Here is a 56,976-nt window from a genome sequence, read left to right on the forward strand (position 1 = left end):
GCGGCAACCCCGAGGCCGCCCGGCTGGCCGGCATCAACGTGAAGCGGCACACCGTCTACCTCTACGTGCTGGTCGGCGTCTGCGCCGGCATCGCCGCCCTGCTGCTGGTCGCCAAGACCACGACCGGCACCTCGACGCACGGCAACCTCTACGAGCTCGACGCGATCGCCGCAGTCGTCATCGGAGGCACGCTGCTGACCGGGGGCCGCGGCACCATCGTCGGCACCGTGCTCGGCGTCCTGATCTTCCAGACGCTCACGAACATCTTCGTCCTCAACAACCGCTCCTTCTCCGAGCAGCAGCTCTTCAAGGGAGCCATCATCGTCGCCGCCGTGCTCCTGCAGCAGCGGCTGGCGTCTCGGAGCAGCACCTAGCGACACCACCGCACCACCACCACCACCGCACCACCTCACATCCGCATCACACCTCCGCACCACTCAAGGAGCACCACCATGTCCCTGCGGTCCACCACCCTGAGGTCCAGGAAGCGCGTCGCCATCGGCCTGGTCGCCGGCGTTGCGGCACTGTCCCTGGCCGCCTGCACCAGCAACGACTCCGGCGGCGGCGACGACGCAGCCAGCGCCCCGACCACCGCGGCCGCGGCGGGCTCCAACGACGAGTCCGGCGACAAGGTCGTCATCGGCTTCTCCGCGCCGGCCGCCGACCACGGCTGGATGGGCTCGATCACCGAGTCCGCCAAGAAGGAGGCCGCGAAGTACGACGACGTCGAGCTCAAGGTCGCCGACGGCACGAACGACGTGTCCGTCCAGATCAGCCAGGTCGAGACCTTCATCAACGACAAGGTCGACGCGATCGTGCTGCTGCCCTTCGACGGCGCCGCGATGACGCCGGTCGCCCTCAAGGCGATGGCCGCCGGCATCCCGGTGATCAACGTGGACCGCGAGTTCGACGACCCGAACGCCGCGCGCGTCACCGTCCTCGGCGACAACTACGGCATGGGCGTCTCCGCCGGCGCCTACGTCTGCGAGCAGGCCGACGGCAACAAGGACGCCGTCGTCGCCGAGATCGCCGGCATCGACTCGCTGCCGCTGACCCAGGACCGCAGCCGTGGCTTCAAGGACGCGCTGGCCGAGTGTGGCCTGGACGTCGACAACCGCGTCGCCGCCGACTTCACGGTCGAGGGTGGCTCGGACGCTGCCGAGCAGCTCCTCCAGGCCGCTCCCAAGATCGACTACCTCTGGAACCACGACGACGACCAGGGCGTCGGCGTCCTGGCGGCGATCGACAACGCCGGTCGCGACGAGTTCACGATGATCGGCGGCGCCGGCTCGAAGAACGCCATGGAGGCGATCAAGTCCGGTGACAGCGTCCTCAAGGCGACCGTCATCTACCCGTCGACGCAGGCCGCCGACGGCGTCAAGCTCGCTCGCCTGCTGGTCCAGGGCAAGGCCATGAGCGACCTCGTCGAGGTCGAGGTCCCCCGCAAGGTCCAGCTCTACGCGCCGGTCGTGACCGCGGACAACGTCGACCAGTTCATCGGCTCCGCCTTCGAGTCCTGACCGACACCTGCTCACCCCCGGGCCCCTCTCCGTCAGGGCCCGGGGGTGGGCACCCTCCACCCGGGAGTCCGCATGACCGACCAGAGCTCGTCCCTGCGCGTCGCCATGATCGGCCACGCGTTCATGGGCAACGCCCACTCGCAGGCCTGGCGCACCGCGCCCCACTTCTTCGCCCTGCCCCGGCACCCCGAGATGACGGTCGTGGTCGGCCGTGACGCCGACCGCGCCGCCGAGGCGGCTGCCCGTCTGGGCTGGGCCGAGAGCTCGACGGACTGGCGTGCCGTCGTCGCCCGCGACGACATCGACGTCGTCGACATCTGCACGCCGGGCGACACCCACGCCGAGATCGCCATCGCCGCCCTCGAGGCCGGCAAGCACGTCCTGTGCGAGAAGCCGCTCGCCAACACCGTCGCCGAGGCCGAGGCGATGACCGCTGCCGCCGACCAGGCCCGCGCTCGTGGGGTGCGCGCGATGGTCGGGTTCACCTACCGCCGGGTGCCCGCCATCGGGCTGGCCCGCCGGCTGGTCGACGAGGGCCGGATCGGAGAGATCCGCCATGTCCGGGCGCAGTACCTCCAGGACTGGATCGCCGATCCCGAGGCGCCGCTCTCCTGGCGTCTCGACAAGGAGAAGGCCGGGTCGGGCGCGCTCGGCGACATCGGCGCCCACGTCGTCGACCTCACGCAGTACATCACCGGCACCCGCATCACCGAGCTCACCGGTCGTCTCGAGACCTTCGTCAAGGAGCGGCCGTACGCCGCGGGCGACACCTCGGGCAGCCTCGGCGGTGGCGGCACCACGACCGAGCGGGGCCCGGTGACGGTCGACGACGCGGCGTCCTTCCTGGCGACCTTCGCCGGCGGCGCGATGGGCGTCTTCGAGGCGACCCGCTTCGCGACCGGCCGCAAGAACGCCATCCGCATCGAGGTCAACGGCTCGCTGGGCAGCCTCGCGTTCGACTTCGAGGACATGAACGTCCTCGAGTACTTCGACGCGCGCGAGGACGCCGACGTCGCCGGCTTCCGGCGGATCATCGCCACCGAGGCCACGCACCCGTACGTCGCGGCCTGGTGGCCGCCCGGCCACGGGCTCGGCTACGAGCACGGCTTCACCCACCAGGTCGTCGACCTCGTCACGGCGATCGCCGACGGCACAGATCCCAGCCCGTCCTTCGCCGACGGCCTCAACGTCCAGCGTGTGCTGGATGCCGTCGAGACCAGCTCCCTCACCCGCACCTGGCAGGAGATCTCCCACCTTGATTGACGCAAGCGTGACCGACCGCTTCACCCCCACCCCCGACGACAGGTTCTCGTTCGGACTCTGGACGGTCGGCTGGCAGGGAGTCGACGTCTTCGGACCTGCCTCGCGCGACCTCCTCGACCCGGTCGAGGCGACGTACAAGCTCGCCGAGCTCGGTGCCTCCGCGGTCACCTTCCACGACGACGACCTGCTGCCCGACGAGACCGAGCGCGAGGCGACGCTCGAGCGCTTCCGCACGGCGCTGTCCGACACCGGGCTCGTCGTCGAGATGGTCACGACGAACACGTTCTCCGATCCGGTCTTCAAGGAGGGCGCGATCACGGCCAACAACCGTGAGGTGCGCCGCTACGCGTTGGCCAAGGTGCTGCGCAACATCGACCTGGCCGCCTCGCTCGGTGCGAAGACCTTCGTGATGTGGGGTGGGCGGGAGGGCGCCGAGCACGGCGGCAGCAAGAACGTCGGCGCGGCGATGGACCGGTTCCGGGACGCGCTGAACACCGTGTGCGCCTACGTCAACGAGCAGGGCTACGACATGCGCTTCGCGCTGGAGCCCAAGCCCAACGAGCCGCGCGGCGACATCCTGCTGCCCAGCATCGGGCACGCGATCGCCCTGATCTCCGAGCTGGAGCACCCGGAGATGGTCGGCCTCAACCCCGAGGTCGGGCACGAGGAGATGGCCGGGCTCAACTTCGCGCACGGCATCGCCCAGGCGCTGTGGCACGACAAGCTCTTCCACATCGACCTCAACGGCCAGCACGGCCCGCGCTTCGACCAGGACCTGCGCTTCGGGGCGGGCAACTTGCGGGGGGCGTTCTGGACCGTGGACGCGATGCTCGGCGCCGGCACCGAGCGCCGCTACGACGGCTACGTCCACTTCGACTACAAGCCGCCCCGCGCCGAGGCCATCGACGGGGTCTGGGAGTCGGCACGCGGCTGCATGCGCAACTACCTGATCCTGCGCGAGAAGGTGCAGGCCTTCCGAGCCGACCCCGAGGTCGCCGCGGCCGTCGAGGCGGCCGGCGTGATGGAGCTCGAGCAGCCCACGGTCGCCCCCGGGGAGTCGCTCGACGACGTACGGAACGCCACCTACGACCTCGAGGCGCTGCGCGCTCGCAGCGTTGCCATGGAGGCCCTCGACCAGCTCGCGATGGAGCACCTGCTCGGTGTCCGCTGACCCGATCTCTGGAAGGAACTGACATGCCACGACCGATCACGCTGTTCACCGGCCAGTGGGCCGACCTGCCGTTCGAGGAGGTGGCCCGGCTCGCGTCCGAGTGGGGGTACGACGGCCTCGAGATCGCCTGCTGGGGCGACCACCTCGACCCGTGGCAGGCCGACGACGAGGGCTACGCCCAGGGCAAGCTCGACCTGCTGGAGAAGTACGGCCTGGGCGTCTACGCGATCTCCAACCACCTCAAGGGCCAGGCCGTCTGCGACGACCCGATCGACGCTCGTCACGAGGCGATCCTCTCCGCGAAGGTCTGGGGCGACGGCGACCCCGAGGGCGTGCGGCAGCGGGCGGCCGAGGAGATGAAGATGACCGCCCGCCTCGCGCAGCAGCTCGGCGTGAAGACCGTCGTCGGCTTCACCGGCTCCTCGATCTGGAAGTACGTCGCGATGTTCCCGCCGGCCACCGAGGAGATGGTCGCCGCCGGCTACCGCGACTTCGCCGACCGCTGGAACCCGATCCTGGACGTCTTCGACGAGTGCGGCGTGCGCTTCGCCCACGAGGTGCACCCCTCCGAGATCGCCTACGACTACTGGACGACGGTCGCGACGATGGAGGCGATCGGGCACCGCGAGGCGTTCGGCCTCAACTGGGACCCGTCGCACTTCGTGTGGCAGGACCTCGACCCGGCCGGCTTCCTGTGGGACTTCAAGGACCGGATCTACCACGTCGACTGCAAGGACGCGAAGCGTCAGACGGGCAACGGTCGCAACGGCCGGATGGGCTCGCACCTGCCGTGGGCCGACCCCCGGCGTGGCTGGGACTTCGTGTCCACCGGCCACGGCGACGTCCCGTGGGAGCAGTGCTTCCGGATGCTCAACACCATCGGGTACGACGGCCCGATCTCGGTCGAGTGGGAGGACGCCGGCATGGACCGCCTCGTCGGCGCTCCCGAGGCTCTCGAGTTCGTCCGCCGGCTCGCCTTCGACGCTCCGGAGGCCGCGTTCGACGCGGCGTTCTCCACGAAGGAGTAGCACCACCGCACCGCACACATGTCAATCTCGGGAAAGGAACCACCTCATGTGTTTCGGCTATGACGGCGAGAGCGCGCTGCGCGACTCGCTCGACCGCAAGGGCGCCAGTCGCCGTACGTTGTTCCGCGGAGCGGCGGCCGGTGTCGCCGGCGCCGCCGTGCTGGGGAGCGGCGTGGCCGCACCCGCGTCCGCATCGAAGGGCCGGGGCCATGGCCACGGTCATGGCTGCCGGTCGGTGCCGCACGACGAGATCAGCATCCAGCTCTACACGCTGCGCGCGGCGATGAGCACGCCCGAAGGTGTGGACCTGGTGCTGACCCGGCTCGCGCAGTACGGCTACGAGAAGGTCGAGCTCGCCGGGCTCTACGGGCGTACGGCGAGCGCGATGCGTGCGCAGCTGAACGACCTCGGGATCCGGGCGTCCTCGAGCCACGACGGCATCAGCGCCGACGCCGCGGCCCTGCGCGTCAAGCTCGAGAACGCGCTGATCCTGGGACAGAGGTACGTCAATGTGCCGTACCTCAACTCGACCTCGCTCGCCGACTGGCAGCGCTGGGCCGACCAGATGAACGCGGAGGCGGCGGTCGCGAAGCGCTACGGGCTCCGCTACGGCTACCACAACCACGCCCACGAGTTCACGATCGACCTCGGCGGCGGGCTGACCCCGTGGGAGGTGCTGACCTCGCGGCTGGACCGCAAGCTGGTGCACCTCGAGGTCGACCTCTACTGGGCCTACACGGGAGGGGTGAACACCGGCGCGGCCGATCCCGACCGGTTCGCGATCGACGTGATCCGCGAGGCGCCGCAGACGGTCCGGCAGTTCCACGTGAAGGACCGCGACGCCGCCACCGGCGACATGTGCGACCTCGGCACCGGCGTCGTCGACTTCCCGCGGATCTTCCGCAGCCACACGGTGGAGGAGTACATCGTCGAGAACGACACCCCTGACGTCTCGCCGCTCACCAGCGCCGCCGTCGGCCACCTCTACCTCGACCACGTGGAGTACTGACGGGCGAGTGGTTTCGAGACGGTTGCTAGCGCAACCTCCTCGACCACCGACTTCCGGTGGTTGAGGAAGGCGCGCTTGCGCCTGTCTCGAAACCACCCTGGGGACGGCGACGCGCACCGGTCGGCAGGCGCGGCTAGGGTTCTCGGGTGCCTGAGACCCCCACCGTCAGCGAGCTGCTGCAGACCGCCGTGACGGCACTCGGCGGGCAGGAGCGGGCCGGTCAGGTGCAGATGGCCGAGGCCGTCACCGAGGCGATGGAGGGCGAGCAGCACCTGCTCGTCCAGGCCGGCACCGGCACCGGCAAGTCGCTGGCCTACCTGGTCCCGAGCCTGCTGCACCGGGACCGGGTCGTGGTCGCGACGGCGACGCTCGCGCTCCAGCACCAGCTGGTCGAGCGCGACCTGCCGCGCCTCGTCGACGCGGTGAAGGACAGTGGCGTCGACACGTCGTACGCCGTGCTCAAGGGCCGCTCCAACTACGCCTGCCTGCACCGCATCCGCGAGGGCGTGCCCGACGAGCAGGGCGCGCTCGAGGTGGTGCTGCCCGAGGGCTCGCTCGGCAAGAAGGTGCTCGAGCTGCGCACCTGGGCCGAGTCCGAGGTCGAGGGCAAGGGCAGCGGCGAGCGCGACCGCGCGCCCCGGCACACCGACCGGGAGTGGCGCCAGGTCAGCGTCAACCACCGTGAGTGCCTGGGCGCGGCCAAGTGCCCGTTCGGGCAGGAGTGCTTCGCCGAGCTGGCCCGGGAGAAGGCGCACCGCTCGCACCTCGTCGTCACCAACCACTCCCTGCTCGCGATCGACGCGATCGAGGGCGTGCCGATGATCCCGGAGTACGACGTCGTCGTGATCGACGAGGCCCACGAGCTGACGACGCGGGTGACCCAGGCCGCCACCGACGAGCTCTGGGCGGCCGAGGTCGAGCGCGCCGCGCGCCGCAGCCAGCGCCACGTCGAGGGTGACCAGGCCGACGACCTCGCCGACGCGGCCGACGCGCTCCGCGACGCGATCTCCGAGGCCAGCCCCGGACGCTTCGACCGGATCCCCGAGCAGCTCTCCGACGCCCTGGTGCTGGTGCGCGACGCGGCCCGCGCGTGCGTGTCGGCCTACCCCAAGACGACCGAGGACGCCGACGCGGGGCTGACCCAGGCGAAGGGTGCCGTGCAGGAGGTCTTCGCGACCGCCGATCGGATGGCCGCCGACCTCGACTCCGACGTCCTCTGGATGTCGGAGGGCACCGAGCGGATGCCACCTCGCCTCTGCGTCGCGCCGCTCCAGGTGTGGGGCCCGATGCGCGACAAGCTGCTGGCCGACAAGACCGTGGTGTTCACGTCGGCGACCCTGATGCTCGGTGGCGACTTCTCCACCGTCGCGACCAGCGTCGGCCTCAAGCCCTCGGAGCGCGTCGACGGCCCGGCGGAGCGCACCGACGGCGCGATGCCGTGGCGCGGGCTGGACGTCGGTAGCCCCTTCGACTACGGCCGCCAGGGCATCCTGTACGTCGCGCGCCACCTCCCGCCGCCCGGTCGCGACGGCATGAGCACCGCGATGCTCGATGAGATCGTCGAGCTCGTCGACGCCGCCGAGGGCCGCACGCTAGGGCTCTTCTCGTCCCGCCGAGCGGCCGAGGCCGCGGCCGAGGTGGTCCGCGAGCGGCTGCCCCACCTGACCACCCTGGCGCAGGGCGACGCGCAGCTGCCCGAGCTGGCGGCGCAGTTCGTCGGCGACCCGCACACCTGCCTCTTCGGCACCCTCAGCCTGTGGCAGGGGCTCGACGTCCCGGGGGACACCTGCCAGCTGGTGCTCATCGACCGGATCCCGTTCCCGCGCCCGGACGACCCGCTGCTCAGCGCGCGCCAGAAGGCCGCCGACCAGGCCGGCGGCAACGGGTTCATGCAGGTGGCCGCCACCCATGCCGCGCTGCTGCTCGCGCAGGGCGCCGGGCGGCTGATCCGCACGCACACCGACCGCGGCGTCGTCGCGGTGCTCGACCCGCGGCTCGCGACCGCGCGCTACGGCTCGTTCCTCAGGGCCAGCCTGCCGCCGATGTGGACGACGACCGACCCCGCCGTCGTACGACAGGCGTTGAAGAGGTTGTCAGCCGATCGTTGAGAGCCGGTAGCGCATCGGTGCGTTGTTGTCCTTGGGCCGGCCGCTGCACGAGTAGTGGACCGGGTCGTCGGCCTGGGCGGTCCAGCAGCGGTAGCGGATCCCGGCGTTCGACAGCGTCACGTCGACCCGGGTGGTGGTGCGACCGGAGAACGGGACGACCACGCGAGCGTTGCCAGCCTTCGAGAGTCGCACGAAGGTCGCCTTCGACCGGCCCGACTTGTCGTACCTGGTGACGACGGCGGCCGCCCCGGTCTTCGGGCGGGGGAGCGCCAGGTCGATCCGCAGCCGCTTGCCGCGCAGGGCGGCGCTGGGCTTGACCTGCACGGTGCCGGTCGAGAGGTGGTCGATGAGGAGGCGCTGCCACGGCGTGCTGTGCTTGCGGGGGGTGAAGGTCCACGACTTCGCCGCGCCGGCCGCGCGGTAGAAGCGGCCCTCCTCGTAGGTGCGCGACGGCCGCCGGTTGGCGTCGCCGAACTGTGCGTAGACGTGGCGCAGGTCGGTCTTCCGGCTCGCGAGCTCGCGCGCCACCGCCTGGATCGAGTAGTTGTCCGGGCCGCCGCTCGAGGCGTCGACCCGCTGCCACAGCCGGCGCATGATCACCGGCAGACCACCCTGGGCCTGGGGGAAGCGCTCGGTGAGGTAGCGGAAGAAGATCCACTCGCCGTACTGGCGAGGGGCGCACGAGTAGCAGCTGAGGAACTGGTCGAGAGGCTTGCGCGGCTGGCGCATCGGGCTCTGCGAGAGGTACTGACGGTTGTCGTCGATGTCGTCGTAGACCTCGTCCTCCGCCCACGTCGCGGTCGCCTCCATGAACCAGGCGTCCTCCTCGTAGTCGTAGGCGAACTGGGTGGCGTGGAAGAGCTCGTGCGCAGCGGTCACCCGCAGGTTGTCGAGCGCGGTCTGGCCACCCGCCCACGAGTAGTCGCTGCTGAAGGTGCAGTACGCCGGGGTGTCGTAGGGGCCCTTGCTCGGCGGCGCGTGGTCGGTGTTGCAGTAGCCGTAGAGCCCCACCCCGAGGTCGGTGATGTAGACGTCGAGCTTGGCGTCGCCGCCGACGGTGCCGTCCGACTTCGGCGCCCGGTAGCCCGCCGTCTGGTAGGTGTCGAGCACGTGGGTGGCGATCGCACCGACCTGGTTGATGTAGTCCGGGCTGACCGTGCCGTTGTCCCAGTGCACGCGCACCGAGCCGAAGTCGCTCCACACCTCGTCGGCCCAGCCCTCGGACGTCGGCGGGCGGCTCAGCAGCGCGGCTGCGCGGGCTCGCTCGCCGCTCGGGAGGTCGGCCTGGCGCAGCCGGAGGTCGCGCAGGGCCAGCGTCAGGTCGCGGCCGTCGTCCGTGGTCCTCTCGGGCACGGGAGACTCGGTCGACCGGTCGTCGGCCGGTGCCGGCGAAAGCAGCTCCTCCACGTCGTCGAGGGCGTCGAGGGCGTCGACGGCGGCATCGGTCGCGTCGGTCGCCCCGGTGGTCGCAGTCGGTGTGGTGTTCGTGACTGCGGGGTCGGGATCCGTGCCGTCGGCGTAGCCGGGGGCGGCGACCGCCCCGAGGGCCAGCACGGCCACCAGCAGGCCGGTGGTGGGCAGGGTCAGTCGACCGAGAGGAGTTCGCACGCCCCTACTGTCCCTGACGGGGGCAAGAATCGCCCAACCACGACTCGCCGGTCCGCTGGACGAGATCATCCGGTGGTCGCGCTCGGCGAGGCGTGCGGGTCAGCTACAGGAGCGCGCGGCCGTCGTAGCCGCGCCGGGGCCGACCGACGCCGAAGTAGGCGGCCAGCGTGGGGGCGACGTCGACGGTGTGGGCGACGCGCGTGTCCGCGCGACGGCGTACGACGGGGTGACCGCCGGAGATGAAGAACGGGATCGCCCGGGTCGCCGGGTGGCCGTGGTTGCCGGGGATCGGGTTGGAGGTCGCCGGGTCCGGGTCGCTGAAGCGCCACCCGGCCTTGCAGAAGGCGACCACGTCACCGGCCTCCGGCCCGAGACGCAGCCCCCGCGCGCGCCGGTCGTACGCCGCGAGGACGCCCTCCTGCGCGCGGGCGATCGCCCGCATCCGGCGCACCGCCTCCTCGTGCCGGGACGACGGTCCGGTCCAGTAGAGGAGGTCGGCGCCACCGTTGTCGGCGATCTCGACGCGGCCGGCGAGGAGCGGGTCGGCGGCGAGCGGGGCCGTCAGGCTGATCACCTTGTCGGGCGTCGACCAGTCCATCGAGTGGTCGGCCAGCACGATCAGGACCGAGTCGCGCCACTTGTCCTGGTCGTGCAGGGCGTCGACGAACATGCCGACCTGGGCGTCGGCGTCGGCGAGCGCGAGGCGACGGGTCAGCCGGAGCGAGGTGCCGGAGACGTCGGCGTGCCCGAACCGGTCGATGTCGCCGAGGTTGACGAACATCAGGTTCGGGTCGAAGTCCTCGAGCATCGTCAGCGCGGCTCGCATCGTGAAGGCATCGGGGGCGTGCTCGGTGATCGGCAGCGTCGGCTCCGGCTCCCACCGGTGCGTCGCGCGACCGCCGAAGACGCCGTACAGGTACTCCTTCGAGAGCACCGTGCCGGTCGTGGCGCCGTGCCGGTTGAGGCGCTCGATCACGGTGTCGCACCGGATGTCGGTGGGCCGGTCCATGTCGCGCACGGTCCGGGCCCGCCGGTCGTAGATCGAGTTGGCGGGCACGCCGGTGCGGTCGGGCCGCAGGCCGGTCATCATCATCACGTGGTTGGGGATGGTCTCCATCACCGGCATCGACGACGCCCGCGGGAAGCGCAGCCCCGCGTCGCGCAGCGCGGCGAGCCGCGGGGTCAGGCCGCTGTCGAGCTCGTCGGGACGGCACCCGTCGATGACCAGCACGTAGGCGCGCTTGCGCGGCCGGGCGGCGTACGCCGCGGCACCGGGCAGGCTCGAGAAGACCAGGCCGGCGGCCCCAGCCTTGAGTACGGTACGGCGCTCGAGGCTCATCGCGGCCCACCCGGAAGGGGCTCGGCCACCTGCTCGACGCGACCCGTGCCGGTCTTCGTGGCGTACGACGTCGACCAGGTGATCGGGGTGGTGCGGTCGGCGCGGTCGCCGATGACGTACCAGTCCATCTGTGCGCGGGTGGCGGTGATGTCGAGCACCGAGAACCCGTGGCTGTCGAAGTCGAGGTACTTGATGTGCCGGTTGTTGGCCTTGATCGCCGTCTCGACGGCCACGCTCGTGGTGCGCGGCGGCGTGCCGGTGATGTCCTTGAGGTTGCTGGAGGTGACCGACGAGCAGACGAACTCGACCCCGGCCGAGTCGCCGACGGGGTACGTCGAGGCGTCGTACGGCAGCTCGCACGCCCAGCCCGAGTGGATGTCGCCGGTGATGAAGAGCGCGTCGGTGACCTGGTGGTCGCGGATGTGCTCGAAGACCTCGCGCCGGTCGTGGGTGTAGCCGTCCCACTGGTCGAGGTTGTAGGCGACGCCGTCGCGCGGCAGCAGGCCGGTCACGTCGTTGACCGGGTCGACCAGGTCGTGCGGCACCGAGCCGAACTCGACCGGCGCGATCATCACCGGGTTCCCCACGACCTTCCACTGGGCGCCGGCGCGCTTCAGGCCGCCCTTGAGCCAGTCCATCTGCTGGCGGCCGGTGATGGTGCGGTCGGCAGCGTCCGCGTCCGCGCCGGGCGTCTTCAGCTGTCCGTCGCGATAGCTGCGCAGGTCGAGCATGCTCAGCTCCGCGAGGGTCCCGAAGCGGAAGCGGCGGAAGAGCCGGTCCCCGTCGCCGAGCCGGGCGGTGCCGTCGAGGCGCACCGGCATCCACTCGTCGTACGCGCGGTGCGCGCGGGCCCGGCGGCGGTGGTAGTCGCCCTCGCCGAGGTCGGGGTTGTGGTTCTCCGCCCCGTCCTTCCACTGGTCGTTGGCGACCTCGTGGTCGTCCCAGGTGATGATCCAGGGGTACTTCGCGTGCAGGTCCTGGAGGTCGCGGTCCTGCTTGTACTGCGCGTGCCGCTGGCGGTAGTCGGGCAGCGACACCATCTCGTGCGCGGGCACGTGGGAGCGGATGTCGCGGTCGTCGGAGCCGTAGCCGTACTGGCCGGGTCCGTACTCGTAGAGGTAGTCGCCGAGGTGGATGACGGCGTGCAGGTCGTCGCGGTCGGCGAGCCCGCGGTAGGCGCTGAACCAGCCGGCCTGGAGGTTGGCGCACGACACGACCCCGAACCTCAGGTGCCGGGGGGTGGCCTCGGGCGCCGGTGCCGTACGCGTGCGGCCCACGCGGCTGGTCTGGCCGGCGACGTGGAAGCGGTAGTGGTACCAGGTGGCTGGGTCCAACCCGGTCACGTCGACCTTGACCGTGTGGTCGCGGCTCGGTCCGGTGGCGAACGTGCCCCGCCGCACGACATGGCGGAACCGGCCGTCGGTGGCCACCTCCCAGGTGACCGTGACCCGCGGCCCCTTCCCGGAGCCGGGGGTGCTCGCCGGGGTCGGGGTGACCCGGGTCCAGATCAGCACGGCGTGGGGGAGCGGGTCGCCCGACGCGACCCCGTGGCGGAACTGGCGGTGGCCGGGGCGAGCGACGGCCTCGGCGGCGGCGTCCTCGGCGTGCAGGGTGCCGACGGCGGCGGCACCGACGGCACCGGCAGTGCTGGAGGCGAGCACGGTGCGCCGCCGCAGCGACAGGCGGTCTGAGGGGATCGGCATGGGCACGATCTACCCAACGACCGGCGGCTCCTCACGTGACGCGGGCGTGGGAGCCGAGAGTTCATCCGGCGTTCGTCTGGGTGCCGGCCACAGCGACGGCAGCGGGATCCGGCCGATCGCGCGCGCGGCCGCCCACCCGACCAGGATGACCAGCCAGCCGACCAGGGCGTCGATCACCCAGTGGTTGCCGGTGCCGACGATGACGATCGCGGTGCCGACGGCGTACGCCCAGCCCAGCACGCGGATCCACTTGCGGGTCGCGTAGACCTGGAGCGCGAGCGCGACCCACAACGACCAGCCGGCGTGCAGCGAGGGGAACGCCGCGAGCTCGTTGGTCAGGCCGCCGAGGCCGCGGGGCGCCGAGGCGTCACCGCCCCACCAGCCGTCGGCCGCGTGCAGGCTGAGCACGTCGACGTACCCGCTGATGAACCGCGGCGGCGCCGTCGGCATCATCAGGTAGGCCGCGAGACCGAGCAGGGTGCCGATCACGAGCGCCCGCCGGGCGGGGCCGTAGCGATCGGCGCCCAGCCGCCACAGCCAGATCAGCACCGCCGCCGTGACGACGTAGTGCAGCGAGGCGTACCAGTAGCTGCCGACGAGACCGATCGCCCGGTGGTCGGTGAAGAGCTGGTTGAGGGGGACCTCCCAGCTGATGCCGAGGAGGTCCTCGATGTGGAGCAGGTCGTTGGCCCGGTGCAGCGCCGGCTGCATGCTGGTGTCGGCCAGCAGCCGGGCGAGGCTGTAGAAGACCCAGAGCGCGAGGATCAGCAGCAGCTCGAGGAGGGCCCGGGCCCAGCCGGGGACCGTCCGTTGGCGGGCAAGCGCGGGTGCCGTGGTCACAGCACCAGCGTCTTTCATCGGCCCTCCCGTGCCATCAGGGATCCTCCCCTGTCTCCAACGTCAGGGTCGGATCAGGGGATTCCCAGGGGAAGCCAGAAATTCACGAGCGATCAAACCCTGCGCAGCACCGCCGTCACCTTTCCCAGGATGGTGGCGTGAGTGCCGTCAATCGGATCGTAGTTGGGGTTGTGCGGCAGGAGCCACACCTTTCCGTCCTTGCGCTGGAACGTCTTGACCGTGGCCTCGCCGTCGAGGAGCGCCGCGACGATGTCGCCGTTCTCGGCCGTCTGCTCCTTGCGGATCACCACGTAGTCGCCGCTGCAGATGGCCGCCTCGACCATCGAGTCGCCCGAGACCTCGAGCAGGAACAGCTCGCCCTCGCCCACCAGCTGCTTGGGGAGCGGGAAGACCTCGTCGTACGTCTCCTCCGCGAGGATGGGGCCGCCGGCCGCGATCCGGCCGATCAGCGGCACGTACGACGCGGCGGGCACGGCGTCGCCGATCCCGGTCTCGTCGTGCGACGACTCGTCGCCGCTGCCGAGCGAGCGCCGCGCCGCCATCACCTCGGGCAGGAACACCTCGAGGGCACGCGGCCGGTTGGGGTCGCGCTTGAGGTAGCCCTTCTCCTCGAGGACCTTGAGCTGGTGGGCGACGCTCGAGGAGCTGGTCAGCCCCACGGCCTCGCCGATCTCGCGCATGCTCGGCGGGTAGCCCCGCTTCTCGATCGAGTCCTTGATCGTCTGCAGGACGCGCTGCTGCCGCGGGGTGAGCCCGGTGGCGTCGGCGGGCCCGTCGGGCAGCTCGCGCACCGTATCCATCTTCTTGGCACCGGTCTTGTTGGGCATGGGCCCACGCTAGCCATCTCGGGCGTCGTGTTCAAACATTTGTTCGAACGGGCGTGTCGGCCGAGGGGGGTGGCGAGCGGTCGAACAAATGTTCGTCCAGGACCTTGCGTCGTTCGAACAGGTGCTCTAACGTCGTACACACGTTCGATCGAACACCTGATCGATACGGCGCCGCAGACGGACTCCAGAGGGACTGTCGGTGGCTCCCTCTAGAACTGGTGTCACCGAACCGGTGTCAACGATGGCCAACTTCCCCAGGAGCCAGCAGATGAGCACGATGACGATCGACCAGATGTTCCACAGCAAGCCCACCGCCCGCCCGCGCAGCACCGTCCGGCTCACCCGCCGCGGTCGCGTCGTCGTGGTGCTCCTCGCGCTCCTGGCGGTCCTCGCCGTCGGCATCGTCGTCGCCTCCGGCTCGGTGGCCACCGACCACGCCGGCACGCCCGAGCCCACGGCCACGGTGCTCGTCGGTCCCGGCGACACCCTGTGGGACATCGCCTCCGCGGCCGCCGACGACGGCGACGTCGACGCGATGATCGACCGCATCCAGAAGCTCAACGCGCTCGACTCCGGCATGCTCATCGCCGGCCAGCGCCTGCTGATCCCCGTCGACTGACCGGACCGGCACACAGATCTCGTCGAGCGATTCGACCCCGCTCGACGGACCGGGGAAGACGAGGGGCGGAGCCACCAGGCTCCGCCCCTCGCGGCATTTCCAGCCCTACGCTGCGAGCATGGCCGGCTACTCAGGCACCCCGCTGGTGCGCAAGCTCGGGATCAAGGACGACCACCTCGTCCTGCTCGACCGGGCGCCCGGCGACTTCGAGCTCGGGGCGACCACAGCACGCGTCGTACGCCGGCTGCCGGCGTCGGGGCTGGACGTGACGCTCACCTTCCAGACCCGGCTGGTCGACCTCGGGTCGCGGTTGCCGACCCTGTTCGAGCGCACCGTGACCGCCGGGATGGTCTGGACCTGCTGGCCCAAGAAGGCCGCGCAGCGTCAGCTGGGCATCGTCAGCGACCTCGACGACGGGGTGGTCCGCGAGCTCGGGCTGCGCCTGGGCTGGGTCGACGTCAAGGTCGCTGCGATCGACGACACCTGGTCGGGTCTGAAGTTCGTGCGCCGCCTGGCGGATCGGTAGCGGCAGACCTCGGGCACGTCTCTAGCGCGCCGCGCGCCGGCCGCCGATCGGGCGAGGTCCGTCCGACGGCGCGTCGGGCGTCTCCGGTGGGGTCGGCGGCTTGGTGATGCCGAGCCGGCGCAGCAGCCGGGCGACGAGCATCAGGCCGAAGAAGAGGCACGCGACCGCGCCCACCGAGGCGATCGCCAGGAACACCCAGGCCTGCGAGTCGCCCCCGCGGGCGGTCGAGCCGAAGTCGACGGCGGCGTACACGAGGTAGCCCCACGCCACGACCGACAGCGTGATGCCGAGGGCCAGGGCGAGCAGCGCGGGACGCGACGTGGTCCTCCGGCGGGGTCCGCGGCGCGACCCCGCCCGCTTGCCGCCGGTCGCACCCGTCACTGACCCCGCCTCACCGGGCCATTGTGGCCGATCGACCCTGACCGTTCGGGACGCGCCACGGTCCCCGAGGTGATCTACGCTGTCGAGCGTGGGGGACTACCGCGACGGTTCGGTTCCCGTCGGACTCGCGAGCGCGGCCGACGTCGATGCGGTCGCGCGCTCGCTGGCGCGTGAGCTGCTGGCCCTGCCGGACGTGCGCGCGGTCGGGATCGCCCTCATCGAGGGCGGCGGCCGCCGGCTCCGCTTCCTGCCGGTCGCCCCGGGCGGGATGCAGGCGGACTGGTGCCACATCGACGCCTACGACGACGTGCCGCTGACGGGGGTGGTCCGCACGGGCCGGGCCGTCACCGGGGACCTCGACTCCTTCGCCGGTCGTTACGCCGACCTCGTCGCCGTCCAGGTCGCCGCCGGCACCCAGGCCCTGGCCGCCTTCCCGATCCCCGGCGTCACGGCGCCGCTCGGTGGCCTGCTCGTCTACTACGAGCGGCGCCAGGACTTCGGCGGCGAGCAGCGCGAGGTGCTCGAGACCCTGGCGAGGCACGCCGGTGACGCCGTACGACGGGCGCGCGCCCGTGGGGCAGCGACCCCGTCGACGAGCGAGCGTCCCGAGGTGGACGCCTCGGTGCGGTCCGCCTCGCTGGGCCTCGAGGACGACGCGCGGGCTCCGGGTCTCGCACGGCGGTTCCTGCGCCGGACCCTCGCCGAGTGGGGCGTCGAGGACGACCCGGTCGAGACCGCGGAGCTCTGCCTCTCGGAGCTGGTGACCAACGCGGTCATCCACGCGGGCGCGAGCAGCGAGCTCACCCTCACGCTCGACGACGGCATGCTGACCGTCGCCGTCCGCGACCACGGCGGCGCGGGCGCTGCTGCGCACCCGGTCGAGGACGACGACCCGATGCGGGTCTTCGGCCGTGGCCTGGTGCTCGTGGACGCCCTCGCCGACAGCTGGGGTGCGGACCGGGACGAGGTCGGGACGACGTCGTGGTTCGTGCTCGACCTGCCCGACGGAGCCCGGTCGGCCGCCTCCTAGCCCGGTCAGGCGGCGTGCGGGACCGTGAGCTCCTCGCGCATCCGCGCCATCAGGCGGGTGAGCAGTCGGGAGACCTGCATCTGGGTCACCCCGATCTCGCGGCCGATCTCCGACTGGGTGCGCCCGTGGAAGAAGCGCAGCTCCACGATCTTCCGCTCGCGCGGCGTGAGCCGGGCCAGCATCGGAGCCAGTACGGCGCGCGCCTCGGCGACGTCGAAGCCGTGGTCGTCGCCGCCGAGCCGCTGGGTCAACGACTCCTCGTCGCTGCCGACCGGCGCGTCGAGCGACGCCGGTGCGAAGCAGCCGCTCGCTCCGAGTGCCTCGACGACGGCCTCGACCTCGATGCCGAGGTAGCGGGCGATCTCCGAGGGACGCGGCGCGCGGCCGTACTCCTGGAAGAGCTCGCTCTCGCAGCCGATGATCTTGCTCTGGGTCTCCTGGATGGATCGCGGGGGGCGGACCATCCAGCCCAGGTCGCGGAAGTGGCGGCGCACCTCGCCGCGGATGGTGGGGATCGCGAAGCTGAGGAAGTCGTGGCCCCGCTCGGGGTCGAACCCGCGCACCGCCTTGACCAGCCCGACGTACGCGACCTGCTGGAGGTCGTCGGTCGCGATGCCGCGACCACGGAAGCGGCGGGTGGCGTCGACCGCGACCTTCATGTTGAGGCGGATGAGCTCGTCGTCGAGACGGGGGCGCTCGTCGGGGGTGGCGTCGCGTCGTTCGGCGAAGAGGCGGGCGGTGGTCTCGGACCGGGATTCGTCCATGTAGGTCATGTCCCGTCGGTAGTGCAAGGTAAAACCACCCGTCGGGGTGAGTGCCGACCTCTCAGGGGCTCGCGACACGCCCTCCGCGACTGCCATTTCCAGGCCCCGCAGAGGCCCTGACCTGCGGCTTTGCCGCCGGGCGACGCGGCGGCCGAGGAACTTCTCCGCGCTACTTGCGCGGCCTCGCGAGCGGGCGTACGGTTACCACTACATCTAGTACTTACACCGGTGTAGTTATCCACATCTAGTTCACAGAAGATGGTGGAAGACCCACAGGCGCAGGGCTGTTGTACACAGCGAGACCCCCCGATATCCACAGGCCATGACCCCGTCATCCGGGTTCTTGTGGCGCGCCCAGGAAGGAGCACCCGTGCACTGTCCGTACTGCCGCCACACCGACACCCGGGTGCTCGACTCGCGGGTCGCCGACGACGGCGGCTCGATCCGCCGCCGGCGTACCTGCTCGGCGTGCGAGCGCCGCTTCACGACCGTCGAGCTGATGCAGCTGACCGTGCTCAAGCGCTCCGGCGCGAGCGAGCCGTTCACTCGCGACAAGGCGATCTCCGGCGTCCGGAAGGCCTGCAAGGGCCGCCCGGTCACCGAGGACCAGCTCGCCTGCCTGGGCCAGGCGGTCGAGGACGCACTCCGGCTCGCCGGCGCCGCCGAGATCCCGGCCCACGAGGTCGGCCTCGCCATCCTCGGCCCGCTGCGCGAGCTCGACGAGGTCGCCTACCTCCGCTTCGCGAGCGTCTACCGGGCCTTCGAGTCCGCGGACGACTTCGAGGACGAGATCGCCATGCTCCGGGCGGAGCGCACGGCGGTCGACACCCCTCAGCCCGTTCCGACGGGCTGACCCCAGACGGCCCGGCGTGCGCAGTGGGGAAGCTACGCGCGCCGGGCCCACCACACGTCGGCACCGAGGTCGCTCAGGACTGTCGGTGCCACCAGCAATGATCGCAACAGCAACCTCGACAGACGGGACACAAGAGGGATGACCGAGACGGTGAGCGGCGGGGCCAAGGCCACGCAGTCGGGCAAGACGGGCGCCGGCCTGAAGATCGAGCGCGTCTTCAGCACGGCGGGTGTGCACCCGTACGACGAGCTGACGTGGGAGCGGCGCGACGTCGTCCAGACCAACTGGAAGACCGGCGTCACGGTCTTCGAGCAGCGCGGGGTCGAGTACCCCGACTTCTGGTCGGTCAACGCCTCGACCATCGTCACGACGAAGTACTTCCGCGGTGCCGTCGGCACCGACGCCCGGGAGTGGAGCCTCAAGCAGCTCATCGACCGCATCGTGAAGACCTACACGAAGGCCGGCGCCGACCACGGCTACTTCGCGACGACGGCCGACGCCGAGGTCTTCGAGCACGAGCTCACCTGGCTGCTCGTGCACCAGTACTTCTCGTTCAACAGCCCCGTCTGGTTCAACGTCGGCACCCCGTCGCCGCAGCAGGTCTCGGCCTGCTTCATCCTCTCCGTCGACGACTCGATGGACTCGATCCTGAACTGGTACAAGGAAGAGGGCTTCATCTTCAAGGGCGGCTCCGGCGCCGGCCTCAACCTCTCCCGCATCCGCTCCTCCAAGGAGCTGCTCTCCTCCGGCGGCACCGCGTCGGGTCCCGTCTCCTTCATGCGCGGCGCCGACGCGTCCGCCGGCACCATCAAGTCGGGCGGCGCCACGCGTCGCGCGGCCAAGATGGTCGTCCTCGACGTCGACCACCCCGACATCGAGGAGTTCGTGATGACGAAGGCCCGGGAGGAGGACAAGATCCGGGCCCTGCGCGACGCCGGGTTCGACATGGACCTCGGCGGCGCCGACATCACCTCGGTGCAGTACCAGAACGCCAACAACTCGGTCCGCGTCAACGACGCGTTCATGCGCGCCGTCGAGGACGGCACCGAGTTCGGGCTGCGCTCGCGCGGTACCGGCGAGGTCATCGAGACCGTCGACGCCCGCGACCTGTTCCGCAAGATCAGCCAGGCCGCCTGGGAGTGCGCCGACCCGGGCCTGCAGTACGACGACACGATCAACGACTGGCACACCAACCCGGAGACGGGCCGGATCACCGCGTCCAACCCGTGCTCGGAGTACATGTCGCTCGACAACTCCTCGTGCAACCTGGCGTCGCTCAACCTGCTGAAGTTCCTCAAGGACGACGACACCTTCGACGCCGAGCTGTTCGCCAAGGCGGTCGAGTTCATCATCACCGCGATGGACATCTCGATCTGCTTCGCCGACTTCCCGACCGAGGCGATCGGCCAGACCACGGTCGACTACCGCCAGCTCGGCATCGGCTACGCCAACCTCGGCGCGCTGCTGATGGCGATGGGCCTGGGCTACGACTCGGACGGTGGCCGCGCGATGGCCGCCACGATCACCTCGCTGATGACCGGCACGTCCTACAAGCGCTCGGCGGAGCTCGCCGGGATCGTCGGCCCCTACAACGGCTACGCCCGCAACGCGGAGGCCCACAAGCGGGTCATGCGCAAGCACCAGGCCGCCAACGACACGGTCCGCACGCTCGGCATCGCCGACCGCCAGGTCCACCAGCTCGCCACCCAGGCGTGGGCGGACGTGCAGGAGCTCGGCGCCGTCAACGGCTTCCGCAACGCGCAGGCCTCGGTGCTCGCGCCGACCGGCACCATCGGCTTCATGATGGACTGCGACACGACCGGCATCGAGCCGGACTTCTCGCTGGTCAAGTTCAAGAAGCTGGTCGGCGGCGGCTCGATGCAGATCGTCAACCAGACGATCCCGCGGGCGCTGCGCAAGCTCGGCTACGTCGACGAGCAGGTCGAGGCGATCGTCGCCTACATCGCCGAGCACGGTCACGTGATCGACGCCCCGAGCCTGAAGACCGAGCACTACGAGGTCTTCGACACCGCGATGGGCGCTCGTGCGCTGGCCCCGATGGGCCACGTCCGGATGATGGCGGCGGCTCAGCCGTTCCTGTCCGGCGCGATCAGCAAGACGGTCAACCTGCCGGAGTCGGCGTCCGTCGAGGAGATCGAGGACATCTACCTGCAGTCGTGGAAGCTCGGCCTCAAGGCGACGGCCGTCTACCGCGACAACTGCAAGGTCGGCCAGCCGCTGGCCACGGGCAAGGGCGACAACAAGGGCGAGGACTCCAACGCCTCGGCCGTCGTCACCGAGGCCGAGCCGAAGGTGATCGAGAAGATCGTCTACGCCCCGACCCGCAACCGGCTGCCGAAGTCGCGCATCGCCCGCACCACCTCCTTCACCGTGGGTGGCGCCGAGGGCTACATGACCTCGGGTGCGCACGAGGACGGCTCGCTCGGCGAGATCTTCCTCAAGCTCGGCAAGCAGGGCTCGACCCTGGCCGGCGTGATGGACGCCTTCTCGATCGCGATCTCGATCGGGCTGCAGTACGGCGTGCCGCTGGAGACGTTCGTCTCGAAGTACACCAACCAGCGCTTCGAGCCCGCCGGCCTCACCGACGACGCGGACATCCGGATGGCGCAGTCCGTCATGGACTACGTCTTCCGCCGCCTGGCCCTCGACTACCTGGACTTCGAGACCCGCGAGGGCCTCGGCATCTACTCGGCCGACGAGCGCCAGCGCTACCTCGAGACCGGCTCCTACGAGCCCGTCCCCGAGACCGGCAACACCTCCGCCGAGCTCATCGAGATCGACATCGCGCCGGTCGCCGAGGCCCCCGTGGCCCCGGTCGTGGACATCGAGGCGGCAGCCGCCAAGCCGGCTCCCGCCGCGGCCCACACCTCGGCCGAGCTCCTCGAGCAGATCACCGGCACCGCCGTCGACTCGCCGCTCTGCTTCACCTGCGGCACCAAGATGCGCCCCGCCGGCTCCTGCTACGTCTGCGAGGGCTGCGGCAGCACCTCCGGCTGCAGCTGATCGACGTCGCTCGTCCCGAGGCCCCCGGCTCCTGCCGGGGGCCTCGGTCCATTTCGGCCGGGATCGGCCGCCGGACGTCATCCGCATGGTGGCCCGGGGAGCACCGTTCGGATGACGTCCCGGGTGAGCGTCAGGCCGACTCGAAGTGCGCTCGGATGCTCGCGAGCATCGCGACGTGCGCCTTGACGGCCTCGCGGGTCGTGTAGCCGGCCAGCGGGCGGGGCGCCGAGATCCGGAGGCGCTCGGTGATCCGGGTGCCGCCGTCGATCGGCGTGAAGCTGACGGTGCCGCGGAGTCGGACACCGGGAGACTGGTCGGCCTCGGAACGTACGTCGCCCTGCTCGGGGACGTGCCACGCCGCCCGGTAGGTGATCATGAAGGAGAACGGCCCCATCCGCACCCGGTCGACGACGCGGTAGGTCTGCCGGTAGCCGTCGGCCTCATCGGTGCGGGAGAGCTCCTCGACGGACACGATGAGCGGGTGGACGACCGTCAGGCTGTCCAGGTCGACGTAGAAGGCGCGGACCTCGTCGGGTGGGGCCGGTACGTCGTCGGTGACCGTCCGCTCGGCCCGGGCGATCCACCAGCTCATGACCGGCAACCTAGCGGCACCGGGGAGGGCCGGTCAGGCGTACAGGTCGACCGGGTTCTTCGGGTCGCTGGCGGAGGAGACGGCCGCGGCCGGAGCACCGGCCGGCTTCTGCTCATCTGCCTTCTGCTGCTGGGCGTCGGCGTTGGCCTTCGCGATCGCGGCGGCCGCCTGCGCGAGCCCGTCCTGGGCCAGCTGGACGGCGAGCTGGTCGGCCTTGATGGTCTCCTCGCTCGCCTTCGCGGCGGAGTCCTTGGTCAGCTGCTGCTGGGCCTGGCGGAGGTCCTTGGCCGCGGCCTGGTAGGCGCGCTGGAGGTCGGTGCCGCCGGAGGCGCCGGTGGACGCCGCGCTCGTGGAGCCGCCCCGGATGCTGATGCTCACGTCTGACTGATCGGCAGCGCGGAGCGCTGCTTGAGGGCGTTCAGGCGGGGCGTGGGGCCGGGATGATCGGGGCGTCGAGGGCATCGGCGAGCAGGGTCGTGCTGGGGGCGGGGTCCTCGACGTACATCCCTCGTACGGCGGGGTGGCGCATGTACGAGAGCCGGCTGACCTCGTGGCGCGACTTGCGCATCCCGTCGAGCACCAGCCCGGCCATCACGCACATGGTGCCGACGACGGCGAGGAACGAGGCGACGAAGAGCGTCGGGAAGCGGGGGACCATGCCGGTCTGGAGGTACTGGACGCCGACCGGGACGGCAAGCGCGACGGCGATGAAGGTGAGCAGCGCCGACACCAGGCCGAAGAAGTAGATCGGCCGCTCGTGGCGGGTGAGCGTCATGATCACGTTGAGGATCCGCCAGCCGTCGCGGTAGGTGCGCAGCTTGGACTCGCTGCCCTCGGCGCGGTCGCGGAAGTCCACGCTGAGCGACCCGGACGGGATCCGCAGGGCGAGAGAGTGGACGGTCAGCTCGGTCTCGATCTCGAACTCGCGCGAGACGGCGGGGAAGCTCTTGACGAACCGGCGCGAGAAGACGCGGTAGCCGCTGAGCATGTCGCCCATGCTGTCGCCGAAGATGCCGGTGACGATGCGGTTGAGCGCCCGGTTGCCGAGCTCGTGGGCGGGCCGGTACGCCGAGCCCCCCAGGCCGACGACCTCGCGCCGGACGCCGACGACCTGGTCGAGGTTCTCCGAGACGAGCTTGTCGATCATCGCGGGGGCGGCCGCGGCGTCGTAGGTGTCGTCGCCGTCGATCAGCAGGTAGATGTCGGCGTCGATGTCGGCGAAGGCACGTCGTACGACGTTGCCCTTGCCCTTGAGCGGCTCGGAGTAGACGTGCGCACCCGCCTCGCGGGCCCGCTCGACGGTGCGATCGGTGCTGCAGTTGTCGTAGACGTAGACGGTCATCCCGGGCACCGCGGCGCTGAGGTCGGCGACCACCTTCGCGACGGCCGCCTCCTCGTTGTGGCAGGGCACGATCGCCGCGATGCGATAGCGCGAGGCGAGGGACATGCCGTGCCAACGGCGCGCCCACCGCAGGGGTTACGCATCAGTTTGAAACTTGTTCCAGTTCTGTTCGGTAGACGGACTCCAGCCGGTCGACGTGGACGTCCCAGGAGAACCGCTCGAGCACGAAGTCCCGCCCCGCGGCCCCGGTGCGCCGCAGGGCGTCCGGGTCGGCGATGGTCTCCCGGATCGCCGAGGCCAGCTCGCCCCCGGCCATGTCGACGAAGCGGACGCCCGGGCCCGCGGTCCACGGCGAGCGCAGCGCCGGGTCGTCGCGCAGCAGCACGGGCAGCCCGGACGCCATGGCCTCGAGGACGGTCAGCGGGCACTCGCCGATCGACGCGACGACCATGACGTCGGCGCGCGCGTAGACCTCGGGCATCTCCGTGGCCGGCACGGAGCCCAGGAAGTGCAGGCGGGGGTCGTCGACGCCGGGAGGACGGGACCCGCCGGCGAAGGTGATGTCGTAGTCGTCGCCGGCCGCGGCCGCGACCAGGTCGAAGCCCTTCTTCGGCACGAACCGCCCGACGAACAGCACGACCGGCCGTGGGTGCGACTCGTGCGGCCGGGGATGGAACCGCGCGGTGTCGACGCCGTTGCCGAGGACCTCGACCCGCGACGCGTCGGGCAGCGTCGCTGCGATGTGCGCGTCGATCGGCAGCACCCGCCGGGCGCCGGCCAGCACCAGTCGCCCGAACGTCGCCAGCACCACCCACTGCACCAAGCGCACCAGCGCCGAGGAGTGGTGCACGAAGCCCACGTGACGGTGTACGACGTACGGCGTCCGCAGCGCGAGGCAGCACAGCGCGGCCACCCAGCTGGTCACGTAGAGGGTGTCGTGGACGTGTACGACGTCCGCGCGGCGTACCTCCCTGCCCAGCGTGGTCAGGAGCCGCGGCGAGAAGACGGGGAACGGCACGCCGAACCGGTGCTCCAGCCCGTTCCACGCCCGCACCCGCACGGTGCGCACGCCGCCCTCGGTCCGCGTGCCGGCGCGAGCACCGACCGCGCTGCTGACGACGGTGACCGTCCATCCGCGGTCGGCGAGCGCCCGGGTCTCGGCGGCGACCACGGTCTCGAGGCCGCCGACGTGGGGCGCCACGAAGTGGGCCACGTGGAGCACGCGGTCTGGTCGGGTCACGGCTCGGAGTATGCCGCCGCGTAACCGGAGGTACACCCCCGCGTTGTCTGGGTGCTCGTCCCGGGAGGGGAGGAACGTCGTGACATCGATCGAGGGAGCTCGGCCGCGCTGGTACCAGCGCGTGCTGCCGGTGACCGCGCTCGCGGTCGCCGTCCTGGCGCTCGCCACGCTGGCGGTCCCCGGCTTCCGCGACCAGGTCCGGCTCTCGGCGAGCCACCAGCGCGAGCCGTACGTCGAGCTCTACTTCGCCCGGGCCGCTGACGGCACCCAGCTGGTCTGTACCAGTCGGGTCCGATTCACGATCGCGAGCCACCTCGACCGGACGAGCGACCTCGCCTACGAGGTGACCGTCGACGGCACCACCCGCACGGGTACGGCGTCCATCGCCCCCGGCGAGAGCGTCGACGTCGACGAGGCCGTCGCCCACCGCGGTGCGTACGACGTCGCGGTGCTGCTGCCCGCGAGCGGTGACCGGCTCCGCGCCCACTGCCCCGGGGGTCGACGATGAAGGCGGCTGTCGTCACGCCACGCTTCCCACCCGACACCGGCGGCGTCGAGCAGTACGCCGCGTGGGTCGCCCGGACCCTGGTCGGCGCCGGCCACGAGGTCGTCGTGATCACCACCGGCGACACGGCGGGTCGGACGACGTACGACGGCATCCCGGTGATCCGGCTGCGCACCTGGCTGACGCTCTCGAACACCCCGGTGAGCCCGCTCTGGTGTCGCCAGCTGCGCCGACTCCTCGTCGAGCTCGACGTCGACGTCGTCAACGCGCACGCCCCCGTGCCCGGGCTCGCCGACCTCGCCGCACTCACCGCGCGGGTTCCGGTGGTGCTGACCTACCACGCCGGCTCCCTGGTCAAGGGCGGCTCACGCGTCGACCCGCTGCTGCGCGCGTACGAGCAGCACGTGCTGCCGCGGGTCTTCGACCGCTGCGCGGCGCTGGTCGCCGTGTCGCCCGTCGCGCTCTCGCACGGCACCGGTCGCGCCCACCTGATCCCGCCCGGCGTCGACGGCGACCTCTTCGTCCCGACCGACGAGCCGCGCGAGCGCCGGGTCCTGTACGTCGGTCGTGTCGAGCGCACCTCGCGGTGGAAGGGACTGCAGGTCCTCGTCGACGCGCTGCCCCGCCTGCGCGAGCTGGCCCCCGACGTCCGCCTCGACGTGGTGGGCGACGGCGACGACGTCGAGGCCCTCCAGAAGCAGGCAGCCGACCTCGGTGTCGGCGACCTCGTCGAGTGGCACGGCCGGGTCGATCACGACGCCTTGCCGGCGTACTACCGGCGCGCGGGCGTCACCGTCCTCCCGTCGCTCACGGAGTCCGAGTCGTTCGGCATGGCGCTGGCCGAGGCGATGTCCTCCGGCTGCCCGGTGGTCGGGTCCGACGTCGGCGGGATCCCCTTCGTCGTCGGCGACGACGGCCTGCTGGTCCGACCCGGTGACCACCTGGCGCTGGCCGAGGCGATGGCATCCGCCCTCGACGACCCGATCGTCCCGACGTCGCGCTGGGACTGGTCGCAGCGCGTCGACGACACCCTGCGGGTGATCACGGAGGTGGCTCGATGAACGTCGCACGAGTGGTCGCTGCTGTCCGCCGACGCGTCCCGACCTGGGCGATCCCGCTGGTCGTCGCCGTCCGCACCCGCGTGGCCTGGTCGCGCAGCGCCGTCCGCGCCGACGCCCGGGCGCAGATGGAGTTCCTGCTCGAGCACACCCGGCCCGAGGCGGACCTCGACCGGGTGGCGCGCGACTACGTCCGCTACCAGGTACGCCGCGGCGAGCTGCGCTGGCATCCCGAGCTGATCACCCACCTGGAGGTCGAGGGCATCGAGCTGCTGCAGGAGGCCCGCGACCAGGGGCGCGGCGTGATGCTCAACTTCGTCCACCACGGCTACTACGACGGCGCCTTCGCCTCGATCGGCCGCCATGGCATCGCCTGCCGGATGGTCGTCTACCCCTACATGCTCGAGCCGGACGCCCCGGTCTGGCTCCAGCAGCACGTGGCCGTCGCCTGCGCCGGCGGCGGCACTGCCGTCAGCGCGGCGATCGGCACCGAGGGGATGACCGACCTGCTGCACCGCGGCGAGGTGCTCGCGATCGCCTCCGACGTCCCGGGCCGGACGCCGATGTCGTTCGCCGGCCGCGAGGTCCTCGGCTCGTTCGGCGCCGCGCGACTCGCGACCGACACGAACTCGCCGGTCATCGTGATGACGACGGTCGAAGGGCCGGACGGCCCGGTCGCCCGGCTGCACGGACCGTTCGAGCCGAAGGACCACGGCTCACCGAAGGAGCTCCTGGAGGCGCTGCTCGCGATCCACGAACGGCGCCAGCTCGAGGAGCCCGAGGCGACCGACCTCCCGCTGTCGCGGTGGGGGACGGTCCCGGTGGCGGTCCCATGACGCTCGCCTTCCTGCCCTTCGTCGAGGAGTCCACCGAGGTGCCGGCTCGCCGGGGCGAGCCGGTCCGGCGGCTGCCGCGCCTGCCACGTCCGCTGCTCGTCTCGCTGCTGGTGCTGGCGATCGCGCAGGCCGTGGTCGCTCTCGACCTCGACCTGCCGGTGGTGCGTCCGGCGATCGCCCTCGTCACCTTCCTCGGCCTCCCGACGCTGCTCCTCCACCGACGGGCATCGCTCACCGCCGACACGCCCTACGCGCGGCTGTCCTACGCGTTCGGGCTGAGCCTGCTCGGGCTGCTGGTCGGCGGTCTCGTGCTCGACACCGTCCTGCCGTGGGTCGGCATCGACCGGCCGCTCGCCCCTGCTCCGCTCGCTGTCGCGTGGCTGCTCATCGACGCCGCCCTGCTGCTGTGGCGCCAGGACGTGCCGCTCGTCGAGGCCGACGTCGTCCGCACGACGTACCGCCGCGTCGTCGACGCGCGCCTCGAGCTCGCGCCCGCCCTCGGGTCGCTCGCGCTGGTGCTCTCCGTCCTCGGCGCCGTGCGGCTCAACAACGGCGCCGGCGGCGGCGTGGCGCTCGTCGCCGAGCTGCTCGCGGCCGCTGCGCTGCTGGCGCTGCTCCAGGGGCGTGCGCCGCGCCGGGTTCGCGACGTGCTCACGCTCGGCCTGGTGGCGGCCGGCCTCCTGCTCGCGACCTCGGTCCGCGGCTGGAGCATCACCGGCCACGACATCCAGGCCGAGTTCCTCGCCTTCCGGCTCACCAACGAGGCCCAGGCCTGGGACATGAGCGCGCTGCCCAGCGCCTACAACGCCTGCCTGTCGGTCAACATCCTGCCGACGGTGCTGGTCCAGACGACCGGGCTCCCGGGCGAGCTCGTCTTCAAGGTGCTGCTCCAGCTGGTCTTCGCGACCGTGCCGGTCCTGACCTACCTCTTCTCGCGCCGCTTCGTGTCGCGTCGCCTGGCGCTGGTCGCCGCGATCCTCACGATGGCGTTCCCGACGTTCTTCACCGACATGCCCTACCTGGTGCGCCAGGAGGTCGCTTTCTTCTTCCTGGCGCTGATGCTCCTCGCCGCCACCGAGCCGGGCCGCACGCGGCTGCGCTCGCGGCTGCTGGTGCTCACCTTCGGCATCGGGGTCGTGCTGTCGCACTACTCGACGACGTACGTGCTGCTGATGGCGATGGTCGCCGCACTGCTCGGCCTGGGCTTGCTCAGTGTCCGCAAGGCCGGTCGCGTACGACGCGAACCGCTGATGCTCCTGCACCCGTTGGTCGTCGTCGGGCTGGTCGCCGCGACGCTCGCGTGGGCGGGGCCGATCACCGGCACCGGCGGTCACGCGCGGGAGGTCCTCAGCGAGACGGTCGACGCGCTGACCGGGCACGGCGCCGAGGGACCGAGCTCGTCGGACGCGTCGTACTGGATCTTCTCGGGCGACCAGACCACTCCGCGCGAGCGGATGGACCTCTTCGTGCGGGACTCGATCGCCTACCGGGACGCGCGGATCCCCGAGGACCAGCGCGTGGTGAGCGACCCGGGCCCGGCCGAGCTGCAGCCTGCACTGCACGACCAGGAGACCGCGCCGCCGACGGCCCTGGGCTCGGCGCTCGACGCCGTCGGGCTCGACCCGGTGCACGTCAACAACGCCGTCAAGCTGGGGTGTGCGCTGCTGATGCAGGGGTTCGCGCTGCTCGGCATGATCTGGATGATCCGCCGCCGCGGGGGCCGGCTGTCGCTCGAGGTCGGGCTCCTCAGCGTCGGCGCGATGGCCGCGCTCGGCCTGATCGTGCTGGTCCCGAACCTCTCCGTCGACTACGGCGTGCTGCGCGCCTTCCAGCAGACGATGCTGGTGATCGCACCCCTGATGGCGATGGGAATGTGGGTCGCGCTGCGCCCGCTCGCCCTGAAGAGCCCCCGCGCCGCGATCGCGCTCTCGGCCGTGGTCCCGCTCGGGCTGTTCCTGGTCCTGACCGGGCTGCTGCCGGCAGCGCTCGGGGGACAGCAGCAGCGGATCGCCTTCGCCAACGCGGGCACCTACTACGACCGGCTGTACTCCTCCGACATCGAGGTCGACGGCATGCACTGGCTCGCCTCGATCGACCACGCGGACCGGTCCAACGAGCGGACCATCGCCAACCGCAACGTCAACGTCCGGATGCTCGCCCTCAGCGGCAACCGCGCGCCCGTCTCGGACCGGCTCTATCCCACGCTGCTCTCCAAGGACGCCTACGTCTTCGTCGACAGCCAGATCCTCGACGAGGGGGTCTCCACGATCTTCTACACGGGCGACCTGCTGACCTACGACTACCCGATCCGGGACCTCGACGAGCACCTCGACCTCGTCTACAGCTCGCCCGATGCCCGGGTGTACCGATGACGACCCTGACGACCGCGGTGGGCGGCAAGGTCCGCGCCGTGCGTGCCGACCCGATGCTCACCAATTCCGCGCTGATGCTGGCGACGACCGTGCTGATGGCCGGCGGCGGCGCGGTCTTCTGGGTGATCGCCGCCCGGCTGGCGACACCGGGCGACGTCGGCGTGGCCGGCTCGCTCGTCGCCGCCGGCGACTCCCTCGCCCTCTTCGCCCAGCTGGGGCTGAACATCGCGGTGCTGCGCACGATGCCGACCAGCAGTCGCCGGGCCGCCGACGTCGTCACCGCCTCGGTCGTCGTGGCGGCCGCGGGCGCCGCCTTCGCGCTGGTGTACGTGCTCCTGCTGCCGCTGACCTCCCCGCGCCTGGCGGACGTGGTCGGCTCGCCGGTGACGATCGGCCTCTTCTGCGTGCTGGTCGCCGGGACCGCGCTGAACGTGCTGTCCGACAGCATCTTCCTGGCGATCGACCGGGTCCGGTCCTACCTGTGGCTCAACGGCGTGCTGATGGGCGTCGTCAAGTGCGTGCTGCCCTTCCTGCTGGCCGGCGCAGGCGCGTTCGGGCTCTACGGCTCGGTCGGTGGCGCCGTCCTCTGCTGCGCGCTCGCGAGTGTCTGGGTGATCCTCCGGCACGTGCCGGGCCGGCGCTCGCTGTCGCCCTCGCCGGAGCTCCTCGCGAGCAGACGCTTCGCGGCGGCGGGCTGGGTGACCTACGTGCTCACCGTCGTGCCGCTGCTGGTCTTCCCCCTGATCGTCATCAACGCGCTCGGGTCGTCCGCGGGCGGCGCCTACTTCATCAGCTTCCAGGTCGTCGGCCTGCTGCACGCCGTGGTCCTCGCGGTCTCCAGCTCGGCGTACGCCGAGAGCGAGCGCGCCCTCCACCACCGGCACCGCGTGGTGCGCAAAGGCGGCCTGACGCTGCTCGTCTGCTCGCTCGCGGGGGCGCTGGCGATGAGCGTCGCGGCGCCGTACTTCCTGGCGATCTTCGGTCAGCACTACGCCGACACCGGCACGACGACGCTGCGGGTGCTGTCGTTCGCGGTGGTCGGCGCGGCCTTCAACTACTGGTCGATGATGCGTCTGCGGCTCGCGAGCAACCTCGCCGCGATGATCGGGGTGCAGCTCGTCAGCACGGTCGTGATGCTGGTCCTCGCGGTCGCCCTGGCCCCGTACGGCACCGTCTGGGTGGCGGCGGCCTGGGGGATCGGCCACGTCGTCGGCGGCCTGCTCGGCCTCGTGCTGACGTCGACGGTCGTGCGCTTCCCCGACGATGCGCCGGTGATGCCATGAGGAACCTCGTCCTCGACGTCGTGCTCGGCACCCTGCGGATCACCCTGCGGGTGCTGTCGCTGGTCGTCCCGCAGACCCGCTCGGTCGTCGTCACCGCGAGCCCGGAGACCGAGGGCAACGGCATCGAGGTGGCGCGGGCGCTCGTGCGTCGGTACGACGGCCGGGTGGTCTGGCTGCGCGACGGCGGGCCGATCCCCGAGGAGGTGCGAGCGCTCGCCGACCAGGGTCTGGTGGTCCTCCCGAAGGCGAGCGCGGCCGGGGTGTGGGCCTACGTGCGCGCGGAGGCGGTCCTCTTCACCCACGGTCTCTACGGGAGCCCGAAGCCCTGCGCCCGCAAGCCGATCGTCAACATCTGGCACGGGGACGGCCCCAAGGACATCCGCCCCGACCGCACCGTGGGCGCGCGCATCGCGAGCACCTACCTGGTCGGGAGCACGCCGCTCTTCTCGGAGTTCCAGGCGGCGGCCCTGGGCGTGCCGGTCGACCGGGTGCTCGTCACCGGCAACCCGCGCACGGACCAGTTCCGGCAGCCCCTCGAGCGGGAGCGGCTGGCCGCGCTCGGCATCACCGGCGACTTCGTGCTGTGGATGCCGACCTTCCGCAGGCCGCGCGCCGTCGGGGCCGTCCGGGTGCGGTCCTCGCACACCGCGACCGACGCCGGCCACGAGGAGCTCGACGTGCTGCTCGACGGTCTCGCCCGACGCGACCTGCAGCTGGTCGTGAAGCCGCACCCGATGGACGCCGACCGCCGTCGGTGGTCGGGCGCCGTGACCGTCGACGAGGACGACCTCGTGGCCGCGGGCGTGAGCCTGTACGGGCTGCTCGGTGCCTCCGCCGGGCTGGTGACCGACTACTCCAGCGTCTGGGTCGACTACCTGCTGCTGGACCGGCCGATGGCCTTCCTGGTCCCCGACCGGGGTTCCTACGACCGGGCCCTCTACCCGCCCACCATCCTCGACTGGGTGCCCGGCGAGGTCGTCGACCCGCGGGACCGGCCGTTCGAGACGTTCCTCGAGGACCTCGACACCCGGGGCCGGGAGGGCTCGGCGTTCCGGCAGGCGGTGGCCCGCCGGATCGGCCTCAACCCGTCGTCGACCGCGGCCGACGACCTGGTGTCGGAGCTGGTGCGGCTGGGTGTCCTGACCTCGGGCTCAGCAGATCTCCCCGCGGTCGCAGGAACGGTCGCTCCAGGAGTCGGTAGCTCAGCACGGTCAGCGTGACCGCTGCCGTCACGGCGACCACCCCGAGCACGGCTTTCGGGACACCGCCCGGCGCGTCCTCGAGCAGCAGGAACGGCACGATGTGCCACAGGTACAGGCTGTAGCTGTAGCGGCCGACGCTCGCCAGCCAGCGGTGGCTGAGCAGCCGGGTCACGGCGCCCTGCTGGTTGCCGTAGCCCGTGTGGATCAGCAGCACGGTCGCGACCACCGCGACCGGCACGCCGGCCAGGCGGTAGAGCGGCTCCTTGCCGTCCGGCCCGAGCACGACGTACGCCGAGAGCGCCGCGAGGGCGAGCAGGGCGACCGCGGTCGCGTGCCGCGTGGGCCGGGTCGGCCGACCGCCGGCGGCGAACCACAGCGCGAGGGCCGCACCCACGAGCAGCTCGGCGGACCGCTCGAGGGGACCGAAGTAGAACCAGAACGCGCCCAGCGGCAGCGCGGCGGCGTACGCCGCGACCGCGACGAGGACGCAGACGGTCGCGAGACGCCGCGCGCTCCAGCCGCGGCGACGGGCGGCGAGGAGCGCGACCGGCCAAGCGAGGTAGAAGTACCACTCGACGGCCAGCGACCAGGTCTGGCCAAAGGGCTGCAGTCCGGGGAGCCAGAGGCTGCCGTGCTGGTCGGCCGCCCACAGCGCCGAGGTCTGCGTCAGCACGACGACACCTCGCCGGGCCACCTCGACTGGATCGACCGGGGCCCAGGGCACGAGGGCGTAGAGGACGGTGCCGCCGACGACGAGCCCGACCAGGGCCGGGTAGAGGCGGACGACTCGCCGGCGGACGAACGCGCCCCACGTGGCGAGTGCGGAGCCGTCGAGGGGGGTGCGCCACAGCATCGTGGTGATGATGAAGCCGCTGAGCACGAAGAAGACGTCCACGCCGACGGATCCGCCGTGGAAGAACGGCGTGTACCAGCTGAACCAGTGCAGGGCGAGGACGGCGCCGATGGCGACGGCGCGGATGCCGTCGAGGTAGTCGAAGCGCCCCGTCCCTGCCACGCGGGCGTAACGAATCGTGAGTGAGCGGGGTTATGCCCGCGTGTCGTGGCGTCGCGGTGGTCTGGCCCTGCTCGTGTGCTCGCTCGTGGTGAGCGCGGGCGGGCTGCTGCCCGCTGCCCCGGCCCACGCCGCCGCCGCGACCCGTCCGGACCGCTCGCGCATCGCCCCGATCGCCGCCGTCCCGGCCGACTCCGTCGTCGACGCGTACGGCGTGGGCATCCACCTCAACTTCCTGGACACGCCGTACGCCGACGCCGACGCGGTCGCCCAGCGGCTCGCCGACCTCGGCGTACGCCACGTGCGCGACGACCTCTTCCTCGACTCGCCGCGTCAGTACGCCGCGATCGCCACCGTCGCCCAGCGGGGGATCGGCTTCGACCTGATCATGGGCCGGCCCGACTCCGGAGCCACCCCGGCCGACTACGTGGACGCGGTCGCGACGCAGCTCCCGGCCGGCGCCGTCGAGAGCCTCGAGGGCGCCAACGAGTGGGACCTCTTCGGGCCCGACGACCCGGCCGACTGGGTGCCCCAGGTGAAGTCCTGGCAGCAGCAGCTCTACGCGGCCGCGAAGGCCGAGCCCGCGACCGCCGACCTGCCCGTGCTCTCGCCGTCCTTGGCGTTCAAGCAGAACTACTCCGTCGCCGGCGACCTGTCGCAGGATGCCGACGTCGCCAACGCACACATGTACCCGGGCGGCTACCGACCCGCCAACGAGATCCGGCAGATCACCGACGCGCTGCGCGCCTCCGTGCCGGGCAAGCCGCTCGTGACCACCGAGGCCGGCTACCACAACGCGGTCGGTGCGGACAGCGCCCATCCCGCGGTGCCGGAGGACGTCGCCGGCACGTACCTGCCGCGGCTGCTCCTCGAGCACGTGCTGCGCGGCGACCGGCGCATGTACGGGTACGAGCTGATCGACGAGTTCGACGACCCGGGCCGCACCGACCCCGAGGCGAACTTCGGGCTGCTGCGCCACGACCTCACGCCGAAGCCGGCGTACGCGGCGATGAAGAACCTGCTGGGCCTGCTCGCCGACCCCGGCCCGTCCTTCTCGCCTGGCTCGCTCGCCGTCGAGGCCACCGGCCTGCCACCCGGGGAGGGCCGCTACGTGCTGACCCAGCGGCGCGACGGCCGGTTCGTGCTACTGCTGTGGCGCGACGTGTCGGTCTGGGACGCGGCCCAGCAGGAGAAGGTGGACGTCGCTCCCGCCGACGTCACGCTGCGGTTCGCCGGGGCCAAGAACCTCGTGGTCCACCGGCCCTCGAGCGGCGCGGCAGCGCAGCGCCGGACCACCGCCAGCGCGCTGTCACTGTCGCTCGGCGGCGAGGTCGTCGCGGTGACGATCGGACCTCCCAGCCCGCCGACCGCCCCGGCGCCCACCCACGTGCGCGCGAAGCGGGGCAACGCGAGCGCCACCGTCACCTGGGACCTGCCGAGGACGAAGGCCCACGTGACCGGATTCGAGATCAGCCGGATCCCCGGTGACCACCCGCGCGTCGTACCGGCGCGGGCGCGCTCGCTCCGTGTCACCCGCCTGACCAACGGCACGCGCTACGTCTTCAACATCCGCGCGCTGACGGCGCACGGGTCGTCGCGCACGGTGTCGACCCGGCCCGTCGTGCCGGCCACCGTGCCCACGGCACCGCACCTCCGGGTGGTGCGGGCCGGCCCGCACCGGGTCACCGTCACCTGGACGCGCTCCGCCGGACGGGGCAGCCCGGTGACCGCCTACCGGCTCGTCTGCCTGGGCCGGACGGTCAAGGTCGGCCCGGGCAAGCGGCGCGCCACCATCGCGGGCCTGCCGTCGCACCGACGCGTCCGGGTCGCGGTCCGCGCCCGCAACGGCGTCGGGTGGGGACGCGCGGCGTACACGCGCTACGTGACGACGAGCGGCTAGCGGCAGGATGGGGCCATGGACTTCGACGTGGACCGCATCCGCAAGGACTTCCCGGCTCTCGACGGCGGGACGGCGTACTTCGACGGCCCCGGCGGCAGCCAGGTGCCCCGCCAGGTGGCGGACGCGATCGCGTCGACGATGACGGCCGGGCTCTCGAACCGGGGCACGGTCACGGCGACCGAGCAGCGGGCCGAGGATGTGGTCGTCGGGGCGCGCGGCGCCGTCGCCGACCTGCTCGGCTGCGACGCGGGCGGGGTGGTGTTCACGCGGTCGGCGACGCAGGCGGCGTACGACGTGTCGCGGGCGCTCGCCAAGCAGTGGGTCCCGGGCGACGAGGTCGTCGTGACCCGGCTCGACCACGACTCGAACATCCGCCCGTGGGTGCAGGCCGCCGAGCGCGCCGGTGCCGAGGTCCGGTGGGTCGGGTTCGACCGCGAGACGGCCGAGCTGCCCGTCGACGCCGTCCGCGCCGAGCTCAGCGAGCGGACCCGGGTCGTCGCGGTGACCGGGGCGTCCAACGTGCTCGGCACCCGGCCCGACCTGCCGGCGATCGCCGAGGCCGCGCACGCGGTCGGGGCGCTGGTGTACGTCGACGGCGTGCACCTGACGCCGCACGTGCCGATCGACGTGGCGGCGCTGGGGGCGGACTTCTTCAGCTGCTCGCCCTACAAGTTCTTCGGTCCTCACCACGGCATCGTGGTCGCGGCACCGGACCTGCTCGAGAGCCTGCGCCCCGACAAGCTGGTGCCGTCGAAGGACCAGGTGCCGGAGCGGTTCGAGCTCGGGACGCTGCCCTACGAGATCCTCGCGGGCACGACGGCGGCGGTCGACTACATCGCCGCCATGGCCTCGGACGCCGCGGACCGGCGCACCCGGGTGCTCGAGTCGATGCGCGCCGCGGAGGCGCACGAGGAGCGGCTGCTGGGACGGCTGCTCGACGGCCTGCGCGGCATCGCCGGCGTACGGCTGTACGGCGCGCCCGCCCGGCGCACGCCGACCGTCTTCCTCTCGGTCGAGGGACGCGAGGACCGCGCGGTCTACGAGCACCTCGCCGGCCTGGGCGTGAACGCGCCGGCCAGCAACTTCTACGCGATCGAGGCCTCGCGCTGGCTGGGCCTCGGCGACACCGGGGCGCTGCGCGCCGGGCTCGCGCCGTACACGAACGCCGACGACGTCGACCGGCTCCTCGACGGGGTCGCTGCCGCTGCGAGCTGAGTCAACGCCCGGGCAGCAGCACCTCGCGGTGGTCGAGCTCGCGCTCGAGGACGCGCAGGCTGGCGTCGGGCAGCTGACCGGTCTCGCGCATCCGAAGCAGCTCCTCCCGCTCGGCCTCGATGACGGCCAGGTGCAGCCGGACGGCGGCGTCGTACGCCGGGCTGGCCGGGATCTGGTCGTCGGCGTCCTCGAGGACGTCGAGCCGGTGCCGGTAGCGGGCGAGCCGGTTCTGGAGCTGCTGGCGGAGCATGGCGATGGCGGCGTCCTCGCCGGCGTCGTGCTCCCGGCCCTCGAGCTCGTCGAGGCGGGCGAGCCCGGCCTCCACCGCGGCCGAACGCGCCTCGTTGCGCAGCCGTGCCTGGTCGACGGCGTTGGCGCGCAGCCCGAGCGCTCGCACCAGCGGACCGAACGTCATCCCCTGGCCGACCAGGGTCACGAGCACCACCAGGAACGCGCAGAAGATCAGCAGGTCACGGTCGGGGAAGGGTGCGCCGCTGTCGGTCGTGCGCGGCAGCGTGTAGATCGCGGCGAGCGTGATCACGCCGCGGGTGCCGGCCCAGCTCAGCACCACGACCTCGCGAGCGGTGAGCCGCTCCCGGGTCCTGGGCAGCAGCTGGGTGACGACCAGCCACAGCGGCCGCAGCACCAGGGCGACGCCCACGCTGATCGCGGCCGCCGTCACGATCGTCGGGGTGTCGTAGTGGTGCAGCCCCTGCACCACGGTCGGCAGCTGCTGGCCGATCAGCAGGAAGACGAAGCCCTCCAGCAGGAAGCTCACCAGCCGCCAGACCGCGTTGACCTGGAGCCGGCTCGCGCCGGTGGTGCTGCGCGGGCTGTCGTGACCTGCCGCGAGACCGGTGATCACGACCGCGAGGACCCCTGAGACGTGGAGCTCCTCGCCGACCAGGTACGCGACGAACGGCGTCGCCAGGGAGACGGCGTTGAGGATCAGCGGGTCCTGCGACCAGTGCCGGATCCCGCGGATGGCGTAGGCCATCGCGAAGCCGACCAGTGCACCGCCGGCCGCGGCCACCACGAACTGGCCACCCGCCGACCAGGTCGAGAACCCGTCGCCGGTGGCCGCGGAGACCGCGACGGTCAGCAGGGTCAGGGCGGTCGCGTCGTTGAGCAGGCCCTCGCCCTGGATCAGCGTGAGTAGACGCGGCGGCAGGCCGACCTTGCGGCCGACGGCCAACGCCGCGACCGGGTCGGGAGGAGCGATCGCCGCGCCGAGGGCGACACCGGCCGCCAAGGTGGCGCCGGTGACGAAGAGCGCGAAGCCGGCACCGACGAGCAGAGCCGTCGCGAGCACGAGCGCCACCGACAGGCTGATCACCGTCCGCAGGTTGTAGCGGATCGCCAGCAGACTGGAGTCGAGTGCCGCGCTGTACAGCAGGGGCGGGATGAGCAGCGTCAGCACGAGCTCGGGGTCGATCTCGACGTTCGGGCCGGGCAGGACGGCGTACGCGATCCCGACCAGCGTGAGCAGCGCCGGCGCCGGGAGCCCGGTGCGTTCGGCGAACCGGTGCGTCAGGACGATCGCGGCGACGGCGGCGAGCACGAGCAGGAGAATCGTCGTGACATCCACGCCCCCATCCTTTCCTGCCGCCCCAACGGCCCTCCGGCCGGCTGGACGGCCGACGTAACGTGGCCCCATGAGCGACTACCAGGTAGTGAACCCGGCCACCGGCGAGGTCGAGCGCGAGTTCGAGACGGCGACGGACGCGGAGGTCCAGGACGTCCTCGCGCGGTCGCACGCGGCGTACGGCGCGTGGAAGCAGACCGACAAGGACGAGCGCACCAAGGTGCTGCTGCGCGTCGCCGAGCTGTACGACGAGCGCCGCGACGAGCTGGCGGGCATCATCGCCCGCGAGATGGGCAAGCGGGTCGCCGAGGCCAAGGGCGAGATCCGGCTGGTGAGCTCGATCTACCGCTACTACGCCGAGCAGGGGCCGGCGCTGCTGGCGGACACCCCGCTCAACCCCGCCATGGGCGGCGATGCGCTGGTCCGCAAGGAGCCGGTGGGTGCGCTGCTCGGGATCATGCCGTGGAACTTCCCGTACTACCAGGTGGCCCGGTTCGCGGCCCCCAATCTGATGATCGGCAACACGATCATCCTCAAGCACGCGCCGCAGTGCCCCGAGTCGGCGCTGGCGATGGAGCAGATCTTCCACGACGCGGGACTGCCGGCGGACGCCTACATCAACGTCTTCGCGACCAACGACCAGGCCGCCGACATGATCGCCGACCCGCGCCTCGTCGGCGTCTCGGTGACGGGCAGCGAGCGGGCGGGTGCGGCGGTCGCCGAGGTCGCCGGCCGCAACCTCAAGAAGGTCGTGCTCGAGCTGGGCGGCTCCGACCCCTTCATCGTGCTCGGCGCCGACGACCTGGGCGCGGCCGTGAAGGCCGCGGTCGTCGGGCGGATGGGCAACGCAGGCCAGGCGTGCAACGCGGCCAAGCGGATGATCGTCGTCGACGAGCTGTACGACGAGTTCGTCGAGATGTTCACGGGCGCCATGTCCGGCCTGACGCCGGGCGACCCGACGGACCCGAGCTCGGCGTTCGGCCCGCTCTCGTCCGAGAGCGCGCTGACCAACCTGCTCGAGCAGATCGACGACGCCGTCGGCAAGGGCGCGACCGTCACGACCGGCGGCAAGCGCGTCGACCGCGCCGGGTCGTTCATGGAGGCGACCGTGCTGACCGACGTCACGCCCGACATGCGCGCCTACTCGGAGGAGCTCTTCGGGCCGGCAGCGGTGATCTACAAGGTCGCCGACGCCGACGAGGCCGTCGAGCTCGCGAACAGCTCGCCGTTCGGCCTCGGCGGGGTCGTGTGGAGCCAGGACCCGGCGTACGCCGAGCAGGTCGCCGACCGCCTCGACACCGGCATGGTCTGGATCAACACCGCGCAGGGCTCCGCGGCCGACCTCCCGTTCGGAGGCACCAAGCGCTCCGGCGTCGGGCGTGAGCTCGGGGCCTACGGCATCGAGGAGTTCGTCAACAAGAAGCTCATCTACAAGCCGAAGGTCGGCTGACGGTGCGCGCCCGGCTCGTGGCCGCCGGCCTCACCGCGGCGGCCGCGGGCGTCGGCTTCCTCGGCACCAAGCCGGACAGTGCGTGGTACCGCGCGCTCGACAAGCCGTCCTGGCAGCCGCCCAATGCGGCGTTCCCTCTCGTCTGGACGCCGCTCTACGGCCTGATCGGCTGGGGCACGGGGCGGGCGCTCGAGCAGGCGGGACCCGACGGCGGTCGACTGCTCACCCTGACCGCCGCCGATCTCGCGCTCAACGCGGGCTGGTGCTGGGCGTTCTTCGTCAAGCAGTCACCGGCGACCGGGCTCGGCGTGATCGTCGCCCTCGACGTCGCGAACATCGCGCTCCTCCGCGAGGCGGTCAAGCACGACCGGACCGCAGCCCTCGCGCTCAAGCCGTACGCCGTCTGGACGGGGTTCGCCACCGCGCTCAACGCGTCGATCTGGTGGCGCAACCGCGGCTGAGACTCATCCAGGGACTCCCGCTCCCTGGACGAGCGCGGCCTTCATCCGCCCGCCCGACGCGGGCACGGTGGAGGCATGAACACAGAGACGAACCAGAAGATCGCGATCGTGACCGGCGGCAACCGCGGGCTGGGCCGCAGCGAGGTGCTCGCACTGGCGAGGACCGGCGTGGACGTGCTGCTGACCTACCGCACCAGCGCCGACGAGGCGGCCGCCGTGGTCGGCGAGGTCGAGGGCCTCGGGCGCCGCGCCGCCGCGCTCCGGCTGGACACGACGGAGACGGGGACGTTCGCGGCGTTCGCCGACGACGTACGGCGTGAGCTCGCCGAGCGCTGGGGCCGGGACACGTTCGACGTGCTGGTCAACAACGCCGGCGCCGTGGTGAACACGCCGGTCGGCGAGACCACCCTCGAGCAGGTGCGGCCGATGGTCGACGTGCACTTCGTCGGGCCGGTGCTGCTGACCGAGGCGCTGCTGCCGCTGGTCGCGGACGGCGGCCGGATCATCAACACCTCGACCGGGCTGGCGCGGTTCACCGGCGACCCGGCGTACTCCGTCTACGCCTCGATGAAGGGTGCGATCGAGGTCTACACGCGCTACCTCGCCAAGGCCCTCGGCCCCCGACGGATCGCGGTCAACGCGATCGCACCGGGAGCGACCGGGACCGACTTCGGCGGCGGCTACCTGCGCGACAGCGACCAGGTGCGCGACCACCTGTCCGGCCTGATCGCGATGGGCCGGGTCGGCGAGCCCGACGACATCGGAGCCGCGGTCGCCGCGCTCGCCTCCGACGCCATGGGCTGGGTGACCGGCCAGCGGATCGAGGCGTCCGGCGGCATGAACCTGTGAGGATGGTCGGCATGGACCGCGCGCAGCTCGCCGACTTCCTCCGCACGCGTCGCGAGGCGCTGCAGCCGGAGGACGTGGGCCTGCCGCGCGGTCCGCGCCGTCGCGCGGGCGGGCTGCGGCGCGAGGAGGTCGCCGCGCTCAGCGAGATGTCGGTGGACTACTACACGCGCATCGAGCAGGAGCGGAGCACCAACCTGTCGGAGCAGATGCTGGCCGCAATGGCCCGCGGCCTGCGGCTGTCGCTCGACGAGCGCGACCACCTCTTCCGGCTCGGCGGGCACCCGGTGCCCGAGCGGGCGCTGCGGACCGACCACGTGGACGCCGGCATCATGCGCATCCTCGACCGGCTCGCGGACACGCCGGCGATGGTCGTCAACGGGCTGGGGGAGACGCTGCTCCAGACCGCGCCGGCGATCGCCCTCGTCGGCGACGAGACGTCGTACGACGGCCTGCGCCGCTATGTCGTCTACCGGTGGTTCACCGACCCCGACGCCCGGCGGATCTACCCCGACGAGGACCACGACTTCCACGGCCGGGCGTTCACCGCCGACCTGCGCGCGGCCTACACCCGCGACGGCGGCCCCGGCTCGCCGGCCGCGGCGATCGTCGGAGCGCTGCTCGCGGAGAGCGACGAGTTCACGCGGGTCTGGGCCGAGCACGAGGTCGGGATCAAGCACACCAAGCTCAAGCGCTTCCGGCACCCGGAGGTCGGTGACCTCGAGGTGCACTGCCAGAGCCTGTACGACGTCGACCAGTCGCAGGCGCTGCTGGTCTTCACGGCGGCGCCCGGCACCGAGAGCCACGAGAAGCTGGCGCTGCTGACCGTGCTCGGCGCGCAGCGCCTCGGTGGCGGCTGACCGGCGTCCGTGTCGGCCATTCGGCCATTTCTCGCGCTCATCGGTACCCATACGCCCGGGTGCCCCTCTAGCGTCCGAACCGACCCGGGGAGGTCGCCATGCCGGACGCGGAGACTCATGAGGCGACGGCGCGCGCCCTGCTGGCGCTGTCCTCGGAGTGGACCGTGCTCGACGACGTGGTGTGGCCGGGTCGCAAGCCTGCCGACATCGACCAGGTCGTGGTCGGTCCGGGCGGCGTCTTCGTGGTGGTCGCAGGCCGGACCGGGAGGTCGGCCGCCGCGTCCTGCCGGAGCGCCGTCGCGGTCCTCGCGCGGGGTGCGCGCCTGGGTCGGCGCACGGTCCACCCGGTGCTCTGCTCGACCGATCCGCACCCCGACGACCTGGGCGACGACGTGCTGCTCTGCACGCCCGAGACCATCGTGCCGATGCTCCTGGCGCAGCCGCGCACCCTCGAGCGCGACGAGCTCCACTCCGCCAGCACCACCGTCACCACCCAGGTCCGGCGCGTACGCCGACTCCGCCGCAGCCTGACGGGCGGCGCCACCCGGCGCGACCGCAGCACCGGCTCGACCGGTCGGCTGGCGATCTTCCTGCTCCTCGTCGCGGCCACGGTCGCCGTCTCGCCGTGGGCCGCGGACCGGCTTGAGGCCGCGCGGGCCGGCGATCCGCCACCCGTGCCGGAGCTGGGGGAGACGCTCCGCCTCGCCGGCACGGCCGAGCGCCCGCCCCTGGACCTGACGGTCGAGCAGGTCGAGTCGCCGGGCCGGGCGTACGTCGTCCGGCTGACCGTGCGCAACGACGGCGCCCAGCCCTTCGAGATGGACACCCTCGAGGTGGGGCTCACGCTCGACGACCTGCGGGCGGCGTCGGCCGTCGGACGGCCCCGGGCCGAGCTCGCCGGCGCCGCGCTGCAGCCCGGCAAGGAGCGCGCCCTGACCTACCGGTTCACGGTCCCGACGGACCGGCACCCGCAGGTGGTCGCGGTCGTCGTCGGCGACCGCCGCGCCGACCGCGCCAGCTGGCAGGTGCCCGAGCACTAGCGCGCCACGCTGCCTGGACGTGGCCGGAGGTACGACCAGAGGTCACCGGGACGTCACCCGAGCGGTGCCTGGCGGGAGCAACGTGGAGTGCATGACCTCTCTCGGGCAGCACTTCCATCGACGTACCCTCTTCCGCGCCGGAGCCCTGGGCGCCGGCGCCGCCGTCACCCCCGCCGTCACCCCCGCCGCCTCCGGACGGGCCGCCGGCCTCGTCTCCCGCCGGCTCGAGCTGCCGTACGGCGTGCAGAGCGGCGACGTCACCTCGCGCGACGCCGTGCTCTGGGCGCGCTCGTCGGGCCCCGGCCGGCTCGTCGCCGAGATCGGCAGCGGCCGGCACCGGACCCGGGTGAGGGGCCCGTGGGCCGACGCGGACAGCGACTACACCGCCAAGATCGCCCTCGACCACCTGGCGCCCGGACGCGAGTACGCCGTCCGCCTGTCGTTCGAGGACGAGCGCGGCCGGCGGGGCGAGCAGCAGGTGGTCCGCTTCGCGACCGCGTCCGACCGGCGGGCCGGCACCAGCTTCGTGTGGACCGGTGACAGCTGCGGCCAGGGGTGGGGGATCAACCCCGAGCTCGGCGGCCTGGTCGGCTACCGCCGGATGCTCGAGACCGCACCCGACTTCTTCCTGCACTCGGGCGACACCATCTACGCCGACGGCCCGATCGCGGCGACCGTCACCGAGCCGGACGGCCAGGTGTGGCGCAACGTCGTCGCCGAGGGCGTCGGCAAGGTGGCGGAATCCCTGGACGAGTACCGGGGCCGGCACCGCTACACCCACCTCGACGACAACTTCCGGGCGCTGGCGGCGGCCGTCCCGATCGTGCCGCAGTGGGACGACCACGAGACACGCAACAACTGGTACCCGGGCCAGATCATCGAGGACGACCGCTACACCGAGCGCCGGGTCGACGTGCTCGCCGTCCGGGCTCGCCGCGCCTGGCAGGAGTACCAGCCGATCGCCGACCCCCGGGCCCACCGGCGCGGGGACGGGTTCGCGCCCGCTCGGATCTACCGCAGGGTCGAGCGCGGCCGGCACCTCGACGTCTTCTGCCTCGACATGCGCACCTACAAGGACCCCAACACCCCGGGCCTCGAGACCGAGCGCACCCACATCCTGGGGGCCGAGCAGACCGACTGGCTGATCCAGGAGGTACGCCGCTCGCGGGCGACCTGGAAGGTGATCGCGGCCGACCTGCCCCTCGGGCTGGTCGTGCCGGACGGCGCCGTCAACCAGGAGAGCCTCTCCAACCGCGACCCCGGCGCCCCGCTCGGCAAGGAGCTCGAGATCGCCGCGGTGCTGTCGGCCTTCAAGCGGCACGGCGTGCGCAACGTCGTCTGGATGACCGCCGACGTGCACTACTGCGCGGCCCACCACTACGACCCGGCGCGGGCGGCCTTCACCGACTTCGACCCGTTCTGGGAGTTCGTCGCCGGCCCGATCGCCGCCGGCACGTTCGGTCCCAACGACCTGGACGCGACCTTCGGGCCCGAGGTCGTGTTCAGCAAGCACGCGGCGGCGCCCAACGAGTCGCCCCGGACGGGCAACCAGTTCTTCGGGCACGCCGACATCGCCGACGACGGCCGGCTGACGGTCAGCCTGCGCGACCTCTCCGGGTCGGTCCTGTTCAGCAAGGACCTGGAGCCGGAGGACTAGTCCAGGAGCGCCTGTCTATACGGAGACACCCGCAACTTAGGTCCCCCTTGCCAGGAGGAGCACACTGAGGGGCATGACGGCCACGCTCGAGCGCCCGACGACCATCCCCGGAGGACTCACCCCGGACGAGGTCGAGCGCCTGGGAGCAGAGCTCGATGCGATCCGCCAGGACGTCCTCGACAGCCGCGGTGCCCGCGACGCGGCGTACATCCGGCGCCTGGTGCGGGCCCAGCGGATCATCGAGCTCGGCAGCCGCGCGGTGCTGATGCGCAGCCGCAGCAGGAGCATGTGGGTGCTGGGGACGGCGGGGCTGTCGCTGGCCAAGATCCTCGACAACATGGAGATCGGGCACAACGTCCTGCACGGGCAGTGGGACTGGATGCGCGACCCGAAGATCCACTCGTCGACCTGGGAGTGGGACCACGTCTCGCCGGCCGCGCAGTGGAAGAAGGCGCACAACGAGACGCACCACACCTACACGAACATCATCGGCCAGGACAACGACCTCGGCTACGGCATCATGCGCGTCGACGAGGACCAGGAGTGGAAGCGTCGCTACCTCGTGCAGCCGGCCTGGAACTTCGTGACGGCCTGCATCTTCGAGTACGGCATCGCGATGTTCGACCTCGACCTCGGTGACCACATCCGCGACAAGCGCGACATGTCGCCGGAGAAGAAGGCCGAGGTGCGGGTGACCCTCGCCAAGGCGCGGCGCCAGCTCGGCAAGGACTTCGTGGTCTACCCGGCGCTCTCCGGGCCGGCGTGGCGCTCGACGCTCGCGGCCAACGCGACCGCCAACCTGGTGCGCAACCTGTGGAGCCACTCGGTGATCATGTGCGGCCACTTCCCCGAGGGGGTGTCGACCTTCGAGCAGCCGGAGCTGGACGAGAAGGAGACGAAGGGCGAGTGGTACATCCGCCAGATGCTCGGCTCCGCCAACATCTCCGGCTCCCGGTTCCTGCACCTGATGACCGGCAACCTGTCCCACCAGATCGAGCACCACATCTACCCGGACCTGCCGAGCAACCGCTACTACGAGATCGCGCCGAAGGTGCGCGCCGTCTTCGACACGTTCGGGCTCGACTACAACGCCCGCCCGCTGGTCAGGCAGGTCGCGAGCGCCTGGCACAAGGTGGTCCGGCTCTCGCTGCCCAACGGCTGGCTCGCCGAGACCAACCGCCGCAACCTGCTGCCGCAGCTGCGGCAGCTGGTCAAGCGTCCCGCCTGACCCCGCCGTAGATGCCCCGGCGCACGATCCAGGGCTGCAGCACGGTCTGGATCGACCAGGCCGGGAAGCGGAAGGCCTGGCCGGAGGGGGCGAAGACCTCGAGGCCGTTCGGCTGGAAGCCGAGGACCGAGCCCCACCGGCGGCGAGGCGCCTTGAACTCCGCGAGCGGCCGGCCCGCGAGGTGGGCACGGATGTTCTTCGCGAGCAGCTTGTCGGCCCGGTTGCGGGCGGTCGAGCGCAGCGCGTCGGTGGCGGCCACGTCGCCGATCGCGAACACGGCGTCCTGACCCTCGACGCGGAGGTCGGGGGAGACCCTGACGAACCCGTCGTCGTCGAGGACCGAGCGCGGCAGCCACCCCGTGTTGGGACGGACCCGGCCGATCGCCCAGACCGTCGCGTCCGCGGGCGAGGCCGGCTGACCGGTGCTCCACCCGACGGGCTCGTCGGTGATCCGGTCGCAGTCGAAGCCGGGAGGTACGACGGCGCGGTGGCCGGCGTGCAGCCGCACGCCCCGCTCGACCAGGCGCGCCTCGACCTTCTGCCACACCCGCCCGTGGTGCTGGGGGAGGGCACGCTCACCAGGGAAGTAGAGGTCGACCTGCTTGTCGGGCCAGGTGCTCGCGAGGTTGGCCGCGGTGTTGATCGCGGCGGCGCCGCCGCCCACGACGTTGATCGACCGAGCAGCCGCCAACCGGTCGTGGGCCGACCGGATCCCCGCCTCGACCTCGGCGGTGGTCTGCAGCCCCGGACGCCGCCAGAAGCCGTTGGTGACGCCAGTGGAGATGACGAGGACGTCGTAGGGCTCGGTGGTCGTGGTGCCGTCGGGCAGCTCGACCGCGACGCTGCGGCCCTCCAGGTCCAGCCCGGTCAGGGTGCCGTGGACGGTGCGGGCCCCGGACAGGCGGCGGTAGCGGTCGAAGCCGATGTAGTAGTCGCGCGCCCAGGCGTCGGGGCGGGCCAGCCGGGCTCCGAGCTCCTGGCCGCTGACCAGCGCGGGTTTCGTCGAGATGCCGACGACGTCGACGTGCTTGGCGAGGTGGATCGCGGTGAGCAGGCCGCTGTCGCCCAGGCCGGCGACGACGACGCGCGGACGACTCATGCGCGGCGCGGGGGCCGGGGCAGCAGCTTGGGCACCCGGTCGATGACGTCCTGGTAGGACGGGCGCCGCTCGAGGCTACGCTCCTCCATCATCGGGATGCTCGCACCCAGGAAGAGCGCCACCATCGCGATCGCGCCGACGAAGACCCACCACCAGTCGGAGGGCGACGTCGCGAGCCCGAAGAGGCCGAGCGAGAGCCAGAAGCCGATCTCACCCAGGTAGTTGGGGTGCCGCGACCAGCCCCACAGACCCTGGTCCATCGCCTGTCCGGGCTGCTTGGTGCGGGCGAAGCGGTACATCTGGAGGTCGGCCGTGAAGGAGAGGAGCACTGCGCCGAGGCCGACGACCACGGCGACCACGTCGAGCCAGCCGACGTCGCGGCCGGTCCGGGTCACCGCCACGTACACCGGCACCATGCCGAGGAACACCTGCAGGGTCGGGATCAGGTGGATCGCGAAGAGGTCGACCAGCGGCTCGAGGCCGCCCTTGCCCTCCTTGAGCAGCGGGTAGCGCCAGTCCTCGTGCGGGAAGCCGGGGAACGCGTAGATCCAGTTGCCGGTGAGCCGGACCGCCCAGACCACGATCACGCCGATCACCAGCGCGGCCCGGACGTCGTTGACGTCGGGGGTGCTCTCGCTCCACCAGTAGATCGCCAGCAACGGCGGCAGCACGCTCCAGTAGGCGTCGTAGAAGCTCGAGTTGTGGTGCGCCCGGCTGAAGCCGAAGATCACCAGCGTCGCGAGCACGTCGGCGATCAGGCCGTCGAGCCAGAGATGGTCGGTGTCGGGCCCGAGGTAGAGCCACGCGGCACCGACCGCGACGGCGATCACGTACGCCAGGAGGACACGCGTCAGGGACGCCGCTTTGCTCACGCCGCCGACGGTACTAGAACAAGTTCTTGTTTTGCGCGAAAGCGGGTCAGGCGAGGTCGAGCTCGCACCAGACGGTCTTGCCGTCCTGCCGCGGCTGCACGCCCCAGCGCGAGGCGAGTGCCTCGATGAGCAGCAGGCCGCGTCCGCGCTCGTCGAGGTCGCCGACGCCGGTGTTCGGGCGGGGCACGACGCTGCTCGAGTCGGTCACCTCGAGGCGGATCACGTGGTCCTGGACGGCTGCGTCCAGGCGGGCGTCGCCGCGGCCGTGCTCGACGGCGTTGGTCACCAGTTCGGTGGCCAGCAGCACGGCGGTGTCGCTGGCGTCCCGATCGATCCTGGCCGACTCGAAGAGCTGGCGGAGAGCTCGCCGGGCCAGCGAGCCCGTCTGCGTGGACTGCGCCAGCGCCAGTCGCGTGGCCATCCGCGTCGACGGCCCCGACGTCGGGCCCCCGCTGGTGTTCATGATCCCCCTCATTTCCGGACACTGATCGGTCACGGTCACAGTTGGTCTGCCCCGTACGACCATCCGGAAACGGTTGAGCAGCGAACAATCCGGGTTTGTGCGCGAACTCACCCGGCGCCGTCGCCGCGAGGTTTGGCGGCCGACGGCGGGAGCCATCATCTGGGCGTGAAGAACTCTCGGCTCCTCTCATCCGTGGTCCTGGTCGTGGCGACGTTCGCTCTCTCGAGCTGTGGCGACTCGACGCCGACCGTCAAGCAGGCCGACGTCGAGAAGGAGGTCTCGGCCCAGCTGGAGAAGCAGGTCGGCCAGGCGCCGGACGACATCTCCTGCCCGGGCGACCTCAAGGGTGAGGTCGGCACGAAGATGCGCTGCACCCTGACGGCCGGCGAGGACGAGCTCGGTGTCTCCGTCAACGTCACCTCGGTCGACGGCGACAACGTGAAGTTCGACATCCAGGTCGACCAGGAGCCCTCGTGAGCGCTGCGGCCCACGAGTTCCAGCGGGCGGTCGAGGAGGCCGCCGCCGGCACGCCGTACGTCGTGCGCCCGACCGACGCCGGCTTCGACGTCACGCTCGACGTCGTCGACGCGCAGTGGTTCGGGATCCTCAACAAGGCCGGGCTCCAGAAGGTCTACACGCACCACGTCGCCGTGCCGGAGGCGGGCGTCTACACGGTGACCGACGACTCCCAGACGGTCGAGTGGGTGGCCGGCGTCCCGCGCACGAGCGGCTCCGCCGAGCGCGTCTACGGTCGCGTCAAGGAGTTCGGCGTGCAGAAGGTCTGGGCCTTCGACGAGCACGGCCGGTTCGGCGTGCAGGCCGACTACCGGTTCAACTCCGAGGAGGGTCGTGACCTGATCACCGGCGTGGCCGGTCAGCTGGGCATGAAGCCGCAGCGGGGCGGGGCCGAGAAGACCGGGTTGATCTTCGCCGTCATCGGCGGCCTGGGCGCTCTGGTCACCGCGGTGGTGCTGATCGTGGCGGCCCTGATGGGCAAGTTCTAGCGTCCTGAGTCGTTTGGTTCAGGGCGCTAGCCGGCAGTCCCGTCGGCAGCGGCCACGATCTCGACCGACGCCATGAACTGCTGGAACTCCGGCACCATCTCGTCGAACTGCTTGAACGTGCAGGTGAGCGTGTAGGTCACCACCACCCGCTTCTGCGGGTCGTGGACGTCGACGATGCCCTGCACCACCTGGGCCTGGCGCAGATCCAGGGTGCGACCGTCGTAGACGGCCATGGCGCCGAGGGCCTGGGTGATGGCCGGGGCGTGGTCGGAGTCGATCTCGCGCCGCTTGACCAGCTCGACCTCGGTGGCGCCCTGGCCGCGCAGCACCGCCAGCGACTCGTCGGCGATCTGCTCGAGGGTCGCGTCGTCGGTGCGCCAGTCGCCGGCGATCGACAGGGTCGGGCTGAAGTCGCCCTCGGCACCGCGGCGTACGGCGAGGAAGGCGGCGTTCTCGACGCCGAGGGACTCTGGGGGAACCGGCTCCCACTGGTCGCCCGGCAGGTCGAAGCGCACCGGGATGGGCAGCGTGCTGGTCATGAGAGGAAGTCTCCGATCCCGCTGATGATGTCGCCACCGGTGTCGATGATCTCGCCCGGGTCGATCGTGATGTGCCCGCCGATCTTGCCGCCGAGACCCAGGGCGGCGCCACCGGAGCCGCCGATCTCGAACTTGCCGTCCTTGAAGCCGAAGTCGACGTCGCCGCCGATCCCGACGCCCGCCCAGCCCTCGGCCTCGACCTCACCACCCACGCCGCCGACCTCGCCCTGGACGGAGCCCTCGGCCTTGGCGCCGGCGAAGAGCTCGCCGTTGGCGTGCGCGCCGGTCGGCCCGACCAGGACCTCGCCCTCGCCGCTCGCGCCGACGAACACCTGGCCGTCGGCGCCGACCGAGGCGTGCTCCCACTCGGCGCCGACCGAACCCTCCGCGCCGACCAGGACCAGCTTGCCGTCGGCGCCGATCACCAGGCCGTCGCTGCCGATGTGGGCGGTCGCGGAGCCCTCGGCGCCGAGCACGGTGACGCTGCCGTCGGCGGTCACCTTCGCGCCGCCCCAGTAGTCCTCCCAGGAGCCCTCGGCCCCCCAGACGTGGGCGTCCCCCTCGACCTTGCCGAGGTTGATCTTGAACGGGCTCTCGGACGCGCCGTTGTCGTACTTGCCGTCCTTGCCCTTCGTCGGGTCCTTGCCGAAGGTGTCCTTCCAGTCCCCCCAGTCGATGCTGGGTCCCTCGACGGAGCCGTCGGCGGAGAAGGGGGTGGTCTTGCCCTCGGTCTTGGAGCCCTCCAGGCCGCCGAGCTCCTTGACGCAGGTCGCGCCGGCGCTGTCCAGCGCGGTGCGGGCGTCCTCGAGGATCTTCTCCGCCTCGTCGCGCAGCGCCTGGCCGGGGTCGACGAACGGTCCCGGCTTGCCCGGCCCGATCGAGGGGGTGGTCGGGCCGCCGCCGTAGGACGGCACGCAGACCTGGCGGTTGACGTAGCTGTTGTAGGCGTCGACCGAGGCGTTGTAGTCCGACACGGCCTGCTTGGTCGCGTCCTCGCCCTGCTGCCACTTGGCGATCGCGTCGGCGGCCTTGCTCTGGGCGGTGGTCAGGGCGCCCGCGTAGGTCGAGAGCGAGGTCGAGGCCTGGTCGAGCAGGTCGGCGTACGCCGACCACTTGTCCTGCTCGGCGGAGCGGGCCGCGGCGTACGCCGGCTCGCCGTAGCCGCCGCTCCAGCCGGGGATGGAGATCGCGTCGACGTCGCCGGCGAGGCCGGCGATGCGCGTGGACTCCGTGGAGAGGCGCGTGGCGTTGGCCCGGACCTGGCCGGGCTCGCCCTTGATCAGCGCCTTGGGGTCGGTGGTGGTGCCGAGCTCGGCTCCGTCGGGCAGGGTCACGGCGTGCCCCCGGGCGTGCCGGAGAACGGCGTCGAGAAGGGCGTCGAGAAGGGGCTGCCGAACGTCGGCGTGAAGCTGCTCGCCACGCCCTGGTCGGTCGACTCGTAGTAGTGGGCCGAGGCGTCCAGACTGTCGGCGAGGCCGGTGGCGCCGTCGTGGAGGGCGGTGGTGGCCTTGTCGCACTGCTCGCCGACCGCCTTCACCCACGCCGCCAGCTCGATGTGCCCGAACGACGTCGGGTCGAGGTGGGTGATCTCCACCGCGTCGGTGCCCAGGCTGTCGGCGACGGTGCGGTACTGACCGGCGGCGGCCTGCAGCTCGCTGACGAGTACGTCGTAGGTCATGTCTCTCCCCCGAGATCGTGTGGGCGTGCACCTACCCGCTCGCCGTCCGCTGAAACCGGGAGTCGCGAAGTGGTCCCGACAGATAATTAACCGTGGTTAAGTGTCGCCATGACGGCGTACCTGACCGTGCTCGCCACGAACATCGACCAGCTGGACCTGGAGCTGGCCGACGGCTTCCAGCTCGCCGTCAAGGCGATCGTCGCGCTCTTCCTCTTCGGCATCGCGCTGGACACGAAGATCGGCGACTTCCGCGACGTCGCCCGGCGGCCCTGGGTGATCGTGGCCGGCCTGGTCGCCCAGTACGCCGTGATGCCCGGCCTGACGGTGCTGCTCACGCTGGCGCTCGACGTGCGCGGCTCGGTGGCGATCGGGATGATCCTGGTGGTCTGCTGCCCGGCGGGGAACCTCTCCAACATCCTCACCCACCGGGCGCGCGGCGACGTGGCGCTGTCGGTCTCGCTGACCGCCGTCTCGACGCTCGTCGCCGTCGTGGTCACGCCGGTCGCGCTGGCGTTCTGGTGCGGGCTCAACCCGGCCGCGGACGACCTGCTGCGCGACGTGCACATCGACCCGTGGGACATGGTCGGCGAGGCGGTCCTGCTGATCGCGGTCCCGTTCGCGCTCGGTCTGCTGATCGCGTGGCGCCGGCCCTCGGTCTCGGAGCGGGCCCGCAAGATCGTCGAGCCCGCTGCGCTGACGCTGCTGCTGCTCATCGTCGTGGGCGGCCTGGCCGGTCAGCTGAACACGTTCCTGGACTACATCGGCGTGGTCGCGGTGGCCATCGTGCTGCAGAACGCGCTCTCCCTGCTGGTCGGCTACGGGACCGCGCGGGCGACCCGTCTCCCGGAGTCCGGCGTGCGCGCGATGACGCTCGAGCTCGGGCTGCGCAACACCGGGCTCGCCCTGGTGCTGGCGCTGAGCTTCTTCGACGAGCTCGGCGGGGTCGCGTTCGTGGCCGCGATGTGGGGCCTCTGGGACGTCGTCACCGGGCTCACCCTGTCGACGTGGTGGCGGCGTCGGCCCCCGGCCGACCGGCTCAGCCCGGAGCTGTCGACCGACGCAGCACCTGCGGGATGACCTCGGTCGCCTGACCGGCGAGCGCGTCCAGCCCGCGGCGTACGGCGGCGGCATCGGCCGGGCCGATGGCGGCGACCAGCTCCTGCTCGACGGAGGCGTGGAAGGCCCGGGCCGCTGCGAGCGCGGCACGGCCGCGCTCGGTCGCCCGCACGGTGCGGACCCGGCGGTCCTCGGGGGCGTGGGTGCGCTCGACGTACCCGTCGCGCACCATCGCGTCGACCACCTTCAGCGCTGCCGGGCTGGACATCTCGAGCCGGTCGGCGAGCTCGCGCAGGCTGAGCGCCTGCTCGCCGAGCACCCGGAGCACGAAGCCGGTGCGGGTCGTGAAGCCGGGGTGGCCCTCGTCGACCATGTGGCGGTGCTGCCGGTCGAAGAAGGTCCCGTGCGCGACGGCGAGCAGCACGCCGAAGTCGACCTGGTCCGCCACGGGCTCAGCGTAGGGCGTGCTCAGCGCAGGGCGCGGCGATCGCGCCAGGCGCCGGTCGCCCACAGGGCCCAGAGCACCAGCACCGGCTGGAAGAACAGCCGTACGAACCTCTTCTGGTCGGTGTCGAGGCCGAACGCGTCCGTGCCCTCGACGTACTGGGCGATGTTGCCCGGGAAGATCGCGACGAAGAACGCCGCCGCCACGAGGCCGACCCCGACGCGGCCGCGCGCGAACCCGACGAGTGCGGCCCCGAGGCTGATCTCGACCAGGCCCGAGACGAGCACCACCGGGTCGTCGTCGACGGGGAACCAGTCGGGGACCTGGGCCTCGAACTCCTGGCGCGCGAAGGTCAGGTGGCTGACCCCCGCGAAGACCAGGATCGCGCCGAGCAGGATCCGCGCCAGCGAGCGCGGGCGGGAGGTCGGTGGGGCGTCCAGGAGGCTCATGTCTACAACCGTAGTGGACCGGTCGCGGGCGCTTCCCGCCTCGAGCTGCCGCAGTTCTTTGCGCCGCAGGATGTTGCAGCGAGAGGGCCTTTACACGAGAGGAATGATCGTGATGAGGTGCAAAACGTGGACATCGGGGTCCATACGGCGCCCACTCGGGGACGCTGCCAACCTCTCGGAGGAAAATACCTTGAAGCGACGCATCTCGGGCGTCCTTGCTGCGGCCGCGAGCCTTTCGCTCGCGGCCGTCGTCATGCCCGGTCAGGCCACGGCAACCCCGTCGGCCGACTCGGCACCGGACGCCCAGCAGGTAGGCCACCACAAGAAGGACGACCGCAACGACCCGCGCGAGACCAAGCGGCGGGAGCTCAAGCAGAAGGGTGTCGACCTGGTCGCCACCGGCAAGCGCGACGTGCAGACGCGTGGCGGGTCGAAGGCCGTCAAGGTCGGCGACAAGCAGTGGGTCGAGTACGGAACGCAGGAGACCGCCCAGCTGCTCACCTTCCTGGTCGGCTTCGGCAACACCGTCGACCCCCGCTTCCCGACCGCGCCCGCCGGACCCTCGGCCGGCCAGATCCCGCAGCCGGGTGCGGACGACAACAGCACCTACTGGAAGCCCGCCTTCGACCGCCAGCACTACCTCGACATGTTCTTCAACGGCATGCCCGAGCAGGACGGCGAGTCGTTCAAGGGCATCTACAAGGAGATGTCGAGCGGTCGCTTCGACCTCGAGGGCGACGTCAGCAACTGGGTGACCGTCCCCAACAACGAGGCGAGCTACGGCCAGACCGAGTCCAACCAGGACATGACGCGCTTCATCACCGACAGCGCGACCGCCTGGTACAACGCCCAGAAGGCGGCCGGCAAGAGCGACGCCGAGATCAAGGCCTACCTCCAGTCCTTCGACATCTGGGACCGCTTCGACTACGACAACGACGGCAACTTCAACGAGCCCGACGGCTACATCGACCACTTCCAGGCGATCCACGCCGGCGAGGGCGAGGAGGCCGGAGCCCCGGAGTGGGCGATCTGGTCGCACCGGTGGGCGGTCAACCCCAACGCCAACACCGGCCCGACCGGCGGCGCGAAGAAGGGCGGCATCCAGATCGCCAACACCGGCATCTGGATCCGTGACTACACGACGGAGCCGGAGAACGGCGGCCTGGGCGTCTTCGCGCACGAGTTCGGCCACGACCTCGGCCTCCCGGACTACTACGACACCTCGGGCGGCGAGAACGGCACCGGCTTCTGGAACCTGATGAGCTCCGGCTCGTGGATGAGCGACCCGGGCAACGCGATCGGCACCACCCCCAACCACATGGGCGCGACCGAGAAGCTCTTCCTGGGCTGGCTCGACTACGCCCAGGTCGCGGCCGGCCGGCGCGCCGAGGTCAAGCTGGGCCCGTCGTACCACGCGACGAAGAACGCCCAGGCCGTGCTCGTGAACCTGCCGCCCGGGCAGGAGAAGATCGACATGGGCGACGCGGCCTCGGGGTCGAAGTACTTCTACTCCGGCCAGGGCGACGACCGCACGGCCAGCGTGACCAGCCCGAGCTTCGCCGTCCCCGCGGGCGGCCAGCTCACCGCGAAGGTCAACTACAACATCGAGACCGACTGGGACTACGGGTACGCCGAGGTCTCGACCAACGGCGGCACCAGCTTCACGCCGCTGCACACGAACCTGTCGACGAACACCGACCCCAACAACCAGAACGACGGCGAGGGCATCACCGGCGACAGCGGTGACGCCTGGGTCGACCTGACGGCCGACCTGTCGGCGTACTCCGGTCAGACCGTCAAGGTGCGGTTCCGGATGGTCAACGACGCGGCGTTCCACGAGTTCGGGCTCAAGGTCGACGACATCGCGGTCGGCTCCGCGCTGACCACCGGTGTCGAGGACGACGCGCCGTCGTGGACCAAGGACGGGTTCCTCGTGGTGACGAACGGCAGCTACAACGTGCCGTACGAGCACTACTACCTGGCCGAGAACCGGCAGTACGCCGGCTACGACAGCACCCTCAAGAAGGGGCCGTACAACTTCGGCTGGCTCGCCACGTTGCCCGACAAGGTGGAGCACTTCCCGTACCAGAACGGCCTGCTGGTCTGGTACGCCAACTCGCTCTACTCCGACAACAACACCAGCCAGCACCCGGGCGGCGGCGAGGCACTGCCGGTCGACGCGCACGCCGCGGCGCTGACCTGGAGTGACGGCACCGTCGCCCGCAACCGGATCCAGTCCTACGACGCGACGTTCGGTCTCGAGAAGACCCCGGCGCTGAGCCTGCACCGGGAGGCTGCCACGGCCGGCGGCACCCAGCGCACGACGCTGGTGCAGAAGGCGCAGGCGGCCAAGAAGGTGTTCGACGACACCGACCCCTACGCCTACTACGACGAGGCCAACCCGCTCGGCAGCGTCATCGTCGGCGGCACCGGCACCACCATTCGGGTGATGTCGACGAACGACAAGAAGGGAATCATGACGATCCGCGTCAACTGATCGTCCCGCTCCACACGCTCCACCGGGGCCCGACGCCACGCGTCGGGCCCCGGCCACGTCTCGGAAGGAATCTCGATGAGGAAGCTGACCAGCGCGCTGGCGGTCGTCGCCCTCGTGGGCCTCGGACTCAGTGCGGGGAACGCCACGGGTGCACCGCCGCAGCACGCGAAGGCCCACCCGGCCAAGGCCCACCATGCGAAGTCCCACCACGGGAAGTCCCACCACCACGGAACGCCGAGCTACACCCCGCCGCCCATCGTGTGGGGCGACTGCCCGACCGCCAGCCTGCGCAACGCGGGCGCCACCTGCGGGATGCTCACCGTCCCGCTCGACTACGACCGGCCGGGCGGGCAGAAGATCCAGCTCGCGGTCTCGAAGATCGCCCACAAGACCTCCGACGCCGCCGCGCAGGGGCCGATGCTGGTCAACCCGGGTGGACCGGGCGGCTCCGGTCTCGGGCTGGCCCGCCTGGGCGCGTTCGTGCCCAACGGCGGCGGCGACCCCTACGACTGGATCGGCTTCGACCCCCGCGGTGTCGGCCGGAGCGTGCCGTCGCTGAGCTGCGACCCGGACTACTTCGCGCCAGGCCGCCCGGCGTACGTCCCGGACCACCGCGGCGTGCGCGAGTACTGGTGGGCCAAGTCCACGGCGTACGCCGACGACTGCGCGGCCGCCGGTGGCTCGCTGCTGCGGCACACCCACACGACCGACTGGGTGCGCGACATGGACACGATCCGCAAGGCGCTGGGCGCCTCGAAGATCAACTTCTACGGCTTCTCGTACGGCACCTACCTCGCGCAGGTCTACGCGACCATGTACCCCGACCGGGTGCGCAAGTTCGTGCTCGACGGCGTCGTCAACCCGACGGACGTCTGGTACGACGCCAACCTGGAGCAGGAGAAGCAGTTCGACAAGAACATCGACACGTTCTTCGACTGGATCGCCGACAACGACGCGGCGTACGGGCTCGGCACCGACGGTGACGCCGTGCGCGACATCTACTACGACACCCTCGACCAGCTGACGACCGACCCGGAGCCCGACTTCGGCGCGGCGGACTGGAACGACGTGTTCGTCGGTGCGGCCTACTACGTCTACGACTGGGACACCGTCGCCCACGTGCTGGTCGCGGCTGCCGACGGCGACCTCGGGCCGGCGAAGGACTACTACGGCGACCCGACCGGTCCGGGCTCGGACAACACCTACGCCAACTACCTCGCCGTCCAGTGCACCGACGCACCCTGGCCGTCGAAGTGGAAGACCTGGGAGAAGGACGCGTGGCGGATCAACTCGTACGCGCCGTTCCTGGCCTGGAACAACACCTGGTACAACACGCCCTGCCTCGACTGGGCGGCACCCTCGGCCAAGCCGGTGAACGTGACCGGCAAGCACGCGCCCTCGATGCTCCTGATCTCGGAGACCGAGGACGCGGCGACGCCGTACGCCGGCGCGCTCGAGGTGCGCAAGCGGTTCCCGCGCTCCGTCCTGATCGAGGGCGTGGGCGGGACGACGCACGCAGGGTCGCTCTCCGGGGTGGCCTGCACGGACGACCGGATCGC

General features: G+C 71.6%; 52 protein-coding genes and 1 pseudogene (2 of these 53 running past the window's edge). 32 read left to right on the forward strand and 21 right to left on the reverse strand.

Annotated features, from left to right (window positions below; translation table 11 throughout):
- The 7 genes from ASC77_RS12085 to ASC77_RS12115 all read left to right on the forward strand — a co-directional run.
- Window positions 1-374, forward strand: partial view of an ABC transporter permease gene (locus tag ASC77_RS12085; RefSeq protein WP_056152736.1) — the 3' end only. The gene continues 667 nt to the left of window position 1, outside the view; 374 of the gene's 1,041 nt are visible here — the last part of the coding sequence; its start codon lies beyond the left edge, outside the window; its stop codon occupies window positions 372-374.
- A gap of 78 nt (window positions 375-452) precedes the next feature.
- A complete protein-coding gene (locus ASC77_RS12090) occupies window positions 453-1,520 on the forward strand; it encodes a substrate-binding domain-containing protein (protein ID WP_056152738.1) in 1,068 nt (355 codons plus the stop codon).
- A gap of 72 nt (window positions 1,521-1,592) precedes the next feature.
- Window positions 1,593-2,783: a Gfo/Idh/MocA family protein gene (locus tag ASC77_RS12095; protein ID WP_056152741.1), complete on the forward strand. Its 1,191-nt coding sequence runs from the start codon at window positions 1,593-1,595 to the stop codon at window positions 2,781-2,783.
- A gap of 7 nt (window positions 2,784-2,790) precedes the next feature.
- The gene (gene xylA / locus ASC77_RS12100) at window positions 2,791-3,954 is read left to right on the forward strand and encodes a xylose isomerase (protein WP_056152744.1); all 1,164 of its coding nucleotides are present in this window, start codon (window positions 2,791-2,793) and stop codon (window positions 3,952-3,954) included.
- A gap of 23 nt (window positions 3,955-3,977) precedes the next feature.
- The gene (locus ASC77_RS12105; protein ID WP_056152747.1) at window positions 3,978-4,982 is read left to right on the forward strand and encodes a sugar phosphate isomerase/epimerase family protein; all 1,005 of its coding nucleotides are present in this window, start codon (window positions 3,978-3,980) and stop codon (window positions 4,980-4,982) included.
- A gap of 46 nt (window positions 4,983-5,028) precedes the next feature.
- Window positions 5,029-5,991, forward strand: coding sequence for a sugar phosphate isomerase/epimerase family protein (locus tag ASC77_RS12110; RefSeq protein WP_056152750.1), 963 nt, complete (start codon window positions 5,029-5,031; stop codon window positions 5,989-5,991).
- A 146-nt stretch (window positions 5,992-6,137) separates the two neighbouring features.
- The gene (locus tag ASC77_RS12115; protein ID WP_056152754.1) at window positions 6,138-8,099 is read left to right on the forward strand and encodes an ATP-dependent DNA helicase; all 1,962 of its coding nucleotides are present in this window, start codon (window positions 6,138-6,140) and stop codon (window positions 8,097-8,099) included.
- On the opposite strand, the gene ASC77_RS12120 is transcribed toward ASC77_RS12115, so the two are convergent.
- The 5 genes from ASC77_RS12120 to lexA all read right to left on the reverse strand — a co-directional run bounded on the left by ASC77_RS12120 (window position 8,085) and on the right by lexA (window position 14,434).
- The gene (locus ASC77_RS12120; RefSeq protein ID WP_156391047.1) at window positions 8,085-9,707 is read right to left on the reverse strand and encodes an MXAN_6640 family putative metalloprotease; all 1,623 of its coding nucleotides are present in this window, start codon (window positions 9,705-9,707) and stop codon (window positions 8,085-8,087) included. The two genes, ASC77_RS12115 and ASC77_RS12120, sit on opposite strands and share 15 nt — an antisense overlap.
- 103 nt (window positions 9,708-9,810) lie before the next feature.
- Complete coding sequence (locus tag ASC77_RS12125; RefSeq protein WP_056152760.1) at window positions 9,811-11,046, reverse strand: alkaline phosphatase family protein; 1,236 nt, start codon at window positions 11,044-11,046, stop codon at window positions 9,811-9,813.
- Window positions 11,043-12,749 (reverse strand): alkaline phosphatase D family protein, encoded by a 1,707-nt coding sequence (locus tag ASC77_RS12130; RefSeq protein WP_056152763.1) that lies wholly within the window; start codon window positions 12,747-12,749, stop codon window positions 11,043-11,045. The genes ASC77_RS12125 and ASC77_RS12130 overlap by 4 nt, the downstream gene beginning before the upstream one ends.
- A 9-nt stretch (window positions 12,750-12,758) precedes the next feature.
- Window positions 12,759-13,589 (reverse strand): phosphatase PAP2 family protein, encoded by an 831-nt coding sequence (locus ASC77_RS12135; RefSeq protein ID WP_056152766.1) that lies wholly within the window; start codon window positions 13,587-13,589, stop codon window positions 12,759-12,761.
- 110 nt (window positions 13,590-13,699) lie between these two features.
- Entirely contained in the window at window positions 13,700-14,434 is a 735-nt protein-coding gene (gene lexA / locus ASC77_RS12140; protein WP_056152769.1) for a transcriptional repressor LexA, read from the reverse strand.
- A 268-nt stretch (window positions 14,435-14,702) separates the two neighbouring features.
- On the opposite strand from lexA, the gene ASC77_RS12145 reads away from it, so the two are divergent.
- Both ASC77_RS12145 and ASC77_RS12150 read left to right on the forward strand, forming a co-directional pair.
- On the forward strand, window positions 14,703-15,053 hold the full coding sequence (locus tag ASC77_RS12145) for a LysM peptidoglycan-binding domain-containing protein (protein ID WP_056152772.1): 351 nt from the start codon (window positions 14,703-14,705) through the stop codon (window positions 15,051-15,053).
- 118 nt (window positions 15,054-15,171) lie between these two features.
- The gene (locus ASC77_RS12150) at window positions 15,172-15,579 is read left to right on the forward strand and encodes a hypothetical protein (protein WP_056152775.1); all 408 of its coding nucleotides are present in this window, start codon (window positions 15,172-15,174) and stop codon (window positions 15,577-15,579) included.
- 21 nt (window positions 15,580-15,600) lie between these two features.
- Here the strand turns inward: ASC77_RS12150 and ASC77_RS12155 are convergent, their stop codons facing one another.
- The gene (locus ASC77_RS12155; protein WP_056152778.1) at window positions 15,601-15,960 is read right to left on the reverse strand and encodes a hypothetical protein; all 360 of its coding nucleotides are present in this window, start codon (window positions 15,958-15,960) and stop codon (window positions 15,601-15,603) included.
- Window positions 15,961-16,048: 88 nt separating this feature from the next.
- Between ASC77_RS12155 and ASC77_RS12160 the strand changes: the two genes are divergently transcribed.
- Window positions 16,049-16,990: an ATP-binding protein gene (locus tag ASC77_RS12160; RefSeq protein ID WP_056152781.1), complete on the forward strand. Its 942-nt coding sequence runs from the start codon at window positions 16,049-16,051 to the stop codon at window positions 16,988-16,990.
- Between the two features lie 5 nt (window positions 16,991-16,995).
- On the opposite strand, the gene ASC77_RS12165 is transcribed toward ASC77_RS12160, so the two are convergent.
- Entirely contained in the window at window positions 16,996-17,763 is a 768-nt protein-coding gene (locus ASC77_RS12165; protein ID WP_056152783.1) for a sigma-70 family RNA polymerase sigma factor, read from the reverse strand.
- Between the two features lie 361 nt (window positions 17,764-18,124).
- Between ASC77_RS12165 and nrdR the strand changes: the two genes are divergently transcribed.
- Both nrdR and ASC77_RS12175 read left to right on the forward strand, forming a co-directional pair.
- Entirely contained in the window at window positions 18,125-18,607 is a 483-nt protein-coding gene (gene nrdR, locus ASC77_RS12170; RefSeq protein WP_056152786.1) for a transcriptional regulator NrdR, read from the forward strand.
- Between the two features lie 138 nt (window positions 18,608-18,745).
- The gene (locus ASC77_RS12175) at window positions 18,746-21,631 is read left to right on the forward strand and encodes a vitamin B12-dependent ribonucleotide reductase (protein ID WP_056152788.1); all 2,886 of its coding nucleotides are present in this window, start codon (window positions 18,746-18,748) and stop codon (window positions 21,629-21,631) included.
- A gap of 130 nt (window positions 21,632-21,761) precedes the next feature.
- Here the strand turns inward: ASC77_RS12175 and ASC77_RS12180 are convergent, their stop codons facing one another.
- From ASC77_RS12180 to ASC77_RS12195, 4 genes are read right to left on the reverse strand one after another with little or no spacing between them, the layout of a single operon-like run.
- Window positions 21,762-22,223 (reverse strand): SRPBCC family protein, encoded by a 462-nt coding sequence (locus tag ASC77_RS12180; protein WP_056152791.1) that lies wholly within the window; start codon window positions 22,221-22,223, stop codon window positions 21,762-21,764.
- 33 nt (window positions 22,224-22,256) lie between these two features.
- The gene (locus ASC77_RS12185; protein WP_056152794.1) at window positions 22,257-22,601 is read right to left on the reverse strand and encodes a hypothetical protein; all 345 of its coding nucleotides are present in this window, start codon (window positions 22,599-22,601) and stop codon (window positions 22,257-22,259) included.
- A 40-nt stretch (window positions 22,602-22,641) separates the two neighbouring features.
- Complete coding sequence (locus ASC77_RS12190) at window positions 22,642-23,670, reverse strand: glycosyltransferase family 2 protein (RefSeq protein ID WP_082574656.1); 1,029 nt, start codon at window positions 23,668-23,670, stop codon at window positions 22,642-22,644.
- A gap of 37 nt (window positions 23,671-23,707) precedes the next feature.
- On the reverse strand, window positions 23,708-24,805 hold the full coding sequence (locus tag ASC77_RS12195) for a glycosyltransferase family 4 protein (RefSeq protein ID WP_162249821.1): 1,098 nt from the start codon (window positions 24,803-24,805) through the stop codon (window positions 23,708-23,710).
- Window positions 24,806-24,884: 79 nt separating this feature from the next.
- Here ASC77_RS12195 and ASC77_RS26630 point away from each other — a divergent pair, with 79 nt between their 5' ends.
- From ASC77_RS26630 to ASC77_RS12225, 6 genes are read left to right on the forward strand one after another with little or no spacing between them, the layout of a single operon-like run.
- Window positions 24,885-25,313, forward strand: coding sequence for a hypothetical protein (locus tag ASC77_RS26630; protein ID WP_056793426.1), 429 nt, complete (start codon window positions 24,885-24,887; stop codon window positions 25,311-25,313).
- On the forward strand, window positions 25,310-26,371 hold the full coding sequence (locus ASC77_RS12205) for a glycosyltransferase family 4 protein (RefSeq protein ID WP_056152801.1): 1,062 nt from the start codon (window positions 25,310-25,312) through the stop codon (window positions 26,369-26,371). Before ASC77_RS26630 ends, ASC77_RS12205 begins: the two co-directional genes overlap by 4 nt.
- A complete protein-coding gene (locus ASC77_RS12210) occupies window positions 26,368-27,204 on the forward strand; it encodes a hypothetical protein (protein ID WP_056793428.1) in 837 nt (278 codons plus the stop codon). The genes ASC77_RS12205 and ASC77_RS12210 overlap by 4 nt, the downstream gene beginning before the upstream one ends.
- Complete coding sequence (locus ASC77_RS12215) at window positions 27,201-29,576, forward strand: DUF2206 domain-containing protein (protein WP_156391049.1); 2,376 nt, start codon at window positions 27,201-27,203, stop codon at window positions 29,574-29,576. Before ASC77_RS12210 ends, ASC77_RS12215 begins: the two co-directional genes overlap by 4 nt.
- Window positions 29,573-30,859 (forward strand): lipopolysaccharide biosynthesis protein, encoded by a 1,287-nt coding sequence (locus tag ASC77_RS12220; RefSeq protein WP_056152809.1) that lies wholly within the window; start codon window positions 29,573-29,575, stop codon window positions 30,857-30,859. The genes ASC77_RS12215 and ASC77_RS12220 overlap by 4 nt, the downstream gene beginning before the upstream one ends.
- A complete protein-coding gene (locus ASC77_RS12225; RefSeq protein WP_056152812.1) occupies window positions 30,856-32,079 on the forward strand; it encodes a CDP-glycerol glycerophosphotransferase family protein in 1,224 nt (407 codons plus the stop codon). The genes ASC77_RS12220 and ASC77_RS12225 overlap by 4 nt, the downstream gene beginning before the upstream one ends.
- A 46-nt stretch (window positions 32,080-32,125) precedes the next feature.
- Here the strand turns inward: ASC77_RS12225 and ASC77_RS27435 are convergent.
- A pseudogene (locus ASC77_RS27435) lies at window positions 32,126-33,076 on the reverse strand (acyltransferase family protein); the annotation flags it as partial.
- A 16-nt stretch (window positions 33,077-33,092) separates the two neighbouring features.
- On the opposite strand from ASC77_RS27435, the gene ASC77_RS12235 reads away from it, so the two are divergent.
- Both ASC77_RS12235 and ASC77_RS12240 read left to right on the forward strand, forming a co-directional pair.
- Window positions 33,093-34,973: a fibronectin type III domain-containing protein gene (locus ASC77_RS12235; RefSeq protein ID WP_156391050.1), complete on the forward strand. Its 1,881-nt coding sequence runs from the start codon at window positions 33,093-33,095 to the stop codon at window positions 34,971-34,973.
- 15 nt (window positions 34,974-34,988) lie between these two features.
- Window positions 34,989-36,188 carry a cysteine desulfurase-like protein gene (locus ASC77_RS12240; protein ID WP_056152820.1) on the forward strand — a complete coding sequence of 400 codons (1,200 nt, stop codon included), beginning with the start codon at window positions 34,989-34,991 and terminating at the stop codon, window positions 36,186-36,188.
- A 1-nt stretch (window position 36,189) separates the two neighbouring features.
- Here the strand turns inward: ASC77_RS12240 and ASC77_RS12245 are convergent, their stop codons facing one another.
- Window positions 36,190-37,776 carry a Na+/H+ antiporter gene (locus ASC77_RS12245; protein ID WP_056152823.1) on the reverse strand — a complete coding sequence of 529 codons (1,587 nt, stop codon included), beginning with the start codon at window positions 37,774-37,776 and terminating at the stop codon, window positions 36,190-36,192.
- A gap of 67 nt (window positions 37,777-37,843) precedes the next feature.
- On the opposite strand from ASC77_RS12245, the gene ASC77_RS12250 reads away from it, so the two are divergent.
- The 7 genes from ASC77_RS12250 to ASC77_RS12280 all read left to right on the forward strand — a co-directional run bounded on the left by ASC77_RS12250 (window position 37,844) and on the right by ASC77_RS12280 (window position 45,315).
- Complete coding sequence (locus ASC77_RS12250; protein WP_056152826.1) at window positions 37,844-39,223, forward strand: NAD-dependent succinate-semialdehyde dehydrogenase; 1,380 nt, start codon at window positions 37,844-37,846, stop codon at window positions 39,221-39,223.
- A 2-nt stretch (window positions 39,224-39,225) separates the two neighbouring features.
- A complete protein-coding gene (locus ASC77_RS12255; RefSeq protein ID WP_056152829.1) occupies window positions 39,226-39,684 on the forward strand; it encodes a TspO/MBR family protein in 459 nt (152 codons plus the stop codon).
- Between the two features lie 75 nt (window positions 39,685-39,759).
- Window positions 39,760-40,533, forward strand: coding sequence for an SDR family NAD(P)-dependent oxidoreductase (locus ASC77_RS12260; protein ID WP_056152832.1), 774 nt, complete (start codon window positions 39,760-39,762; stop codon window positions 40,531-40,533).
- Window positions 40,534-40,544: 11 nt separating this feature from the next.
- Window positions 40,545-41,390, forward strand: a complete 846-nt coding sequence (locus tag ASC77_RS12265; RefSeq protein ID WP_056154082.1) for a helix-turn-helix transcriptional regulator — start codon at window positions 40,545-40,547, stop codon at window positions 41,388-41,390.
- Between the two features lie 98 nt (window positions 41,391-41,488).
- Window positions 41,489-42,430: an NERD domain-containing protein gene (locus ASC77_RS12270; protein WP_056152834.1), complete on the forward strand. Its 942-nt coding sequence runs from the start codon at window positions 41,489-41,491 to the stop codon at window positions 42,428-42,430.
- A gap of 91 nt (window positions 42,431-42,521) precedes the next feature.
- A complete protein-coding gene (locus ASC77_RS12275; RefSeq protein WP_056152837.1) occupies window positions 42,522-44,087 on the forward strand; it encodes an alkaline phosphatase D family protein in 1,566 nt (521 codons plus the stop codon).
- 73 nt (window positions 44,088-44,160) lie between these two features.
- On the forward strand, window positions 44,161-45,315 hold the full coding sequence (locus ASC77_RS12280; RefSeq protein WP_056152842.1) for a fatty acid desaturase family protein: 1,155 nt from the start codon (window positions 44,161-44,163) through the stop codon (window positions 45,313-45,315).
- Here ASC77_RS12280 and ASC77_RS12285 read toward each other — a convergent pair.
- Genes ASC77_RS12285 through ASC77_RS12295 form a run of 3 tightly spaced genes read right to left on the reverse strand, consistent with a single transcriptional unit; the run spans window position 45,299 to window position 47,749 of the window.
- On the reverse strand, window positions 45,299-46,414 hold the full coding sequence (locus ASC77_RS12285) for an NAD(P)/FAD-dependent oxidoreductase (RefSeq protein ID WP_056152845.1): 1,116 nt from the start codon (window positions 46,412-46,414) through the stop codon (window positions 45,299-45,301). The two genes, ASC77_RS12280 and ASC77_RS12285, sit on opposite strands and share 17 nt — an antisense overlap.
- Window positions 46,411-47,286 (reverse strand): DUF1295 domain-containing protein, encoded by an 876-nt coding sequence (locus tag ASC77_RS12290; RefSeq protein WP_056152849.1) that lies wholly within the window; start codon window positions 47,284-47,286, stop codon window positions 46,411-46,413. The genes ASC77_RS12285 and ASC77_RS12290 overlap by 4 nt, the downstream gene beginning before the upstream one ends.
- 46 nt (window positions 47,287-47,332) lie before the next feature.
- The gene (locus ASC77_RS12295; protein WP_056152852.1) at window positions 47,333-47,749 is read right to left on the reverse strand and encodes an ATP-binding protein; all 417 of its coding nucleotides are present in this window, start codon (window positions 47,747-47,749) and stop codon (window positions 47,333-47,335) included.
- Between the two features lie 165 nt (window positions 47,750-47,914).
- Between ASC77_RS12295 and ASC77_RS12300 the strand changes: the two genes are divergently transcribed.
- Window positions 47,915-48,226, forward strand: a complete 312-nt coding sequence (locus ASC77_RS12300) for a DUF4333 domain-containing protein (RefSeq protein WP_200944970.1) — start codon at window positions 47,915-47,917, stop codon at window positions 48,224-48,226.
- Window positions 48,223-48,753 carry a hypothetical protein gene (locus tag ASC77_RS12305; protein ID WP_056152856.1) on the forward strand — a complete coding sequence of 177 codons (531 nt, stop codon included), beginning with the start codon at window positions 48,223-48,225 and terminating at the stop codon, window positions 48,751-48,753. The genes ASC77_RS12300 and ASC77_RS12305 overlap by 4 nt, the downstream gene beginning before the upstream one ends.
- Window positions 48,754-48,779: 26 nt before the next feature.
- Here ASC77_RS12305 and ASC77_RS12310 read toward each other — a convergent pair whose 3' ends face one another.
- The 3 genes from ASC77_RS12310 to ASC77_RS12320 are packed head-to-tail and all read right to left on the reverse strand — an operon-like array spanning window position 48,780 to window position 50,970.
- Window positions 48,780-49,292 (reverse strand): hypothetical protein, encoded by a 513-nt coding sequence (locus ASC77_RS12310; protein WP_056152859.1) that lies wholly within the window; start codon window positions 49,290-49,292, stop codon window positions 48,780-48,782.
- Window positions 49,289-50,626: a WXG100 family type VII secretion target gene (locus ASC77_RS12315; protein WP_056152862.1), complete on the reverse strand. Its 1,338-nt coding sequence runs from the start codon at window positions 50,624-50,626 to the stop codon at window positions 49,289-49,291. The genes ASC77_RS12310 and ASC77_RS12315 overlap by 4 nt, the downstream gene beginning before the upstream one ends.
- Window positions 50,623-50,970, reverse strand: a complete 348-nt coding sequence (locus ASC77_RS12320) for a type VII secretion target (protein ID WP_056152865.1) — start codon at window positions 50,968-50,970, stop codon at window positions 50,623-50,625. Before ASC77_RS12320 ends, ASC77_RS12315 begins: the two co-directional genes overlap by 4 nt.
- Before the next feature lie 108 nt (window positions 50,971-51,078).
- Here ASC77_RS12320 and ASC77_RS12325 point away from each other — a divergent pair, with 108 nt between their 5' ends.
- On the forward strand, window positions 51,079-52,047 hold the full coding sequence (locus tag ASC77_RS12325; protein ID WP_056152868.1) for a bile acid:sodium symporter family protein: 969 nt from the start codon (window positions 51,079-51,081) through the stop codon (window positions 52,045-52,047).
- Here ASC77_RS12325 and ASC77_RS12330 read toward each other — a convergent pair.
- Together ASC77_RS12330 and ASC77_RS12335 are read right to left on the reverse strand one after the other, a co-directional pair.
- Window positions 52,007-52,474 (reverse strand): MarR family transcriptional regulator, encoded by a 468-nt coding sequence (locus ASC77_RS12330; protein ID WP_156391052.1) that lies wholly within the window; start codon window positions 52,472-52,474, stop codon window positions 52,007-52,009. The genes ASC77_RS12325 and ASC77_RS12330 overlap by 41 nt on opposite strands.
- A 20-nt stretch (window positions 52,475-52,494) precedes the next feature.
- On the reverse strand, window positions 52,495-52,920 hold the full coding sequence (locus ASC77_RS12335) for a hypothetical protein (protein ID WP_056152872.1): 426 nt from the start codon (window positions 52,918-52,920) through the stop codon (window positions 52,495-52,497).
- Between the two features lie 190 nt (window positions 52,921-53,110).
- Here ASC77_RS12335 and ASC77_RS12340 point away from each other — a divergent pair, with 190 nt between their 5' ends.
- Both ASC77_RS12340 and ASC77_RS12345 read left to right on the forward strand, forming a co-directional pair.
- Window positions 53,111-55,417 carry an immune inhibitor A domain-containing protein gene (locus ASC77_RS12340; RefSeq protein WP_056152875.1) on the forward strand — a complete coding sequence of 769 codons (2,307 nt, stop codon included), beginning with the start codon at window positions 53,111-53,113 and terminating at the stop codon, window positions 55,415-55,417.
- A gap of 75 nt (window positions 55,418-55,492) precedes the next feature.
- Window positions 55,493-56,976 carry the 5' portion of an alpha/beta hydrolase gene (locus ASC77_RS12345; RefSeq protein WP_056152879.1) on the forward strand. It continues 184 nt past the right edge of the window, so 1,484 of the gene's 1,668 nt are visible here — the first part of the coding sequence; the start codon lies at window positions 55,493-55,495; its stop codon lies beyond the right edge, outside the window.

Source organism: Nocardioides sp. Root1257, assembly GCF_001425175.1.
Lineage (GTDB): Bacteria > Actinomycetota > Actinomycetes > Propionibacteriales > Nocardioidaceae > Nocardioides.

Bases quoted from the DNA above. Each gene is read 5' to 3' on its own strand.
- ASC77_RS12130 (WP_056152763.1), bottom strand. From the start codon at position 12,749: ATGCCGATCCCCTCAGACCGCCTGTCGCTGCGGCGGCGCACCGTGCTC.
- ASC77_RS12225 (WP_056152812.1), top strand. From the start codon at position 30,856: ATGAGGAACCTCGTCCTCGACGTCGTGCTCGGCACCCTGCGGATCACC.
- ASC77_RS12105 (WP_056152747.1), top strand. From the start codon at position 3,978: ATGCCACGACCGATCACGCTGTTCACCGGCCAGTGGGCCGACCTGCCG.
- ASC77_RS12320 (WP_056152865.1), bottom strand. From the start codon at position 50,970: ATGACCTACGACGTACTCGTCAGCGAGCTGCAGGCCGCCGCCGGTCAG.
- ASC77_RS12145 (WP_056152772.1), top strand. From the start codon at position 14,703: ATGAGCACGATGACGATCGACCAGATGTTCCACAGCAAGCCCACCGCC.
- ASC77_RS12295 (WP_056152852.1), bottom strand. From the start codon at position 47,749: ATGAACACCAGCGGGGGCCCGACGTCGGGGCCGTCGACGCGGATGGCC.
- ASC77_RS12110 (WP_056152750.1), top strand. From the start codon at position 5,029: ATGTGTTTCGGCTATGACGGCGAGAGCGCGCTGCGCGACTCGCTCGAC.
- ASC77_RS12260 (WP_056152832.1), top strand. From the start codon at position 39,760: ATGAACACAGAGACGAACCAGAAGATCGCGATCGTGACCGGCGGCAAC.
- ASC77_RS12280 (WP_056152842.1), top strand. From the start codon at position 44,161: ATGACGGCCACGCTCGAGCGCCCGACGACCATCCCCGGAGGACTCACC.
- ASC77_RS12095 (WP_056152741.1), top strand. From the start codon at position 1,593: ATGACCGACCAGAGCTCGTCCCTGCGCGTCGCCATGATCGGCCACGCG.
- ASC77_RS12165 (WP_056152783.1), bottom strand. From the start codon at position 17,763: ATGACCTACATGGACGAATCCCGGTCCGAGACCACCGCCCGCCTCTTC.
- ASC77_RS12310 (WP_056152859.1), bottom strand. From the start codon at position 49,292: ATGACCAGCACGCTGCCCATCCCGGTGCGCTTCGACCTGCCGGGCGAC.
- ASC77_RS12175 (WP_056152788.1), top strand. From the start codon at position 18,746: ATGACCGAGACGGTGAGCGGCGGGGCCAAGGCCACGCAGTCGGGCAAG.
- ASC77_RS12265 (WP_056154082.1), top strand. From the start codon at position 40,545: ATGGACCGCGCGCAGCTCGCCGACTTCCTCCGCACGCGTCGCGAGGCG.
- ASC77_RS12240 (WP_056152820.1), top strand. From the start codon at position 34,989: ATGGACTTCGACGTGGACCGCATCCGCAAGGACTTCCCGGCTCTCGAC.
- ASC77_RS12190 (WP_082574656.1), bottom strand. From the start codon at position 23,670: ATGTCCCTCGCCTCGCGCTATCGCATCGCGGCGATCGTGCCCTGCCAC.
- ASC77_RS12090 (WP_056152738.1), top strand. From the start codon at position 453: ATGTCCCTGCGGTCCACCACCCTGAGGTCCAGGAAGCGCGTCGCCATC.
- lexA (WP_056152769.1), bottom strand. From the start codon at position 14,434: ATGCCCAACAAGACCGGTGCCAAGAAGATGGATACGGTGCGCGAGCTG.
- ASC77_RS12325 (WP_056152868.1), top strand. From the start codon at position 51,079: ATGACGGCGTACCTGACCGTGCTCGCCACGAACATCGACCAGCTGGAC.
- ASC77_RS12285 (WP_056152845.1), bottom strand. From the start codon at position 46,414: ATGAGTCGTCCGCGCGTCGTCGTCGCCGGCCTGGGCGACAGCGGCCTG.
- ASC77_RS12205 (WP_056152801.1), top strand. From the start codon at position 25,310: ATGAAGGCGGCTGTCGTCACGCCACGCTTCCCACCCGACACCGGCGGC.
- ASC77_RS12215 (WP_156391049.1), top strand. From the start codon at position 27,201: ATGACGCTCGCCTTCCTGCCCTTCGTCGAGGAGTCCACCGAGGTGCCG.
- ASC77_RS12210 (WP_056793428.1), top strand. From the start codon at position 26,368: ATGAACGTCGCACGAGTGGTCGCTGCTGTCCGCCGACGCGTCCCGACC.
- ASC77_RS12275 (WP_056152837.1), top strand. From the start codon at position 42,522: ATGACCTCTCTCGGGCAGCACTTCCATCGACGTACCCTCTTCCGCGCC.
- ASC77_RS12150 (WP_056152775.1), top strand. From the start codon at position 15,172: ATGGCCGGCTACTCAGGCACCCCGCTGGTGCGCAAGCTCGGGATCAAG.
- ASC77_RS12125 (WP_056152760.1), bottom strand. From the start codon at position 11,046: ATGAGCCTCGAGCGCCGTACCGTACTCAAGGCTGGGGCCGCCGGCCTG.
- ASC77_RS12335 (WP_056152872.1), bottom strand. From the start codon at position 52,920: ATGAGCCTCCTGGACGCCCCACCGACCTCCCGCCCGCGCTCGCTGGCG.
- ASC77_RS12270 (WP_056152834.1), top strand. From the start codon at position 41,489: ATGCCGGACGCGGAGACTCATGAGGCGACGGCGCGCGCCCTGCTGGCG.
- ASC77_RS12180 (WP_056152791.1), bottom strand. From the start codon at position 22,223: ATGAGCTGGTGGATCGCCCGGGCCGAGCGGACGGTCACCGACGACGTA.
- ASC77_RS12220 (WP_056152809.1), top strand. From the start codon at position 29,573: ATGACGACCCTGACGACCGCGGTGGGCGGCAAGGTCCGCGCCGTGCGT.
- ASC77_RS12250 (WP_056152826.1), top strand. From the start codon at position 37,844: ATGAGCGACTACCAGGTAGTGAACCCGGCCACCGGCGAGGTCGAGCGC.